We start from the raw sequence: 56,035 nt of genomic DNA on the forward strand, positions 1-56,035 counted from the left end.
ACGATCGTACTGAGCTTTGCCGTCATGACAAGCGGCGTTAAAGGTGTGTTCGGCGTCAATATATTGGTTGTGCCGCTTTTAATTTCCTTCTCTTTTATCGTGACAGCAGATTCATTTGTATTTACAAGCACGAGAAACGCGGACGAATGGGTATGGCCTGACAAGTGGAATTGGCTTTTGTCCGCCGTCTCTTACGGCGCGTTAAATTTATCGCTCGCCCAAGCCGTCCTTGTGCCGCTTGCGAATGAAATGTCTTCAGAGAAGGTGATCAGAAGGGGGGCTTATTTTGGCGGCGTTCTGTTGACACTGGTGCTTGCCGCGAGCTTTTTATCATTATCGGTGCTGCCGGATGTGCTGGAGTTTGACATTCCGATGGCTCAAGTCGTCTATTCGTATTCGCGTTCGCTTCATATCATTTATTTGTTTATTATTTTCGGGGAAGTGTTTACGTCGGTCATCGGCAATTTATACGGATTGGAAAAACAATTAAACAGTTTTCTTCATATAAAAAGTACATATATTTACGGCGGCATTTTGGCGTTTGCTTTCATTATCAGCCAAATCGGCTACGGACAGCTGATTTCCACCGTTTATCCGGTGTTTGGGTATGTGAGCCTCGCTTTCATCGGCGCATTGATTTGCAAAAAAATCCCGAAAGAAAAATAAGGATATAAGGAAAATGTCTGTATTTTTTGGGAATTCCCCTTCTTTTTTCCTGACATTTCTGTATAATGAATTGGGAAATGATGGGGAGGAGTAAGAGATGAAAGCTCGACGTGTATTATTGGGATTTATTTTTATTTGTATCGGCATTGCGTTTTTTTTACAGAGGGCGGGAGTTATTCATATATCCGCAGGTTCGGCGTGGCCGTTTCTTTTCATTATAATGTCCGCAGGGTTTCACGCCGGATTTATTTTTGCGAAAAAAACGCCTGAACAGGCGGAACTGCTCGTTCCGGGCGGTATGTTTTTTGTGCTGGGCTGCCTGTTTTGTTTTGAAACGGCAACGGGATGGACGTATTCAGGCGTGACGTGGCCTGTTTATATATGGGCGCCTGCTCTCGGTCTGTTTGAGCTGTGGTATTTCGGCGGGAGGAAGTTAGGTGTATTGATTCCTGCTTTCATCCTGACAGCCGTGGGAGCACTATGCTTTGCCGGTATGCTGATGACGGGGCTGTGGCCGCTTTTGATCATCGCAGCCGCGCTTTTGTTTCACGCCGTTGCCTTTATGCAGCCGAAAAAAAGATCGGGCCTTCTTATTCCGGGCGGCATTTTGCTTGTGACGGGTTGCTTGTTATGGTTTGAAACGCTGACGGATTGGACATACGCAAATGTGACATCGCCTGTCTACCTCTTTGCCGTTGCGTTCGGCCTGTTTGAAGCCTGGCTGTTCGGCAGAAGGCAAAGAGGGCTTTTGACTGCTGCGGCGGTTCTGTGCGCCGCGGGCATTTTCGGCATATTCACCAATGCAAATGAAGTCATCAGCGAACGCGGCTGGCCCGCTCTCATTCTTTTGCTGGGCGCCGCTTTTCACATTCCGATTTTCGGCCCGAAACCTGTCAAAAACGCGGGACTTCTCGTACCGGGCGGCATCTTATTGATTACGGGGATCTTGTTTGTCTTTGAAACGGCAACCAATTGGTCCTACTCCGGTGTGACATGGCCTGTTTACCTGTTGGCAACGGCATTCGGTTTATTTGAGCTGTGGCTGTTCGGCGGGAAACAGAAGGCGCTGCTCATCCCGGTTGCGGTGCTGACCTTGACAGCACTTTGCTTTATGATGACGAATCAGCCGATCATTCCGGTTTCTGTTTTCTGGCCTGCTTTATTTGTTCTGATCGGGATTGCGCTGATGGTATTTCCGGGGAAAAAACGCGGGGCTTAAACCCGATTTTGCAGCCTGACACAGGGTTCAGGCTGTTTTTTTATTGTCACGGGAAACAACATTATGGTATGATAGCAAAAGTGAAAAAAGAAGAAAATCCGTATTGATGCGGGAGAGGTTCTAGCTACACCCTCTATAAAAAACTAAGGACGAGCTGTATCCTTGGATACGGTTTTTTTATGTTTTTTAGGGCGCCTTCTCCGAAAAAGGCGCTTTTTTTATGGAATGATAGATAAGGGAGAGAAAGACATGAAAAAAGAAAAAGCAGTTGTGGTGTTCAGCGGAGGCCAAGACAGCACGACTTGTTTATTATGGGCTTTGCAAAATTTCGAAGAAGTGGAAACCGTTACATTCCATTATAATCAGCGTCACCAAGAAGAAATCGATGTGGCAAAATCGATTGCCGAAAAGCTCGGTGTCAAAAATCACTTGCTTGATATGTCTCTTTTAAATCAGCTCGCGCCGAATGCGCTGACAAGAGATGATATCGAAATTGAAGCGAAGGACGGGGAACTGCCGACAACCTTTGTGCCGGGACGCAACCTTGTATTTTTATCCTTTGCATCGATTCTTGCATATCAAATTGGCGCGCGCCACATTATCACCGGTGTTTGCGAGACTGATTTCAGCGGCTACCCGGACTGCCGTGACGAGTTCGTCAAATCCTGCAATGTCACCGTCAACCTGGCGATGGAAAAGCCGTTCGTCATTCATACGCCGCTTATGTGGCTGAACAAAGCAGAAACGTGGAAACTTGCGGATGAGCTCGGCGCGCTTGATTTTGTAAAGAATAACACACTGACTTGCTATAACGGCATCATTGCGGACGGATGCGGCGAATGCCCGGCATGCCTGCTCCGCAATAAAGGATATGATGAATATATGAAAATGAAAGGAGAGCGAAACTAATTGCTTTCTCAAATTTACCCGCAGGTTCAGCATCCTTATTCGTTTGAGTTGAATAAGGACATGCACATCTCAGCCGCGCACTTTATTCCCCGCGAAAGCGCCGGAGCGTGCAGCAGAGTCCACGGGCACACGTATACAGTAAATATTACAGTTGCGGGGGATGAACTGGACGATTCAGGCTTTCTCGTGAATTTCAGCGTGCTGAAGAAATTGGTGCACGGCGCTTATGACCATACATTGCTGAATGACCATGACGAGTTTTCTGCTGATGATGACAGATATTCACTGCCGACGACCGAGGTCGTGGCCAAAACGATTTACGATAAGGTGCAGTCCTACCTCGAAACACTGGAGAATCAGCCGGTCTGCGTGCAGATTTTTGTCAGGGAAACCCCGACAAGCTATTGCGTATACCGCCCGAAAAAAGGTGATAGGAATGGCTAAAGGAATTCCGGTATTAGAAATTTTCGGACCGACGATACAAGGGGAGGGCATGGTTATCGGCCAGAAAACCATGTTCGTCCGCACGGCGGGCTGCGACTACTCCTGCAGCTGGTGCGACTCCGCTTTTACATGGGACGGCTCAGCCAAAAAAGATATCCGCTGGATGACGGCGGAAGACATTTACCGCGAGCTGAGAGAAATCGGCGGAGACGCTTTTTCCCATGTCACCATCTCAGGAGGAAACCCGGCACTGTTAAAGCAGCTTGACGCGCTGATTCTGCTGCTGAAAGAGCACGGGGTGCGCGCCGCTTTAGAAACGCAGGGAACGGTCTATCAGGATTGGTTCACAATGATTAACGACCTGACGATTTCACCGAAGCCGCCAAGTTCGGGGATGACAACCGATTTTGCAAAGCTCGATCACATTGTGTCTTCGCTTGATGCGGCAGAAAGGCTTAACGCGGTCAGCTTAAAGGTCGTCATTTTTAATGATGAAGATCTGCAATTCGCGAAAACCGTGCACAAGCGGTATCCGAATATTCCGTTTTATCTTCAGGTCGGAAACGATAACGTCCATACGACGGACGACCGGGCATTGATCGCACATCTGCTCGGAAAATACGAAACACTCGTTGATAAGGTTTCAGCCGATTCGGATCTGAATCTCGTCAGAGTCCTGCCTCAGCTGCATACATTGCTTTGGGGCAATAAACGGGGAGTTTAATAGAAAGGGAGATTTATATGACAAGAAAAGAATCAGAATTAGAAGGAGTTACGCTCCTGGGGAATCAAGGGACAAACTATTTATTTGAATATGCGCCGGAGGTTTTGGAATCATTTCCGAATAAACACGTGAACCGTGATTATTTCGTTAAATTCAACTGCCCGGAATTTACGTCGCTTTGCCCGAAAACGGGACAGCCGGATTTTGCAACCATCTACATCAGCTATATTCCGGACGAAAAAATGGTGGAAAGCAAATCGCTGAAGCTGTATCTTTTCAGCTTCCGCAACCACGGAGATTTCCACGAGGACTGCATGAACATCATCATGAATGATCTGATCGAATTAATGGACCCCCGCTACATTGAAGTATGGGGCAAATTCACGCCAAGAGGCGGAATCTCGATTGACCCGTATACAAACTACGGCAGACCGGGAACAAAATATGAAAAAATGGCCGAACATCGGATGATGAATCATGATATGTACCCGGAGACGATTGATAATCGGTAATTATTCCGTTGTGTGATACGGAGTGTGAAACGAAGTGGAGTCACAGTAAAATCCGAACACTCAGTGCTAATTTTCAGCGGAATTGTGACCGAGTCACAGCGAAGTGTGATCCGCACTAAGCTCAATAAAAGTGTGACCTGGTGCAACCTGAACTGTGACTTTTATGCAGTGAAAAATTGATAGTACAGAAGCAGATTAAGGCGTACAATTTGTACGTCTTTTCTTTTTTATCCCAAAAGAAAAAATGCCTATCTAGAGATCATAGGCATTAAATATTATTATCAATATCTTCATTTATTTTTTGTCTAAGTTTCGAACCTTCTCTTTAACATTTGAAACAGCTCTTTTTTGAATTTCATCAAAGTTCTCCGCCCATGCCACTTCTGATTAGAACTTCACTTTCAAAATTGAATATCTCATTTATTTCTGACTGTTCTTCATCTGTGAGGTGATGGTATTGAAGTTGTTTAGCATTTACTTCAGCAGCTACATCAATTCTAACTTTAGTTGTTCTGGTTGTACAATTTCATATTCACCTTCTGCATACTCTTGCTCCGCATATTGGCTCCCCCATTGACAGAGTTCCTGCAAGATAGGTTTAAGTGATTCTCCAAGTTCAGTGGATGAATATTCAACCTTCGGCGGTACTTGATTATACATCTTTCTGGTCACAAGTCCACTGGCCTCAAGCTCTCTAAGTGTTTGAATCAGCATTTTCTGAGTTATATTTGGGATAATGCGCTTTAATTCACTCGTTCTCTTTGGTCCATTCATTAAAAAGTATAATACAAGGCCTTTCCATTTTCCGCCAATCACTTCCTTTGTCACTTCAAACCCGCAGCTGAATTTTTTCATGTCTAAAGCTCTCCATTCCACATTTATTACTTTTTAGTTACTATATCACAAAAAAGTGGGTACTTCCGATAATGTGCTTACTGAAGGATACTATATCTTGTAGGTTGTTCTTCAAGTACTTAAAGGTACTAGACATAAAATAAAATCAATTCTAAAGGAGTGTTAAGTATGGGTAAATTTGAAGGTAAAATAGCGCTTGTAACGGGTGGAACAAGTGGGATTGGTCTTGCTACAGCACAAAAATTTGTAAACGAAGGTGCATATGTTTATATCACGGGACGTAGACAAAACGAACTTGATAAAGCTGTTAACCAAATTGGCAAGAACGTAACCGGTGTTCAAGGTGATATTTCTAAGCTTGAAGACTTAGATAAACTATATGACATGATAAAGCAGGAAAAAGGTAAGTTGGACATTCTTTTTGCTAATGCAGGCACCGGCAACTTCCTTCCATTAGGTGAAATTACTGAAGAGCAGGTTGATAGAACGTTCGACATTAACGTTAAAGGAACCATCTTTACTGTTCAAAAAGCGTTATCACTATTCCCGGACAAAGTAGGTTCTATTATTGTAACGGGCTCTACTGCTGGATCAATTGGCAACCCAGCGTTTAGTGTATATGGAGCATCTAAAGCAGCATTAAGAGCACTAGTTCGCAACTGGATTCTTGACCTAAAAGGTACTGAAATCCGTGTAAATGTGGTGAGTCCAGGAGTTATTCTTACACCTGCATACGATGAGCTTTTTGGTGATGCACTTGAAGGAGCAATGGAAAATGCCAGAAATACTGTTCCAGCTGGAAAAGTTGGGACCCCTGAAGAAGTAGCAAACGCTGTATCTTTCCTTGCTTCAGACGAAAGCAGTTACTTGACGGGTGTTGAATTGTTCGTAGATGGCGGGCTAGCACAGGTATAATTTCACTGCGCAGAGATTACAAATAGTCCCCAAAAAAGGTTAAAATCAATCGTTTGGTAAGGTGTGAAATTGGTGTGACTTCATGATTAATGCTAGAGCAAGTACTTATGGGACAAGACTTTGACCTGCCTTTTCTTCCACGAGGACTGCATGAACATCATCATGAATGACTTGATCGAATTAATGGACCTCCGCTACATTGAAGTATGGGGTAAATTCACGCCTAGAGGCGGAATCTCGATTGACCCGTATACAAACTACGGCAGACCGGGAACAAAATATGAAAAAATGGCCGAACATCGGATGATGAATCATGATATGTATCCGGAGACGATTGACAACCGTTAATTTTCAGACGGGGTACGGTCTTGGGATATAACCAAATACCCCCGCCTTTTAAGCGGGGGTATTTTTCGTCTGGGCCGCGCAGCCAAAAAGGTGCATGATATCCGCACAGACCTTGTATGATGAAAAGAGAAATCATCTGGAGAAAAGAAAAAGACGAGTAAACCCGGGGGGAGCGTACTCGCCGCTTCAATACGTGACGGGTGCTGGATGGCAGCTCGTCTGTTTCATTATAAAATAGGGAACGTATGTTTGTAAAGGCCTGCGCTGTTTTTTCTCATTCGGAGCGGATCAATTGTAAAGGAATGGTCAGCATGATAGCATGTCCTGTAAAAAGAAGGAGTGTTCGTTATGGAGCCGTTAGAGTTAAACGGTGTAAGGCTGAAAATGTATGATTGTAAAGAAAGTGCGGGCAAAAACGGCCGCATGATTTCATTTGTATTGAAGGTGACCTCTGAAACGTATCATGATATTGCCGTCCTTTTGTATGAAAAAACATTTGACATCAAGGCGCCCGAGCGTGGGCTTGAATTCCGCGGTAAAATAACCAACTACTATACATCCGTCACAAATCTTTACAATAAAGATGAGACAGGTGATTTTTTTGTAGAAATGACCGAGATCTGAATTCATTTGAAAAAGCTGCCGGGCGGCAGCTTTTGTGCGGGATATGTAAATGGTTCGGATGTTCGGGGGGTTTAATAGGAGTCTCTGATGATTTTATAATTCTTATGGTTGACGACAGTGAGGGAATCTAATTCAAGGTCACGATAATTATCCATGATGGTTACATCAACGATGACGGAGTTTTCATTTACTTTTTCAACAATACCGGTTAATCCGTTTTTAAATTCAATGACGTTTCCAACCTTAGCAATTTTCACGAGCTTCCTCTCCTTTATCATAAATCCTGTTTGAAAATATTTTGCAGTATTTTCTTTAAGAAGTAAAGCGATATGGGTATCAGCCCGCTCAATCATTGTCCCGGCGGGGGAAAGATGGTATATTGATTTTCGGGAAAAAGCCGAGAAAAGGAGGCTGTGTTCGTTGCTGCCTGAAGAAATTTCAGAATGTATCAACCAAATGCGCACCGGTGAAATCAAAGAATTCAGGGTGCAGAAAGAACATTTTCTTGCATTTCGAGCAGTTTTATCGAAGCAGGAAGATTTTAAGCATTTCCGCGGTATTGCCCAGCAGGGCGGAGATGTTGTTTTCCAGTATTTAGAACAGCCAAGAAGCTGACGGCTCCTCGCACATGAGGAGTCTTTTTTTTGTTTTTTGGTTTCTCATTTCATCTTGCTGTAACAGATGTAAACAAAATGTAAAATCCCTCCGATGGATACTTTTACTGCTATTTGGTTAATGTTGTGAAAATGACGGCTGTTTTCCTGCCAATAACAAGGCTGTTAACGAACTTCTTCCATCATAAAAGCTGATTGGGAGCACTGGAAAATCTTTAACCGTGAATTTGCACACAGCTCTTGTTAAGGTAGTGAAGTATTTAAGGAGGAAATCGTATGACGACAAAATTTGCTGCCTTGGCTGTCTTTTTTCTATGTTTTATGCCTGCATCAAAAATTGAACATACAGAAGCTCTGTTTACTTTTGCGAAGAAGCCAAAGCAAGAACCCAGCACACTGGTTGCTGATTTAAATAAAAAAAGCTCGGTTCCGAAGCTTTCAAAAACGGATCATAAGCATTCTATCCAACCGATAAAGCTGTCATCTCACCAAGAGAAGAAGGCAAAACCGGAAGAGACGGCTTATCAGCCGCCGAAAAAAACGTATTCCCGCGCTGACAGACAACTTCTGTCACGTCTCGTTCACGCAGAAGCGAAAGGTGAATCTTATAAAGGGAAGGTTGCCGTAGCCAGCGTAGTGCTGAACCGCACTGAAAAAAACGGCTTCCCGGATACCATTCGGGGTGTGATCTATCAAAGGAATGCATTTGAACCGGTAGCAAACGGAAGCATTAATCAAAAGCCGGATAAGGATTCCATCGCCGCCGCAAATGAGGCGCTAGACCATCCGGGCAGAGAAACGAACGCGTTGTTTTTCTACAATCCGAAAACGGCATCTGACCACTGGATCCGTTCCCGAAAAATTATCGAACGGATCGGCAGACACGTATTTGCGATGTAAGAAGCATAGCGGGATCAAAAATATCCCCGCTATGCTTTTTTCAATTTTGAGAAATCGAAAATATTTTCAGAACTTGTCTCATATGATGATGGAAGAACGTGAGACAAGGAGAGACACCATGAATCGATTTGTGAAAGGGATCATTCTTTTATCCATCGCCGCCTTTTTCGCGGAATGTCTGGAATTTGTCGTGAATATGATACTGGCGCGGGAGCTTGGCGAGCATGGGATGGGGCTTTACATGAGCATTCTGCCCACCATTTTTTTAATTATCGTCATCGCCAGTCTGGAGCTTCCGATCTCCATTTCAAAATTCATCGCGGAATCCAATCAGAAGCTGCATGAAAGCATGCTCCGGCATGCCTTCAGAATGACCGCCGTTTTTACCGCGTTTTCAACCGCGGCCGCAAGCATCGCGCTGCCGTTCATTCCTGTATTCGATACGTATCACCCGTTTATTAAAGGGATTGTCATCGGGCTGATTCCAGTCGTCGCTTTTACATCCATCGCCAGAGGTTATTTTATGGGTGTGCAGCAAATGGGAAAAATCGCGGTTGCGAATGTCATGAAAAAAATCATTCAAGTGCTTTGTCTGTTTATCTTTTTTCAATGGTACTCTTTTGAAATTGATATGGCCGTGCTCATTTCATTATTTGTGCTGGTCGCAAGCGATGTCGTGGTGTTCGTTTACTTGTATACGCAGTTTATTTTGGCGCGGAGGGCCCTTTCCGGCCATCAGCACATTCATCTTCGCGGGAAAGACGTGCGGAAACGCCTCCTGGCCGTATCCATCCCGACAACGGGACTTCGTATATTTCATGCAGTGACAAACGCCATTGAACCCTTTTTAGTGAAAGGAGCGCTGCTGGCGTCCGGGGCAGCCGGGACAGCCGCGATTGATCAATACGGCATGCTTGCCGGTGTAGCGATGACAATCGGTTCGTTTCCCGCATTTATCGCCCATTCGCTGATGGTCGTCATGATTCCCAGCATTTCAGAAGCGTATGCGCTGTCCCAATATGATATTGTGCTGAAACGGCTGAGACAAGCGATTTTTATTACATTCGGCTACGGCATTCCGGCAGTCTGGGTCATGTTTCAGTTCGCGGGCCCGCTGACCCATTTGTTTTTTCAGTCTCCGGAAGCGCAGTATTATTTGCAGCTTTTGTGGCCGTTTTTTCTTTTTCATCTGTTTGTGATGCCGCTTCAGGCCTGTCTGATCGGTATCGGCCACGTGAAAACGGCGTTTTATCATAACGTATGGAGCAGCATTGTAGGGCTTTCGATGATGTATGTGCTCGGTTCTATGCCGGAATTGCAAATGCTCGGCATTATACTCGGCATGAATACCGGCATGATTCTTCTGACAAGTTTACATTACGCGACGATCTGCAAAGACCTCGGTGTCTCCGTGTTTTTGACGGGCGGCGGAAGAACAGCGCCCCGGATCGAAAGCTGAAAAGGCTGATACATTTCAATAAGGAAGGGCAAGCTATCCGAAACGCGTGAAAGGAAGATCATATGCATAAAAACCGCCTAATTGTATGTGCAGTCCTTTTGATAGCTGCCGCCGTCTGGATGCCTGAAGCAAAAGCCTCATCAGAAAAACAGGCAGTTCCCGCCGTGTTTCTGATGAAGACGATTGAAGGAGACGAGATATCGATTCCGAATAAAGGGCAGAAAACGATTTTGCATTTTTGGACATCGTGGTGTCCGCCGTGCAAAAAAGAACTGCCGCAGTTCCAAACCTATTATGAACAGCATCAGTCCGATGATGTAAGACTTGTAACGGTAAATTTGATGAATGCCGAGCGAAACAAAAATACCGTTCAAAACTTTGTCAGTCAGCACCATCTCACTTTCCCGATTGTTCTTGACACGAAAGGCGAGCTTATGAAGGAATACGATGTCATGACGATTCCCACGTCATTTCTGCTGAATGAAAAAGGAGAAATCGAAAAAAAGATCGTCGGTCCGATGACCGCCTCACAATTAAAAGAATGGTCAGAGAAATAAAAAGGTGCTGGAGGAATTCCTCCCGCACCTTTTTTGCATATAATGAACAGCTGAAGAAACACTAATGATAATTATTATCAAAAAGAAATTAAAACAATTATAATTGAAATCTTCCGCCGGCATGCTATAATAAAGAAAACACTGCGATAACACTGTGAAAATGCTGCCTGTCAGGCGGCTGTTTTGCTTTTATCGGGGAATTGAAGATGATTTGCGTTCTCAATTAGAGAGGAGAATTCATAATGAATGAACAAGTGATGACACAAACCCATTCACAACAGCACATACAAGAAGAGCGGGCCGGAAAAAAGTGGCTCCAGCATGCAGAACTCATTGCGGCGCTCGTATCCGGCGTCCTTATTCTTGCGGCCTGGTTTTTTACCGAAACAAAAGGCCTGTCCGTCACTTTGTATATCCTTGCCTTCCTGATCGGGGGATTTGCAAAAGCGAAAGAGGGAATTGAGGATACCATTGAGACGAAGGCGTTAAATGTGGAACTGCTGATGATTTTTGCGGCTGTCGGCTCCGCCCTGATCGGTTATTGGGCTGAAGGCGCTGTTCTTATCTTTATTTTTTCGTTAAGCGGCGCGCTCGAAACATATACGATGAATAAAAGCAGCCGTGATTTAACATCTTTGATGAAACTGGAACCGGAGGAAGCGACCCTGCTTGCGGACGGACGGGAAAAGCGGGTGCCGGCTGCTGAACTTAAGATCGGTGACATGATCGTCATTAAGCCGGGCGAACGCGTAGCAGCAGACGGGATCATTGAGTCTGGCGTGACGAGCCTCGATGAATCGGCGCTTACGGGTGAAGCGATGCCGGCGGAAAAAACAGCCGGTGATTCTGTGTTTACAGGAACGGTAAATGGAAACGGCTCCTTAACGGTTCGTGTGACGAAAACAAATGAACAGTCTTTATTCAGAAAAATCATCCGGCTGGTGGAATCAGCTCAAAACAGCGTGTCACCGGCTCAGGCATTTATTGAACGGTTCGAAAGTGTCTATGTAAAAGGCGTGCTGTTAGCCGTGGCTTTGCTTTTATTCATTCCTCATTTCGCTTTAGGCTGGAGCTGGAGTGAAACCTTTTACAGGGCGATGGTGTTTATGGTGGTCGCCTCCCCGTGCGCGCTTGTCGCTTCTATAATGCCCGCTGCGCTTTCCCTTATCTCAAATGGTGCCCGCAACGGATTATTGGTTAAAGGAAGTGTGTTTTTAGAGCAGCTGGGAAGCGTACGGATGATCGCATTTGACAAAACCGGCACGGTCACAAAGGGACAGCCGGCAGTCGCGGCATTTCAAGCTGCGGAACATGTGAGTGAAGATGAGATCATGCAGGCGGTGTATGCGATGGAAAAGCAATCAAGCCACCCGCTTGCAAAAGCGATAGCTGAATTTGCCGAAAGCCGGGGTGCCGCGCCCGCAGGACATCTATCGATTGACGAGACGTCCGGATTCGGTGTTCAGGCTGAAATAGAAGGCGTCAAATGGATGGTCGGAAAAGCGGGGTTTGCAGGTGAAGATGCGGCAGATGCTTTTTTGCAAACATCGGGAAAAGAATTAAGGGATAAAGGTTTTACACTGGTCTTTGTTAAAAAAGATGACCGGATTGCGGGCTGCTTTGCCTTAAAGGATCAAATCCGACCTGAAGCCAAAGCCGTGATGGCTGAGCTTGAATCACTGGGCATTAAAACAGCCATGCTCACCGGCGATCAGTCTGAAACTGCGGCTGCCATTGCAAAAGAGGCGGGCATGACGACGGTTGTTGCCGATTGTCTGCCGGACCAAAAGGCAAAAGAAGTGAAGAAGCTGAAAGAAACGTACGGCACAATCGCCATGGTGGGGGACGGCATTAATGACGCGCCCGCTCTGAAAACCGCTGACGTCGGTATTGCGATGGGCGGGGGAACGGACGTGGCCCTTGAAACGGCTGACTTAGTCCTTATGAAAAATGATCTTCACAAGCTTGTGAAAATGTGCAGACTCTCAAGGAAAATGAACCGGATTATTAAGCAGAATATTGTTTTCTCGCTCTCGGTCATCTGCCTTTTGATCTGCGCTAACTTTCTGCAGGTGATGGAACTGCCGTTTGGCGTGATCGGGCATGAGGGGAGCACGATTCTGGTCATTCTGAACGGACTGAGATTATTAAAATAAACATGACAGCCGCACATCGGACGGCTGTTTTTTTAATGTTCGTTCACAGCATAAACGCCGGAAAACTGATAGAATGAATAAAGAGTCACTTTGGTAAGGAGGAAAAGCAAAAAATGAACAGATTAGAACGTGTTTCATCTTGGCTGAAAAAAGAAGGACATGATGCGGCGTTTATACATACAAAGGAAAACGTATTTTATTTAACTGATTTTTACACGGATCCGCATGAGCGGTTAATGGGATTGTTCCTGTTTCAGGAACAGGAGCCGTTTTTCGTTTGTCCGGGAATGGAAGCCGGACAAGCCCGCAGCGCCGGGTGGGAGCATGGTATTATCGGCTACGGCGATCACGAAGATCCGTGGGAGCTGATCAAAGCCGAGCTCACAAAACGAAATGTGCGGCTTGATTCCATCGCGGTTGAAAAGGATTCGATCTCTCTTTCCCGCTCAGAACAGCTCAAACAAGCTTCAGGGGGCGCGGCATTTGTTTCGGCAGAAGAAACGCTCAACCAATTCCGTCTCGTGAAAGATGAGAAGGAAATCAGCATTCTCAGGGAAGCGGCAAAACTCGCGGATTACGGAGTTGAAGTCGGTGTCGCGGCGCTCAAAGAGGGTGTGAGTGAAACCGAAGTACTCGCGCAGATTGAGTTTGAGCTGAAGAAAAAAGGCGTGCAGGGCATGTCATTTTCAACGATGGTGCTGTTCGGGGAAAAATCAGGCCAGCCCCATGGAAATCCGGGTGCAGACCGGTTGAAAAAAGGCGATTTCGTTCTGTTTGATCTGGGCGTTATTCTTGATGGCTACTGTTCAGACATTACGAGAACATTCGCATACCAATCAATCAGCCCGAAACAGGAAGAGATTTACGAAACGGTGCTTAAAGCTGAACAGGCGGCGCTTCAATTAAGCAAACCAGGCGTCAGAATCGGCGATCTCGATTTAAAAGCCCGCGGCATTATTGAAAAAGCCGGATACGGAGACTATTTCCCGCACCGCCTCGGCCACGGACTCGGGATTTCGGTTCACGAATATCCATCAATGAGCAGCTCGAACGACACACTCCTCAAAGAAGGCATGGTATACACGATAGAACCGGGGATTTACGTGCCGGATGTCGGCGGCGTGCGCATTGAAGACGATGTGTTCGTCACAAAAGACGGCGCCGAAGCATTAACGCAGTATCCGAAAGAATTAACGATTCTGAAATAAAAAGCTTTGTGATAAAAAAGGACGGTTCTGGAACGCAGCGTCCTTTTTTATCACCTTTTAAATGAAAAAATCATCAAAATGCTGAAATGGTTTGATGTCATGCTTTTCATTCAGGGGCCGCAGGGCAAGGTAACTGCCGCCGACTATGGCCAGACACAAACCGATTAAGCAAAGAATCCCCATCGCTGTTCTTCTCCTTTCAAACGAATAGGATGTATCTGTTTCTAGCTTACTGTATGAAACGCATTCCAGATCAAGGGAAAAAAGAAAGGGGGGACGCCATGGCTACGATCAGAGACATTGCCGGCGCTGCCGGGGTTTCTGTTACAACGGTATCAAGAGTTTTAAACGATCATCCTTATGTAAGTAAGGACAAAAGAGAAAGAGTGAAAAAAGCGATGCAATCGCTCGGATATACGCGCAACATTCATGCTGTACATTTATCCAAAGGTTTTTCCGATATGATCGGCGTTGTGCTTCCGTCGGTGAATCTGCCGTATTTTGCAGACCTTGTTGCAGGTATTGCCGAGGCTGCCGAAGCGTCAGGCGTGCATCTTTCTTTATACCAGACAGATTATCAGCAGCAAAAAGAACGTTTTGCCTTATCACAATTACAGGAGCGCCAAGTGGACGGCCTGATTATCTGCTCCAAAGCAATTCCTGATGAACATCTGCTTACCGTGAAAGAACCGCTCATCCTCTGCCAGTACACTGATGCGGCGGGGCTTTCCTCCATCAGTAATCCGCATCGGGAAGCATTTCGGCACGGTCTGGATTATCTGATAGAAAAGGGACACCGGAAAATAGCGATCAGCCTGGCCAGAAAAAAGGGAAAAAACAGTCAAGTACGCATTGCCGCATACAAAGAGGCGCTCAAGAAGATCGGGCAGCCTTACAGGGAAGAGCTGGTTGTAGAAAAGGCGCTGACGCTGCTTGACGGGAAAGCCCTTTTTCATAGATGGAAGAGCTGGAATGACAGACCGACTGCGCTGTTTGCGGCGAATGATCAAGTATCCGCAGGTCTTTACCTTGAAGCCAAGGCAAACGGGACGCGCATCCCGGAAGAGCTTGCGATTTTGAGCATCGACAATCATGATATCAGCAAGATGTTAGGTATTTCCACAATAGATATACAAACAAAAGAAATGGGAAAGCAGGCTTTTCACATGCTTGAGAACAGGATCAGCGGCGGGCCTCCGGCAAGGAAAGTTCTTGATTACCGCCTTATTGAACGATCAACCGTCTAAAAAAAGAATTGACGCGCTTTCCGTTCGTTTTGTACGATATGAGGTATTGAATGACAAAGGAGCTGAGGATCATGAAGGGGTCCTTTACAGTTGAAAAGGTATTAAATAACAATGTGCTCATCGCAACACATGATAGATACAGTGAGGTCGTCTTAATCGGAAAAGGGATCGGCTTTGGAAAAAAACAAGCGGATGTCATTGAAGATAAAGGGTATGACAAGATGTTCATCTTAAAGGATGAAAAAGAACAAAAACAATTTAAAAAGCTCCTCGGTTATGTGGACGAGACACTTGTCGACATCTCCAATGACGTCATTTATCATATCAAGAAGCGGACAAGCCAACCGTTAAATGAGCATATCCATATTGCGCTGACTGACCATATCGCCTTTGCGGTAAAGCGGCTGCAGCAGGGTTTTGACATTAAAAACCCGTTTCTCATGGAAACCGAAACGCTTTATCCGGAAGAATTCCAAATTGCCCGTGAAGTCGTCGGCATGATTAATGAAAAGACGGGAATCTGCCTTCCGGAAGGGGAGATCGGCTTTATCGCTCTGCATATCCACTCCGCCCTGACGAATCGGCCCCTTTCAGAGGTCAATCAGCATTCACAGCTGATGTCCCGGCTCGTTCAGGTGATTGAGGAATCTTTCCAGATGAAAGTGAATAAAGAAAGCGTACACTATTTGCGGCTGATCCGGCATATCAGATTTACCATAGACAGGATTAATCGGGAAGAGCAGACAAAAGAACCAGAAAAGTTAATGTTATTATTGAAAAATGAATACCCGCTATGCTACAATACTGCTTGGAAACTGATAAAAATCTTGCAGCAAATACTGAAAAAACCAGTTCATGAGGCGGAAGCGGTTTATCTCACGCTTCATTTGTACCGATTAACCAATAAAATTTCATAATTTCAGTTGAAACCTTAAAAACGTGTCACTGATTCGATCAGGCATGAGTGATTGAGGGTAAAAAACGGGAAGAACGGTCCCGTTATTTTGCACACCCTTTTTACTCATGCCTTTTTTGTTGTGTAAAAGGGCAAATGTAAACGGTTAAACTGAAGACTTGCGCCAGTGAATTCGTTGTCATGAATTTTCGCTGTAAGGTCACACTAGCTAACAGAGGAGGTACATCTTTTATGTTTAAAGCATTATTCGGCGTTCTCCAGAAAATCGGCCGTGCTCTTATGCTTCCGGTTGCGATTTTACCGGCTGCGGGGATCTTGCTTGCGTTAGGGAATGCCATGCAGAACAAAGATATGATTCAAGTCATGCACTTCTTAAGCAATGATAACGTTCAGCTTGTGGCGAATGTCATGGAAAGCGCCGGCCAAATCGTATTTGACAACCTGCCGCTTCTTTTTGCAGTAGGGGTTGCGATCGGTCTTGCCAACGGAGACGGTGTTGCCGGAATCGCGGCTATTATCGGATACTTGGTCATGAACGTATCCATGAGCGCCGTGCTTATGGCAAACGGCAGTATTCCGTCTGACAAAATTGAACGGGCAAAGTTTTTTGCGGAAAACCATCCGGCCTATATTAACATGCTGGGGATACCCACTTTGGCGACGGGCGTGTTCGGCGGTATTATCGTCGGGGTTCTGGCCGCGTTATTGTTTAACAAGTTTTATAAAATTGAACTTCCGCAGTACCTGGGATTCTTTGCGGGTAAGCGGTTCGTCCCGATTATCACATCGATTTCCGCATTAATTCTCGGTCTTATTATGTTAGTGATCTGGCCTCCGATCCAGCACGGTCTGAATTCCTTCTCCACGGGTCTTGTGGAAGCGAATCCAACCTTGGCGGCCTTTATTTTCGGGATGATTGAGCGGTCATTGATTCCGTTCGGTCTTCATCACATTTTCTACTCGCCGTTCTGGTATGAATTTTTCAGCTATAAAGATGCGGCCGGAGACATCATCCGCGGAGATCAGCGGATTTTCATGGCTCAGATCAAAGACGGCGTACAGCTGACGGCGGGAACATTTATGACGGGGAAATATCCGTTTATGATGTTCGGTCTTCCGGCGGCAGCGCTTGCAATCTATCATGAAGCGAAGCCTGAAAAGAAAAAACTTGTAGCCGGAATCATGGGTTCTGCCGCTCTGACAAGTTTCTTAACGGGAATTACCGAGCCGCTTGAATTCTCATTCTTGTTTGTGGCTCCTATCCTGTTTGCGATTCACTGCGTATTCGCGGGACTTTCCTTTATGGTTATGCAGCTGCTGCATGTAAAAATCGGTATGACCTTCTCAGGCGGTCTGATTGACTACTTCCTGTTCGGAATTCTGCCTAACCGGACGGCTTGGTGGCTTGTCATTCCGGTCGGCTTAGGATTAGCCGTCATTTACTACTTCGGTTTCCGGTTTGCTATCAGAAAGTTCAATCTGAAAACGCCGGGCCGTGAAGAAGAGGCTGCGGATGAAGGTGCGGGTGCCTCAGGCGAAGCCGGCGACCTTCCTTATGAAATCCTGCAGGCAATGGGTGACCAGGAAAACATAAAGCACCTTGACGCTTGTATCACGAGACTCCGCGTTACGGTCAACGACCAGAAGAAAGTGGATAAGACTCGTTTGAAACAGCTTGGCGCCTCAGGCGTTCTTGAAGTCGGAAACAACATTCAGGCCATTTTCGGCCCGCGTTCTGACGGTTTAAAAACACAGATGCAGGATATTATCGCCGGACGCACGCCGCGCCCTGAACCGAAAGTATCCGCGCAAGAAGAAGTCAGCCAGCAGGTTGAAGAGGTTATCGCAGATCCGCTCCGAAACGAGCAGGGTGAAGAAGTGTTCGCTTCTCCGATCACCGGCGAAATCCATCCGATTACCGATGTGCCTGACCAGGTGTTCTCAGGAAAAATGATGGGTGACGGTTTTGCGATTCTTCCTGAAGAAGGAATCGTCGTATCGCCTGTCCGCGGAAAAGTGCTGAATGTTTTCCCGACAAAACATGCGATCGGCCTTCAGTCTGACGGCGGAAGAGAGATCCTGATTCATTTCGGAATCGACACAGTCAGTCTGAAAGGCGAAGGATTCACTTCTTTTGTTTCTGAGGGTGACCGGGTTGAACCGGGGCAAAAGCTGCTTGAAGTTGATCTTGAAGCGGTTAAACCTCATGTTCCTTCATTAATGACACCGATTGTCTTTACAAATCTTGCCGAGGGTGAAGCGATTTCCCTTTCGGCCGAAGGTACCGTAAAACGGGAACAAAAAGATATTGTGAAAATCGGAAAATAAGCATATAAATACGCCGTGCTTGTCAGATGACAAGTACGGCTGTATGATATAATATTGTGTAGTAAAATAGCTTTAATTTAAAGGAGAATGATAATCATGGCACAAAAAACATTTAAAGTAACAGCAGATTCCGGAATCCACGCTCGTCCTGCGACAGTTCTTGTACAGACTGCAAGCAAATACGATGCTGACGTAAACTTAGAATATAACGGCAAAACAGTAAACCTTAAGTCAATCATGGGCGTTATGTCTCTAGGTATTGCTAAAGGCGCTGAAATCACAATTTCCGCTTCAGGCGCTGACGAAAACGATGCTCTTAACGCTTTAGAAGAAACAATGAAAAGCGAAGGACTCGGCGAGTAATGCAAGAATTAAAAGGAATAGGCGCTTCAGCCGGAATTGCGATTGCGAAAGCATACCGGCTTGAAGAGCCGGACTTAACGGTTGAAAAGAAAAACATTGCTGATGCTGCGGCTGAAGTAAGCCGTTTTGATGAAGCGATTGTACGTTCTAAAGAAGAGCTTGAAAAAATTAAAGAGCATGCTTTAAAAGAACTGGGACAAGACAAAGCTGACATTTTCTCCGCGCACCTTTTAGTTCTGAGTGATCCTGAGCTGTTGAACCCGGTAAAGGAGAAAATCAGCACAGATTCAGTCAATGCTGAATTCGCTTTGAAAGAAACAGCTTCCATGTTCGTTACTATGTTTGAATCAATGGATAACGAATACATGAAAGAGCGTGCGGCGGATATCCGTGACGTAACAAAACGTGTGACGGGGCACCTGCTGGGCGTGGAAATTCCGAACCCGAGCATGATCTCAGAAGAGGTTGTTATCGTGGCTGAAGATTTGACACCGTCTGATACGGCGCAATTAAACCGCCAGTTTGTAAAAGGTTTTACAACTGATATCGGCGGACGCACTTCACACTCTGCGATCATGGCCCGTTCGCTTGAAATTCCGGCTGTTGTCGGCACAAAAGCGGCTACAGGGACAATTGAAAATGGTGTTACGGTAATCGTAGACGGCATCGATGGTGATGTGATCATCAATCCTTCCAGTGAAACGTTAAAGAAATATGAAGAAAAGCACAGTGCTTACCTGGCGCAAAAAGCTGAGTGGGCGAAGCTCGTCAATGAACCGACTGTTTCAAAAGACGGCCATCATGTAGAGCTTGCCGCAAACATCGGCACCCCGGATGATGTAAAAGGCGTTCTTGAAAACGGAGGAGAAGCTGTAGGGCTTTACCGTACGGAATTCCTTTACATGGGACGCGACCAGCTTCCGACGGAAGACGAGCAGTTTGACGCTTATAAAACGGTTCTTGAGCGTATGGAAGGAAAATCAGTTGTCGTTCGGACATTGGATATCGGCGGCGACAAAGAGCTTCCTTACCTGCAGCTCCCTAAAGAAATGAACCCGTTCTTAGGCTACAGAGCCATCCGCCTTTGCCTTGAAGAGCAAGAAATCTTCAGAACTCAGCTTCGTGCGCTGCTTCGTGCAAGTACATACGGAAACTTAAAAATCATGTTCCCGATGATTGCGACAGTAAACGAGTTTAAACAGGCGAAAGCGATTCTTCTCGAAGAAAAAGAAAAACTCGTCGAAGCCGGCGTAGCGGTTTCTGACGATATTGAAGTCGGTATGATGGTAGAGATTCCGTCTACAGCCGTTATCGCAGATCAGTTTGCCGCAGAAGTTGACTTCTTCAGTATCGGAACAAATGACTTGATCCAATACACGATGGCTGCTGACCGCATGAACGAGCGCGTAGCTTATCTGTATCAGCCATACAATCCGGCGATTCTCCGTCTGATCACCCTTGTTATTGAAGCCGCTCACAAAGAGGGCAAATGGGTCGGCATGTGCGGAGAAATGGCGGGAGACGAAATTGCGATTCCGATTCTTCTCGGCTTAGGCTTAGATGAGTTCTCGATGAGCGCTACATCCATCCTTCCGGCAAGAACGCAGATCAGCAAGCTTTCTAAAAAAGAAGCTGAATCATTCAAAGAAACAATCTTGTCTATGAGCACGACAGAAGAGGTTGTCGCATTCGTTAAAGAAACATTCAATAAGTAATACAACAGCCAGACGGTGTAAGCCGTCTGGTTTTTTTCATATTCGGAAAAAAGGGGGGAACAATAACTTTCAACAGGAGGGATTATCATGACAAAATCATTTGCAGCGGGGGATACGGTCTATGTGATTTACCGCAATCCGCATGCCGCCAATGTCGCCCATATTAAAGAGGCGGAGATCGTCCATCACCCGTATCATGAGGGAGAACTGTCTCTGTTTTTATACGAAACCTATCATCCGCTGGCCGAAGATGACGCGGTCTTTTCGACATATGAGGAAGCGGAAGCGCTTTACAGCGAGCTTTTTGAAGAAGACCGGTATCATTGATCAAAGGAAATGTTTACAACGCATATTCACTCTCTTTTAAACGGAAAGTAACAACATGAGAATATGTAAAGGGAGTGTCTGTCTATGCTGAAGCCGTTTGTGCCCCAGCTTGTTTATATTGAACCGAGAGCGCTCGAATACCCGTTAGGACAAGAGCTGAAGAATAAGTTTGAAAACATGGGGCTTGAGATCAGAGAAACGACATCGCATAATCAAGTCCGGAATATTCCGGGAAAAAATCACTTGCAGCAATACCGGAACGCGAAATCAACATTGGTAATCGGCGTCCGGAAAACACTGAAATTCGATTCTTCAAAGCCGTCCGCCGAATATGCCATTCCATTTGCGACGGGCTGTATGGGGCATTGCCACTATTGCTACCTGCAGACGACGATGGGGTCAAAGCCCTACATCCGGACATATGTCAATGTGGAAGAGATTCTGGATCAGGCTGATGAGTATATGAAAGAACGGGCGCCGGAATTTACAAGATTTGAAGCCTCTTGTACGTCTGATATCGTAGGAATCGATCATCTGACACATACATTAAAAAGAGCCATTGAACATTTCGGACAAAGCGAATTGGGACAGCTCAGATTCGTGACTAAATTTCACCACGTCGATCACTTGCTTGATGCAAAACATAACGGAAAGACTAGGTTCAGATTCAGCATCAATGCGGATTATGTCATTAAAAACTTTGAACCGGGAACTTCTCCGCTCGACAAACGGATAGAAGCCGCCGTCAAAGTCGCTAAAGCGGGCTATCCGCTCGGTTTCATCGTGGCGCCGATTTATATTCACGATGGCTGGGAGGAAGGCTATAAGGAACTGTTTGAGAAACTTAATGCGGCGCTTGATGAAGACGTTCGGCATGACATCACATTTGAACTGATCCAGCACCGTTTTACAAAACCGGCCAAACGGGTGATTGAGAAGAACTATCCGAAAACAAAGCTTGAGCTTGATGAAGAAAAGCGCAGATACAAATGGGGACGCTACGGAATCGGCAAGTATATATACCAAAAAGACGAAGAGCATGACTTAAGGGAAACACTCGAATCTTATATCGAAACCTATTTTCCGAAAGCGAAAATCGAATATTTTACGTAAGGCGGAGCTGTCGGTACGACGGCTCTTTTTTTGCTGCGCCAAATGGCGGGAATTTTTGATATTTATTTCAAGATTTATTCATTTTCTTGGCCGAAAGACCGATATAACTCTCAGGAGGGGATGGTTATGTTTAAAAAAATGCACATCAAAATTGCTGTGTTTGTATCGGCAATGCTTATCGTAACGGTTGTTTTTTTAACGGTTTCTTCATATTTGACATTAAAGCCGATGATGACGGAGGAAGCAAAACGTACGACAGAGAATGTCACCAATTCACTCGGTCAGAACATTGAGCTTCAGCTGAAAAATGATGAGACCGTATTAATGAGATTAGCAGGCGGTGAATTGTCCCGGTCTTTTCTATCAGATGGGAAGAAAGAAACCGCGCGGCTTTTTAACGATGAGTTAAAACAGATCGGACAGAATGACAAATATGTCGCGCTTGCGTACGTCGGAACCGCAAACAAACAAATGTTTACATATCCAAAGGCCGACTTTGCCAAAGACTATGATCCGACAAATAGAACGTGGTATAAGATGGCGGCTGAAAAACCCGATAAGGTTGTCTGGACTGACCCTTATAAAGATGCAGTGACGGGAGACATGATCGTGACGGCGTCAAAAGCCATTCAAAACAGCGGAACCGTCGTCGGAGTGGCGAGCTTAGATCTGAAGCTGTCCTCCATTCAGAGCATGGTCAACGAGCAAAAGGTACCGTATAAAGGATTTGCGTTTTTGGCGGATGAAAACGGCTCTCTTCTGGCGCATCCGGAAAAACAGGGAAAAAATATTTCGGAAGATCAGACGTTAAAAGACATCACCACGGATAAAGAAGGTGTCAAAGAGCTGCAGGGGAACATGGTCGTCTACCAAACGGTAAAAGAAACAGGGTGGAAAGTCGGAACGCAGTTTGAAAAAGATCAGCTGATGGGAGTAGCCGATAAAATGAACACGGTGAGCATTTTTATGTCACTGATCGCCCTTGTGATTACGATCGGACTCAGCTATTTCCTAGCAAAAACGATAACCGGGCCGATTCAGCAGCTGATCGCCAAAACAAACTCGGTCTCAGCGGGAGATTTAACCGTCCGCGCCCAGACGAAATCAAAAGATGAAGTAGGCGAGTTAACAAAAGACTTTAACCAAATGGTTGAAAATATGAAAGAGATGGTCGAACAGGTTAAGGCCTCCTCAGAAAATGTGTCTGATACATCTGACCAGCTAACCGTCATTTCACAAGAAACAAATGAAACGAGCGGACAAATCGCAAAAGCGATAGAGGAAGTCGCCGCCGGAGCGACAGAGCAAGCGTCAGAGGTTGAGACGATCAATGAAAAATCAGAAAATCTCTCAGTCAAAATAAAAGGAATCGCAGATCGCGCGGGCAGCATAAAACAACTCTCAAAATCTTCAGAGGATGCCAGCTACAAAGGACTGGACGCGCTCGGACAGCTGCTGATGAAGTCAAACGAAGCCAATTCAGAAACGAAAAAAGTAGAGGCAATGCTGAATGACCTGGAAGAACAAACGAAAAACATAGAAGAAGTCGTGACGGCAATATCCGCCATTTCAGACCAGACGAACCTCTTGGCGCTGAATGCGAGCATTGAAGCCGCAAGAGCGGGAGAAAGCGGCCGGGGCTTTGCCGTCGTCGCGGAAGAAGTCCGCAAGCTTGCTGAACAATCAGCTCTTTCTTCCGGCCATATCAGTGAGACGGTCCGGCTGATTCAATCAGAGACAAAAGAAGCGTCACACGCGATGATCGAGGCAAGCAGAATGAATGATGAACAAAACAGCGCCATTCATGAAACGGGTGAGGTTCTCAATCTGATTACGACGGAAATGCAGTCTCTCGTTCAAGGTATAGATCATATTTACAATGACATTCAAAAAATGAGTGAAGAACAAGCCGCGATTCAAGAAGCGATTCAAAGCATCTCCGCCATTTCTCAAGAATCTGCGGCAGCGGCGGAAGAAGTGAATGCTTCTACTGATGAACAGCTCGTTACGCTTGAAAAAGTGAAGCAATCGACTGATATGTTAAAGAGCGCAAGCGAAGATCTGATCAGCGCCATTTCTAAATTCACTTTGTAATGCGGTCTCTATCAGCCTATAATATGGTAATATAGACATGAAAGAATAAATACTATGAATCGCATCAGGGGAGGAAAGCGCAGTGAACAAAACGGTCGGATTTATCGGTTTGGGCGTCATGGGAAACAGTATGGCATCGCACATTTTAGAAGCGGGCTATCCTGTTTTAGTCTACACGCGGACGAAACAAAAAGCGGAAGAGATTCTGAATAAGGGAGCGGTCTGGCAGGAGACGGTCAAAGACCTTTCAGAGAAAGCTGACATTATTATTACCATGGTCGGCTACCCGAGTGATGTCGAGGAAATCTATCTCGGCGAAAACGGCATTCTCCGTCATGCAAAAGAAGGGGCGTTTGTCATTGACATGACGACATCAAAACCGTCTTTGGCGAAGAAAATAGCGGAGAAAGCCAAAGAAAAGTCCATTCACGCCTTGGATGCACCCGTTTCCGGCGGAGACATCGGCGCGAGGAACGGAACGCTTGCCATTATGGCCGGAGGAGAAAAAGAAGCGTTTGAAGCATGCCTGCCGCTTTTCTCCGTTATGGGGGAAAACATTCAGTATCAAGGGCCGGCCGGCAGCGGCCAGCATACGAAAATGTGCAATCAGATCGCGATTGCAGCGGGAATGGTCGGAGTGGCTGAAGCGATGGCTTACGCTGAAAAATCCGGTCTGAACCCGGAACAAGTACTGAAAAGCATTACAACCGGAGCTGCCGGAAGCTGGTCATTGACCAACCTCGCTCCCCGTATGCTGAAAGGCGATTTTGCGCCGGGATTCTACGTGAAACACTTTATTAAAGACATGGGCATCGCCCTAGAAGAAGCGGAGCTCATGGGAGAAGAGATGCCCGGATTGGCGCTTGCCAAATCATTATACGACAAGCTTTCCGCGCAAGGTGAAGACAACAGCGGAACTCAAAGTATTTATAAGCTTTGGGTGAAATAAAAAAGATTGCCCGAACGGACTATTTTATGGATGCCGAGGAAGAGAAGGCTTACGGTATTGTTGATGGTGTTTTGTAAATAATGATCTGCAAACCTTGTATTCTTAGAGCCTTTAATGAAGACAGGAACTTAGCAGGATAATGTATTAACGTGTATCCGTTTATAATGCTCTACTGTGAATAATTTGGAAAATCCCCCTCGTTTGTTTGACGCAGACTGTCTATTATAAATCAAAAGGGGGATTTCCGAATAATGATAAGGATTAATACAACTTTCCAACAGTAGGATGTATCATGTTTGATTCAACTATGAATTCGAGTAACCCAAATGTACATAGCAATAAATCGAGTTCGTATTCCCACAATTTTTTCAAACCAAATAATTTGGCATCCGAAATTGAAACTCTACAGATTAGCCTTCTAGCAAAACTGAAAAATAAAAGAGGATGTATCGTAAAAAATTCAAGAGATTTACGAAAACATCCTCGATTCAGAGACTTCATCATTACATGTTGTTTTTTGAGAATTCCAGATGAAATCAACGTTAAACCCATTTGTTAATAATATGAATTTTAATGTTGTACAGTAATATAGTGTTTCAGTTCTCCTCTATGGGTTTGATTTCCCCAAGTCAATGCTACCACCACATCATACTTGCCTGCTGGAATATTTTTTGTCAAAAAGCTCACTTTAAAACTGCGAATATTACGGCCATTAACATATATGTCTTTGACTACATCTCTTTTTTTATTGACAAGAAGAACATTAACACCCTCGTTCACCTCATATTTTGTAGGCACAGTACCTGTTACGACAATAGAAGTAGCGTGTTTTGAGTAAGTATTAGCATCTGTTTGGAATTTAATTGCTCCTTTTGAAGTCATGGCTAACGCTTCTGAACTGTTTGAGAAAATCCCGAATGTCAAAAGAGCAACTGTGAATAGTGTCATTACAATTTTTTTCAATTGAAACTTCCTTTCTTCATTTATTTAGAAACCCATTCAATATATTACTAAATTTTGAAAAAATATTCAACGGAAAATAGGTAAATTCTACTTTTTATTAAATAAAGTATTACTAAAGAAGCAAAGGCTAACAAAACCAATTTAATCATCACGTTTAAGATTTTACAAAAAAGCTCCCAGCACTTATGTGCCGGGAGCTTCAAAATTTATAAAGTGTCAGGCCCTTCTTCGCCCGTACGGATGTTGATTGTATTGGGAACTTCGAAAATTAAGATTTTGCCGTCACCGGGTTCACGGGTTTTGAGCACTTTTTGCGCCGTCTCAGCCACTTTTTCGATAGACAAAAGATTGCCCCGCGGGGCAATCTTTTTTGTTTATTTTCCGATGAATTGCTGTGTCCAGATGTTTCCTGATTCTACGTAACCGACACCGATTTGAGTGAACTCAGGATTCATGATGTTCTTTCTGTGGCCTTCACTGTTCATCCAAGCTTTAACGACAGCTTCAGGAGTCGGCTGTCCTTTGGCGATATTTTCACCGGCAGTTTTATAAGTGATTCCGAAAGACTTCATCATATCGAAAGGTGAGCCGTAAGTAGGGCTTTGGTGATCGAAATAGTTTTTGTCTTTCATATCTTGTGATTTTGCGTGAGCTGATTTGCTTAATTTTTCATCAATCTGCAGAGGTTTTAAGCCTTGCTTTTGTCTCTCTGCATTTGTCAATTCAACGACTTTCTTTTCGTACGCACTGACTGATGAAGGAGTTTTCTCGCTGCTGTTGTTTGTGTTATCTGTCTGCTTTGCATTGTCAGCCGTCTGGTTTTGATCGGCTTTAGGTTTTTCAGCAGCAGCCGGAGCCGTTTTTGCCGGTGTTTCTTTTTGTACATCTTTAACTGTCATGTCAGAATGCTTTGCGTGTTTTTGCAGCAGCTGAGTCAGTTCTTTCTCATTTTTAACGTTCAGCTTTTTCACGCTCGTTTTCATATGTAGTTTTTCAACAGCCTCTTGAAGAGTCAGATGCTGTACGGTGTTTCCTTTTTTCACGGTAACGACGTGCTGGCATGACAGCTCTTTTGCAGATGCCTGCTGAATGCCTCCGAATGTAATCAAACTGACTGCCGCGGCGGCAGATAAGAGAAATGCTTTTTTCATAGTTAATAGCCTCCCAGAGAAGTTTTTTTCTACATGAAAAATCTTATCACAGCTTTTTTGTCATAATGCAGGCAGCCATTTCCTTTGACAACAAACTCTTGTCATAATTGTAATTGAGCGCAGAAAAATGGCTCTATACCGGGAAAAACGATCTGTATTTATTTTTTAAAATCCGTTACATCTCTTCAAATTATTTGAAGTGTTAGATATATTTTAAGATAATTTGATCTTGACAGTTTTTTTTACCCGTTTTCGCTGTAACAACTTTTACAAAAATGTTACAATTAAAATCTGTTTATGTAAATATATTCAATGATTTGAGAGGTGTAACAGAAAGTGGCTGAAGTCGCGCGCGAACCAAAGAAAAAAACGAAACGTTACAGAGCGCTGAGAATGAATCTCTATTTTTTGATTGTTTTTCTTCTCTTTACGGCACTGATTTTTAAACTCGGCATCGTCCAGATTGTCGAAGGGGATAAACACCGCCAGGATGCGGAGAAGGCAAATGCAAAAACCGCCTATTATCCGACACCGCGGGGAAAGATGTATGACAAGCGGAACAGGGTGGCGGTTGATAACCAGGCTGTGCCTGAAATTGTATACGTTTCTACCTCAAAAACCTCGGCAAAGGACAAATTGAAAACGGCAAAAAATCTCGCCGCACTGATTCATATTGATACTGAATTTATGAAGGATCGAAATATCATTGATTACTGGCTTGCCGCACATCCGAAGAAGGCGGAAAAGCTTATGAAGGATTCAGAAAACAGCCTGAAATCCCAAGAAGTGTACAAACGCCAGATTGAACGCGTTCCGAAGCAGGAGATTGATGCGATCAAAAAAGATAAAAAAGAGCTGCAAATTGCGGCGATTTATACGCGTTTTTCAAGCGGCAACGCCTATCAGCCGCAAGTCGTCAAATCAATGGACCCGAATAAGCTGAACGGAAACGGAAACAGCGGTTCATTGCTTGACGAGCATGAAAACAACAAGCAAAAACCAAAAAGCGATCTGACATATGAAGAAGTTTCCGTCGTATCCGAGCACCTGAAAGAGCTCCCCGGCATTGACGTGATCAATGACTGGACGCGAAAATATCCATACGACAAAACGCTGTACTCTCTGTTCGGCGGTGTGACGACACCGGAACAGGGATTGTTGGGCGAACGGAAAGATTACTATGTCACAAGAGGCTACTCACTGAATGACCGGGTGGGAAAAAGCTACATCGAATATCAGTATGAGGACTATTTAAACGCGCATAAAGAAAAAGTAGAGTATGTGGAAAACAGCAAAGGTGAAGTCGTCAGCCAAAAGCCCGTCGATGAAGGCAGCAGAGGCTACGATCTGCAGCTCTCGCTCGATATGGAATTACAGTCGAAAGTCGAAAAAGTCATTGAAAAAGAGCTGAGAAGAAGCCGCGCCGCAGGCAACTATATGGTTGACAGAGGATTTGCCGTCATGATGGACCCGAACAACGGGGATATTCTCTCAATGGCGGGGAAACGCATCGATCTCGAAACAAATAAAATCCAGGATTTTGCGATCGGATCATTTACGACCCAATATGAGATGGGCTCTTCTGTTAAAGGAGCGACTGTTCTCGCGGGTTACCAAAGCGGCCTCCCGCATTATAAAACGTTTGTCGATGCACCGCTTGTATTTAAAGGCAAAACGAAAAAACAATCGTGGACACAAATGGGAGCCATTACTGAGCTGACCGCGCTGCAAAGAAGTTCTAACGTATATATGTTTCATGTGGCCATGCATATAGCCGGCATTACCTACAGGCCGTACGGCACGCTGCCTGCCGGATTAGACGATATTAAAAAAATGCGCAATTACTACGCCCAATTCGGTTTGGGTGTGAAGACCGGGATTGATCTTCCGCAGGAATCAGCGGGCATGCAGTCAAATCCGCAAATGGTCGGGGGATTGCTGCTTGACTTTGCGATCGGACAGTTTGATACATATACGCCGCTTCAAATGGCTCAATATATTTCAGCCATCGCAAACGGCGGGTATCGCGTCCAGCCGCGGATCGTCACAAGCATTCATGAACCGGACAGCAAAAATAAGATTGGAAAAGCGATTGAACAGCGAGATATTAAAATTTTGAACAAAGTAAATAACAGTCCGAGCGATTTTGATCAGGTTCATAAAGGAATGAAATTGGTCACAAGCTCACCTCAAGGAACGGCTTATTCAACATTCCAAGGTTCCGGCGCTGATGTTTCCGGAAAAACGGGAACCGCGCAGACGCGCTATTACGGCACGAACAAAAACTGGTGGGGGAAAGACACGTATAACCTGACCTTTGTCGGCTATTATCCGTCAGAACATCCACGAGTGGCATTCAGCGTTGTCGTACCGACTGTTCAGGATGATCACGATCCCGTCAGCAAAAACATTGCCAAAGGAGCAATTGACGCTTACAAAGAACTTGAAAAGAAATACAATAAAAAATAACAAATGAAAGGGCGGCCGAACATCTCGTGCGCCCTTTCTTTCATTCAGGAAAATTGACGTTCACAATAAGAATAGAAGGAGAATGCTTATTTTTTAGCGAATCAATCTAGTGGAATTTCTTTTTATATCAGTCCGTGTCCAGCCTGCAGTGCGAGTATAATGCAAAGGAGGGATTCTGTGGAACAGGATACTCAGCATGTCAAACAGTTTCAATCGAAAACCGATCTTCATGCCGTTTTGACGTCTAACGGGCGTATTATGTATATTTCTGCAAACTGCAAATCGTACTTCAGTTATTCTCAGGAAGAGATGATCGGGTCATTTCTCAAAACGTTCCTGCATGAAGAAGATCAATTTTTGGTTGAAAGTTACTTCTATAATGAGCATCATTTGATGCCTTGCACCTTTCGTCTTATTAAAAAAGATCATACCATCGTATGGCTTGAAGCGGGTGTGGAAATTGTCACACCGCAAATGGAGGGGACGGATCGGGAAATCATCCTCAAAATCAAGGTGCTTGAGGAGAAGACCCCCCGCCGGCCTTATATGTATGAACAAAAGAAGCAAAAGGCAGAACAACAGTCGGAAGATGCGGCTGGAAACGGCGAATTCGAGCGTCTTGTCGAAATGCTGCCGAATCCTTTATATGTCAGCATCAACGGCACAATCGCCTACGCCAACAACGCGATGCTTGCCATGCTGGGAGCCGAAAGCAAAGACGAGGTAATCGGCAGGCGCTCTTATGAGTTTATTGAAGAAGAGTATCACGACATTGTGAAAAACCGAATTGTGCGGATGCAAAAAGGAATGGAAGTCGGAATGATCGAACAGACGTGGAGAAGGCTCGACGGCACGCCCGTTCATTTAGAAGTGAAGGCGGCACCGACGACATATAAAAATCAGCGGGCGGAATTGCTGCTTCTGATTGATATTTCTTCACGGAAAAAATTCCAAACGATTCTGCAAAAAAGCAGAGAGCGTTATCAGCTCCTCATTCAGAATTCAATTGATACGATCGCCGTGATTCACAATGATAAATGGGTATTCATGAATGAGTCGGGCATTTCGCTGTTTGAGGCTGAAACATATGAAGATTTAATCGGGAAAAACGTCTATGATCAGCTTCATCCCTGTGATCATGACGGCGTGAAAGAGCGGATCCAAAATATTATCAACCGAAAGACTGAGTCAGAAATTATTAAGCAATCGTGGTTTACCTTTAAAAACCGGCTGATCTATACGGAAATGGTCTGCATTCCGACGACGTTTTTCGGAGAAACGGCCGTGCAGGTCATTCTGCGTGATATTTCTGAGCGGAAGCAGACGGAGGAATTAATGCTGAAGTCGGAGAAGCTGTCTATCGCAGGGCAGCTGGCGGCGGGAATCGCTCACGAAATCCGCAATCCGCTGACGGCGATCAAAGGATTTTTACAGCTCATGAAGCCGACGATGGGGGAAAACGAACATTACTTTGAAATTGTGTTTTCTGAACTGAGCAGAATCGAATTGATTTTAAGTGAGCTTTTAATGCTTGCCAAACCTCAGCAAAACGCCGTGAAAGAGCGTGTGAACTTAAAGAAAATTATAAGTGAAGTGACCGCTCTTTTAGAGACGCAGGCAAATCTTAAAGGGATTTTTATCAAAACGGATTACGAACATGACAGCATGTATATTAACGGTGATCAAAATCAGCTGAAACAGGTGTTTATCAATCTGATTAAAAATGCCGTTGAGTCGATGCCGGATGGGGGAACGGTTCACATTCTTATGACAGAAGATGAGTATTCCGTTAATGTGACGGTGAAAGACGAGGGTGACGGGATACCGGAAAACGTGCTGAAACGAATAGGCGAACCGTTTTTGACAACGAAAGAAAAAGGAACCGGCCTGGGGCTGATGGTCACATTCAACCTTATTAAAAACCATCAGGGAGCCATCCAAGTAGACAGCAAACCGGATAGAGGCACGGCCTTTCATATTACATTCCCGAAACAATAAAAAACAACGGCGTTATGCCGTTGTTTAAATAGTCTGCATGGATTCTCTCGTTTTTAAAATAAATGCTTCCAGCCGGTCCAAGCCTTCTCTCAATGTATCCAGTGAATATGCGAATGACAGCCTCACATACCCTTCACCCAACTTTGAAAACGAGCTGCCGGGCACAAGAGCCACACCTGCATCCTCTAAAAGAGCCATACTAAAATCAAACGATGACATTCCGAATGACTTAATGGAAGGGAAGATATAAAATGCGCCTGACGGCTTTACGACGTCAAGCCCCATTGAAACAAGACGATCATATACATAGTCAAGCCGCTTTTTATACTGTTCTCTCATAATAAGCGCATCATCAACACCGTTTGTCACCGCTTCAAGAGCCGCTTTCTGAGAGATTGAAGACGCGCATGTCACACTGTATTGGTGAACTTTTAAGATGTGCTTGGCAATTTCTTTCGGTGCGAAAATGAAACCGATTCTCCAGCCCGTCATGCTGTGTGATTTTGACAGGCCGTTGATGACGATCGTCTGGTCTCTCAAATAAGACGCGATCGAATAATGCGGTCTGTCATAGGTTAATTCGCTGTAAATCTCATCAGACAGGACAAAAACATTTCTGCCCTTCAGGACGGCTGCGATGTTTTGCAGCTCTTCCTCAGACAATGTCACTCCGGTCGGATTTGACGGATAAGGAAGAATGACGCATTTTGTTTTTGGTGTCAGCGATTCTTCAATGAGCCGCGCCGTCAGCTTAAATCCGTGTGTCGTCGTATCCACATGGACCGGAACGGCGCCCGACATGCGGATGATCGGTTCGTAGCCCGGATATATCGGTCCGGGGAGAATAACTTCATCGCCCGGAGATAAAATCGTCCGCAAAGACGCGTCAATCGCTTGGCTTGCCCCGGTTGTGACGATGATTTCAGTTTCAGCTTCATAATTCAAATCAGCTTTTTTCTTCATATAAAGCTGTACGGCCTGTCTCAGCTCAAGGCCGCCTGCATTCGGAGTATATGCCGTTGCGTTCTCGTCGATTGCCTTTTTGGCAGCCGCTTTGACATGGTGCGGCGTGAAGAAATCCGGCTGACCGATCGTAAGCGAAATGACATTGTCGTGCTGAGCTACAAGATTTGAGAATTTGCGAATTCCTGAAATTTCAATTTCTTTTACATTCGGATTAAGCAAATGTTCCATAATTCATCACCTTATACTATATATTGAGTTTCTCCTATTTTACCACTAGCTGAGCATTTGTCATCTTTTTATTGAACTATCCCGAGTATATGTCCGATATGTGAAAACATACCTTCTTTCAGAAAAAAATAAGACAACCAGCTGAAATGATTGTCTTCATTGTATCATGATCTATCTATTGTGATATGTGGCGAATGTCATTAATACCCGTATTCAAAGCTGACGTCTTCCCGCCATAAGATGTATGGAGCGGGCTTGTCGGGACGCTCTTTCGCCTCTTTTTTCATTTGCAGGTAAGCCGTTTTGCTGATATCTTCTAACACCGTCATTTGATCTTGGTCGAATATGACTACTGTACCCATTTATTACACCCTTCTTCCTGAAAAATCCTTGACTATTTTACCACTCGATGTCAAAAAGTCAATGGGATATCAGAAAAAAGCATTTTTTTATAAAGAGTTCATGGCCAGTTGGCCCGAATACATTCACTTTTTCCGTTTCCAGCCGATATATACAGTACAATACTGAATGCGGATAGCGAGGGATTGAATTGTCTTTACAACAATACGATATTTTATTGGATTCAGGCACAAACGAATTAGAAATCGTCAAATTTGAAGTAGGCGTCAATACATTTGGCATAAATGTGATGAAAGTCCGGGAAATCATTCAGCCGGTAGATGTCACATCTGTGCCTCAGTCTCATAAAGACGTAGAAGGGATGATTAAGCTGAGAGGCGAAATTCTTCCCGTCATCAGTCTGTATACCTTTTTCGGCGTTGATGCCGAAGGAGCAAAAGACGATAAATATATCGTAACGGAATTCAACAAGCGGAAAATCGTCTTTCACGTCGGTTCCGTTTCACAAATCCACAGGGTGTCCTGGGAGGCGATTGAAAAGCCGACTTCCCTGAACCAGGGCATGGAGCGGCACTTAACGGGAATCATCAAACTGGAAGACACGATGATCTTTCTGCCTGATTATGAAAAGATCATTTATGATATTGAATCGGCATCCGGAGTTGAGACTTATCATGTCCATCAGGAAGGATTTGATGAAAGACGGGCGGGTAAAAAACTGATCATCGTTGAAGATTCGCCGCTTCTGATGCGTCTTTTGACGGATGAGCTGACTGAGGCGGGGTACAGTGAAATCGTTACGTTTGAAAACGGAAAAGAAGCGTATGATTACGTCGTGGAACTGACGGATAACGGAGCAAACCTGTCAGACCATATTGACATGATTATCAGTGACATTGAGATGCCGAAAATGGACGGTCACCGTTTGACGAAGCTCCTTAAGGATAACCCGCAAAGCTCTGATGTGCCGATTATGATTTTCTCGTCCCTGATTACGGACGACCTGCGCCACCGGGGCGAAGTAGTCGGAGCGGATGAACAGATCAGCAAGCCTGAAATCAGCGAGCTCATTAAAAAAGTGGATACGTATGTGATTGAATAGAAAAAAGCCGATGCATGACGCATCGGCTTTTTTTGCGGCGGAATTAAAAATAACTCTCACCAAGTTTTTTAAATACGGGTTTATGATAAGCGGGCTGCTGCCTGTTGGCGGCAAGCGGTTTTTCCTTTAAGCCCACATATTTTTGCAATACGTTTTTCGCTTTTGTCAAAGACATTTGTGCTTTAGGATTGCGGTACGACTGATTTAACGTACCTAAATGCGGAAGATGCTGGAAGTCTTCTTTTGTTGGAGGCATGTGAAAATAGTAGTCTCCGATAGAGATAAGTACGTCTGACTGCTGTTGGCTAAACCTGGGATTATTTGAAAAGTGAAGCCCTATTTTTTTCCCTTTGCCTTCTTTCACAAGCTTTTGTAATGCCCGTTTTTTCAGCAGATAAAGGTATTTAGGGTTGGGGGCGGTTTTTGCATGGCGGTTCACAGTATAAACAGCTTTTGAAAGATTCTCGATGGTTGGCTGCAGCTCTTTCGAATAAGCGTGGTCGTCCATTATTTCTCTCCTTTGCATTGATCAAGTTCATATATAGATTATACTTTTTTAGCGTTGAAATGCAAATATTGATTATAAAAATACGCCTTTTTCTGATGAAAAGGGCGCATCTTTTTCCTTTATTAGACAGGTTTCGCATGTTTTTCAGAATCAGCCTTTAATGATTGCTGCACATCGATCTCTGCTGCCTCGGCGCTGTATTTCGGAAGAGCGATAAAATAGAACACAAATACCGCTAAAATTACGATTCCCATGCCGTAATAAAGGTAATCAATATTGGTAACGAATTTCGGAAATAACAGGGCGACCAGTCCGAGTGTAATCGATTGGGCAAACATCATAAAAGGATCCTGCCAGCCGCTGACCCGGCCCATTATTTTCGGATGAACGATTTTCGGCATCCAGCCGCCGATGGCGATATTGACAGGGCCGATGCACATGCCGAGGACGAAAGCCGCCGCATAATAAATCCACAGCTTATCCGTATAGCCGAGGACAAAAATGAGCAGTCCGGCTGCCAAAATAGGAATCGACATCAAATGATGCGGTTTGACTTTTTTTGCGATCATCGTTCCGATCACACTTCCTGCAAGCAGGCCGAAGCCGAGTGCGACGGTGAAGATGGAAGTATGTGATTCGTAATGATCAGGCGCAAGTCCGTATTTCATCGTAAACATCGGCAGTACGGCAAAGCCGCCGTTGACAAAACCAAAGATAAAAAAGCCGAAAATAAGGGAAGCAAGCAATTTGTTTTTAACAATATATACGATCCCTTCCTTAAAATCAGCGACCGAGTCTTTCAGAAACGAATCTCCCCATTTAAAAGGGCCATTCGGCTGACGGGCTTCTTTCGGAATGCGGCACGCGCGGATCAGAAAGCCTGATACAATAAAGCTGACAAAATCAAGGATAATGGCTCCGTGAATACCGATCGTTTTATACATAAACGCGCCTATACCGACGCCGAATACCATGAAGATGCTGAACAGGATCTGGTTAAGTCCCGCCGCTTTCGCGTAATGCTCCTTAGGCAGAATAGCTTGTACAAGGCTGGCTTCCGCCGGGAAAAAGAACTTGGTCACGGCGCTTCTGATGAACAAAATACAGAACACGAGAGGGATGCTCCCGGTGTATAATGCGGCAAACAATACGATCGTCAGTCCGGCTCTGATCCAGTCACAATTCTCTGCGACCTTTTTCCTGTCAAGCCGGTCAGCTGCGACACCGACAATCAGAAATACGAAAACTGTCGGCAGTGAATACATCAGCTCAGCCAAAGTCGTGTATGCCGGCTGGTTTGAAAAATGGTCCAGCAAGTAAAAAGCGAAAGCCATATTACCTACAGTCGTTCCCATTTGAGAAGCGAGTGCTGCGAAAAAGAGACGGACAAAATTGCGATTTTTAAATATATCCATAAACACGCTCCTTACCCTAGAGGTCCCACTGTAATATATTATCATCAGCTCGTTCCATTAACAAATAAGATCTTTCTATCTTATAATAGTCACCCTTGTTCCATTAGGAACGGTAGCGGCAAGTTCAGTGACGTCCTGATTATACATCCGGATGCATCCTTTTGATACCGCTTTGCCGATGGAGGAAGGATTATTTGTTCCGTGAATGCCGTAATGAATTTTAGAGAGGCTGAGCCAATAAGCGCCGAACGGGCCGCCGGGCTTAGGCTGGCGGTTCACGATGTAAAATTCTCCGGTCGGCGTGGTCGTCAATATTTTTCCGACTGCGATGGGATACGTACGGATGAGCCTGCCAAGGCGGTATAACTCCAGTTTCTTCGCTCCGATATACACGATGATGGAGTAGGGAATGGTGGATGGGTCGGGAAGATTCGGTATGATAATATGCTGTCCCGCGTATATGACCGATTGGATTGAGGGATTTGCCTGAAGGAGAGCAGCAGTGCTTATTCTGAAGTCTTGCGCAATGCTTGAGATGGTTTCTCCTTGTTTCACTTGATATGTCAGCAGTTTCATCACCCTCCTTTTTGCTCTTTTCCATATACATATTACGGAGGGGGTGTCTGTGCATCAGGATAAAAGTCTTATTTTTGCTCGGTTTTCAATGTGAACAGCGTGATTTCCGGTCTGGCTAAAAATCGATACGGCAGTCTTGTCGTACCGAGCCCTCGATTGACGTAAACGGCTGTGTCATGCAGCGTATACATGCCGTCGGTATACGTTTTTCCGTAAGGAGGCGTAATGAGAGGGCCGAAAAACGGGAGCTGGACCTGGCCGCCGTGAGTGTGTCCCGACAGCTGGAGGTTTACGGGATATCCGCCTATCTTAAGAGCGGCATCAGGCTCGTGGACGATTAAAATGGAAAACGCATCTTCGGAAAGGCGTGACAGGGTGCCTTTATAATCTGGTTTTCCGAGCATTACATCATCCAAAAACGCGAATTCAATCCGGCTTCCGTCTGTCAGCTGAACCTGACGGTAGCCGTTTCGAAGCACTTGAAAATCAGCCGCTTCCATCAGAGCCTTGTACGTGTTCGTACCGTAGCCTCCGTGGTCATGGTTTCCGTAAACACAAAGTTTGCCGAAGGGAGCTTCAAGATTTTGCAGCACGGCGAGTGCATGCTGGTGATCATTAAATAAATGCGGCTTATCAATTAAATCTCCCGTAAAGATGAGCAGATCGGGTTTCAGCTGATTGATCTTTTCCGCTGCTTTATTCAAGTCACCGGATGTAAACACATCACTGAGATGTGTATCGCTGAATTGAACGATTTTAAAATTGTCAAAGCCGCGGGGGATCAGGCGGCTGGTGATTGTATGCCGGGTGATCTCAATCATGCGCGGTTCAATATACCGGGCATAGCCGTAACCTCCGCAAGCCATTGCGAGAGATGCACCCAAAATGCCGAATCCTCTTTTTAAAAATGTTCTTCTGGTCATTTTCTCCATATGTAAAACCAACCTTTGTCAGAGTTGTTCTATTATATCATCAGCTTGGCTGAAAAATCCCTTCTCAGCATGTAATGACGCGGATAGACATCTGTGATAAAATTATGAATGATTATTCATTCAATAAAAAGGGGTGGGTTTGTTATGGATAAGAAAGCGGTAATCATTACAGGCGGATCAAGCGGCATGGGAAAAGCAATGGCGAAAAAACAGGCTGAATTAGGATGGCACGTCATGGTGACAGGGAGGAACCATGAAGCACTTGAGGAAACAAAAAAAGAAATTGAGACCTTTGAGGGGCAGGTCGCCTGTTTTCAAATGGATGTCCGTTCTGATTCCGCCGCTTCAGACATGATTTCAGAAGCGAAAAAAGTCTTTGGCCGGCTTGATGCGCTGATTAACAATGCGGCCGGCAACTTTATTTGCCCGGCAGAGAAGCTGACGCCCAATGGATGGAAAGCTGTTATTGAGATTGTTTTAAACGGCACATTTTTCTGCAGCCAAGCAGCGGCAAGGCATTGGATCGAGCAGGAGCAGAAGGGCGTCATCTTAAATATGGCCGCTACATACGCATGGGGAGCGGGAGCGGGTGTCGTTCATTCCGCTGCAGCCAAAGCGGGGGTATTGTCACTGACAAGAACGCTGGCCGTTGAATGGGGGAGCAAATACGGCATCCGCACAAACGCGATAGCCCCAGGCCCGATTGAACGGACAGGCGGTGCGGAGAAGCTGTTTGAATCGGAAAAAGCGGTGTCCCGCACTATGAACAGTGTGCCGCTCGGCCGGCTGGGCACACCGGAGGAAATCGCCGCGTTGGCAGCGTTTTTGCTATCTGATGAAGCGTCCTACATAAACGGGGACTGTATCACAATGGACGGGGGGCAATGGCTGAATCCTTATCCGTTTTAATTTTTCATATATTGATTATTTTGCAAAACAAGCGAACGTTAAAGCCGCCGTTCGCTTGTTTTATTTTCTATTCAAAATTATGATATAATTTTGAAAGATTAAGGGGCGATTAATTGAAGAAATTATGAAAATGGTTCGTTGTACTATTTGTAAGCAGTTTCGTTATCATCTTTAATATTTGGTACTTTATTATTTGTGCTTTTACTCCGGAGTATTATCAAAATACCAATCTTACATCTGATGAAATAATCAGATTTGAAAAGCTATTTCACATCGATTTTCCTGATGAAACGAAATTTATTAAAACCAGGGAGTATTTGAGTGGGCTCGGAGGCGATACATCGGCTGTATTATATGTGTCTCTGCCAACCAAGCTGGCGGAACGATTTTATCTGATTATACGTATATGCCAATAAATCATATTGATCATGCCGGTTCAATGTATGGAGTTGACGTTTCCGAGAGTGTTGGCGGGTTAACAACTCTTACATGTGGCACTTTAGATAAAAAAGGAACTTTCTTTCAGTTGAAACATGATGATGATTGGATATTTAACAGCACTGATTGGAGCCATTATTTTTGGACAGATGCCGGTTATAATGCTCTTATATTTATCCTTTTATTTGTGCTTGTGAAACAAATGAATAACGTCCTTAATTAACCGGTCTGAAGAGTGATCTTAAAAATGTCCCCCCTTTTATTTTAAGCTGCTGCCATACTGCCTCCTTTTCCCCTAATCTAAACATTTGTGGTGCTGATATAATTGTGTATAATCAGACAAAGATAGAGAAGCAGGTGATAACATGTTGGACCCACTTGATATACTGACGAATATTGATGATGTCATTCCGTATTACCAAGCGATTTTTAACGCTGAGGAACAAAGAGTCGTAGGCTACGAAGTGCTTGGGCGGATTTTGGCAGATGCGGAGATTGAGAGCCTTGGGCCGTTTTTCTTAGATTCCGGCATTCCGGAAGAATATAAGCTTGAGGTCGATGACAGAGTCATCAGGCAGGCGCTGGAGAGGTTTAAAGAAGCTGATCGTGATCTGTTGATTTTTATCAATCAGGATGCGAATGTATTGATGCTTGACCACGGCGAAAGCTTTCTTGAGCTTTTAAAAGAATACGAAGAGCAGGGCATTGAATTGAACCGTATTGTGCTTGAGATCACCGAGCACAATTTCGAAGGCGACATTGAACAGCTGTACCATATGCTTGCCTACTATCGTACATATGGCATTAAAATCGCGGTGGACAATATAGGTAAGGAGAGCAGCAACCTGGACAGAATCGCGCTCCTTTCACCGGACCTTCTGAAAATAGATTTGCAGGCGCTGAAGGTATCTCAGCCGTCACCATCATATGAGCATGTGCTGTACAGCATTTCATTGCTGGCGAGAAAAATCGGCGCCGCGCTGCTGTATGAAGATATAGAAGCTGATTTCCAGCTCCAGTACGCATGGAGAAACGGAGGCCGATTTTTTCAAGGCTATTATCTGCAGGCGCCGAGCGGCGATTTTATAGACCGGAGCCTGTTAAAAGCACGCTTGAAAACGGAGTTTCAGCAATTTATCACGAGAGAAAAAAAGAAGCTGGAAACGGTCTATGAACACTCTGAGAATTTTTATAAGCGGGTCAATCAGGCAGTTTCCGAGCTGAAGAAAACCCATCAGGCGGACGATGAGTTTATTAAAAAACTGGCGGAAAACCTGACCGACTGCTGCTTCAGAATTTATATGTGTGATGAAGAAGGCTATCAGCTGACGGGAAATGTGTTCAAGCAGTCCGGCGAATGGCTTTATCAGCCTGAATACATGGAGAAAAACTGGAGCTGGCGTCCGTACTTTTTAGAAAATATCATGAAGATGCGTAATTCAAGAAAAGGCTTTTTCAGTGACCTGTACAGTGATATTGAGACAGGTGAGATGATCAGAACCTTTTCATACCCGATGGATGACAATATGTATTTATTTATCGATCTGCCTTACTCTTATTTATATGAACAGGACGGGTTACTTTAAAGCGGCTGCTGTATGCCGCTTTTTTTGTTCATTTGAAAAAAGTTTTAAAAAACGATTGACAATGATACTGATAATCATTATCATTTAGTTATAGAGAGAAGTTACTCTCTGTTCCCCAACCCCTCTATCAGATCAAGATCCGAAAAAACTTGGCGCTACCCCCGCCAAGTTTTTTTATGCTGTCTCCTCATAAAAGGGCTTCTCCTTACATACATCTGATAATGGCGGCTCAAAAAGCGAAAAATTATTTTTGAAAGGTGTATGACATTCCGAAAAAAGCTTCAAACTATTCGAAAACACGGTTTTCCCGTTTATTTCTTTTTGAAAATCCAGCGGGAAAATGCCATCCCGGTCTACTTTATGGTATGATGCTCTGTAGAACTTGTATTATAATAAATACTTGTTGATTTGAAGTTGTTTTTTGAAAGGAGTCTTTTTTTAGAATGTCACAATTAATGGGTATCATCACGCGGCTGCAAAGTCTGCAAGAAACAGCGGAAGCGGCTAACGAGCCGATGCAGCGTTATTTTGAAGTTAACGGCGAAAAAATTTGCAGTGTTAAATATTTCGAAAAAAATCAAACGTTTGAACTGACGGTTTTCCAAAAAGGTGAAAAACCTAACACATATCCGTTTGATAACATTGACATGATTTCTATTGAAATTTTTGAGCTCCTTCAGTAATTTGATTTGATTTTTCAGGCTGACCAAGCTTCCGGTCTTCCGCAAGCGGAGCTTTATTAAATTATGCAAAGGAACGTGCTTGTTCGTTTGGTTGTAGACTCTGGAAAGAGGAGTGTCCGTACATGGCTGATTCTTTTCTGTTTTATAATCTTTCTGAGGCACAGATGACCTTTCAAGACGTGACGGAGCGGCTGAAACGCTTTGTCAATAAAGACCCCCGTTCAGCATACGTGCTGTCTGTAGGGACTGATTCACAAGTTTACCGCGACTTCACAAAGTTTATTACGGCTATACACTTGCACCGTACAGGCAAGGGAGCTTGGGGCTGTTTGAAAAATCACGATCTAGCAAGACCGATACATAGCCTTCGCGAAAAAATTTCGCTGGAAACCGCATTCAGCCAGGAGATGGCTGCGCATATCCTCGACGGCCGTCTTATGGAACTGACAGATTTGCTCTTGCCTTTTACGGATGAAGGGGCGGATCTTTCATTTGAAGTGCATCTGGATATCGGTCAAAAAGGGCTGACAAAAGAATTGATACAAGAAATGACCGGCCGCATTACCTCGATGGGCATTGAAGCGAAAATCAAGCCCGATTCCTGCACAGCATTCAGTTATGCCAATCGTTACACAAAATAATATTTCATACAGAATCCGCAAAATGTCGAATTATGCGGTTGACGATTTTTTTCTGTTTACTTATTCTAGCGGTAGAGCTGAAAGCAAATTTCACGTTGCTTTCGGAGGTATTCAGTTAAAAATAGGGGGCCTGATTACGTATGAGTCTTATCGGTGAACGATTTACGGAAGAAGAACAGAAACTTCTGCTGAATATCCTGATCAATCAAGAATATGCCATTGAGCTTTTGACCAGCGAAATCAACGATATAGAAGCAGGGTCAAAAAGCGTCGATGGAACCACTTATAAAAAACTCGTAACGCTCTATGACCGTTTTCGGAATGAAAATTAATCAGCGGCCTATAAATTGATACTCGATTGCAAAGAGTATCTTTTTTATTGACGGAAACTTTTCGACAAAAAATGATAATGTTTATATTATTGCAATATAGGGAATACATGCTTTGATGAAAAATGTAAAGGGGTCGAAGTGACATGATTAGCTTACAATCAGATCAGCTTCTTGATGCAACAGTCGGACAATTTATGATCGAGGCGGATAAAGTGGCGCACGTTCAAGTCGGAAACAACCTTGAACATGCTCTATTAGTGCTGACGAAAACCGGCTATACCGCCATTCCCGTCCTCGACGCTTCGTACCGTCTGCACGGTTTGATCGGGACAAATATGATTATGAACAGCATTTTCGGACTTGAACGGATCGAGTTTGAGAAGCTGGATCAAATTACGGTTGAGGAAGTCATGCTGAAAGACATTCCCCGTCTCCACATCAATGATCCGATTATCAAAGGATTCAGCATGGTCATTAACAACGGCTTTGTCTGCGTTGAAAATGATGAAGGCGTCTTTGAAGGCATTTTCACGAGAAGAGTCGTATTAAAGCAGTTGAGCAGCCATATCAGATCATTGAATAAGTAGGCTCGCACGATCAGCCTATTTGTTCTTTTGCATGCCGGAAAAAGAAAACGCATACATATGAGTGGCGCTTGCCTCGGCAGCCTTTATTTTATTAGAATGGTAGATAAGAAATACGAAAAGGCATTGAAAAGGAGGACGACATGCAGCTTCAAGAGCTTCATATGCTCGTAGTTTTAGCTGAGGAATTAAACATGAGGAAGGCTGCCGAACGGTTATTCGTGTCACAGCCGGCTCTGTCCCAGCGATTGCAGACCATTGAAAAAGCCTGGGGAACAAAGATCTTTCTTAGGTCTCAAAAAGGACTTACGGTAACGCCGGCAGGAGAAAAAATCATACAATTTGCAAATGACGTCACGGATCGGCAAGAAAGAATCAGAGAAAACATTGATGAACTTGAGGGTGAGATTCACGGCACATTAAAGCTTGCCGTCGCCTCGATTATCGGGCAGCACTGGCTTCCGAAAGTGTTAAAAACATATGTGGAACGATATCCGAATGCAAAGGTCTCTCTCATTACAGGGTGGAGCAGCGAAATGCTGAAAAGTCTGTATGAAGATCAGGTACATATCGGCATTATCCGGGGAAATCCGGAATGGAAAGGCCGGAAAGATTATTTAATGACCGATCATTTATATTTGGTCGATACGGAAATTTCCTGTATTGATGATATTGCCCATACCGACCGGCCGTTCATCCAATTCAAAAGTGACAGTACATATTTTCAGGAAATTCAGCATTGGTGGCATCAAAAATTCAAAACCTCGCCGAAACAGACCATCCTTGTCGATCAGATTGAAACGTGCAAGCAGATGGCGCTGCACGGGATCGGATATGCCATTCTGCCGTCAGTCACCTTAGAAGAGGAAGACAAAGTAAATAAAATGCCTCTGCTTGATACAAAGGACCATCCGATCGGCCGTGACACATGGCTGCTCGGTTATGAGCCGGCATTTGAATTAAAACAGGTGCAGGCTTTTGTTTCTGTCATTAAAGATATGCTGAAGCAGGAACGCCCATTTTAGAAAGACAGCAATCATGCTGTCTTTTTTTTATTTTTTATTGACAATGAAAATCATTATCATTTAAAGTGTTATATATGTTAATGAAAATCATTATCAATTACGAGGTGGTCATATGCAGAAAGCATTAATGATATACGCAAGCATGTCGGGGAATACAGAGGATATTGCCGGCATTATAAAAGAAACACTGAGCGGGCATCAGATAGCAGTTGACTGTCTTGACATGGACGAAGCAGATGCGGATTCTCTCGAAGCATATGATTATGTTTTTGTCGGCACGTACACATGGGGGGACGGTGATCTTCCTTACGAAGCGGAAGATTTTTACGAAGATATTCTGCACAGCCAGCTCAACGGACTGAAAACGGCCTGTTTCGGTTCAGGCGATCACGCCTACCCGAAGTTTTGCGAAGCGGTCACGCTGTTTTGCGATGCGTTTGAACAGGCCGGAGCCAATTTATATCCGGAAACGCTGAAAATTGAGCTGGCGCCCGAGACGGCTGAGGATCAGGAATGCTGCAAAGAATTTGTCCGCGGTTTTCTTGCATGGGCCGCTCACCACGGAGACAAGTGCCATGTTTCATAAAGGCGCGACGGCTGTCATGGCATCAGTATCTTCGGGATTTTTTGTGGCTGTGAAAGGCGAAGGTATTTTTCATTTTTCGGCGGAAGAAGGCTGGAAAAGACTGTTCCGAGTGAAAAGCAGAATTCATGTGCTGACTTACATAGGGCTCTACATATTCGCGGCTGGAGAAAAAGGCGCCGTCCTCAGATCAGCCGATCAGGGAAAGACCTGGACGGCCTCCCGGTTTCCGACCAGCGCCTCCGTATGGGCCGTTGCCGGGCGGAATGACGGGTTTGTCTGTGCGCACGGCACATACTGCCTCTACTTATCTGATGATTTCGGCGTCACTTGGCATGTGGCTAAGCCCTTTTCACAATTAAAGGAGCCGCCTGTCATCCGTTCGCTTTGTTTACACGGTCAGACGATTTATATCGGCACCCGGATTCACATGAATCATGGCGGCATTTGGGCGTATGATCTGACGGAAGACCGCATCCGGCGTATAAGCCGCGAAAGGCAGCGCATGACGGCTTCAATGAGGATGTATCAGAATGACTGGCTCATTGCAGCAAAGGGCGCGGCAAAGGGAGAACGGGGGGAGGTTGCCGTCCGAAACGTGCGGACGCAAGAGGAGTTTGCCATTACAGCCGGACCCGCCGTACGGGAAAAATCATTTCTCGACGTTTCTGAGGATAACGGGATTATTTATGTCACATCGACACAGGACGAAAACGGATTTTCGCGTATTTATCAAGCTGATCTCGCCGCCGGTGAATTAAAGTGGTTTGATACGATCCGCGGTCACGGATGGCGGGTGGCCAACCGGGAAGAAAACTTTTTTTGCGCGGGCCTTTACGAAAGTAAGTTTGTCAGACCGTATGAGGCGGTTCGGCTCGCACATTAGTTTTTATGCATAAAGGAGAGACGAAGATGGGGAATGTATTGCTTGTTTACGCCACAATGTCAGGAAACACCGAGGCGATGGCGGATTTAATTGAAAAAGGGCTGATCGAAGCACAAGCATCCGTAGACAGATATGAAGCGATGGATATTCATGCCGAACTTTTTAATGATTACGAGTATATTTTATTAGGCACATATACGTGGGGAGACGGGGATCTTCCTGATGAAATGCTCGATATTGCTGAAGATATGGAAAACCTGGAGTTTACGGGAAAAACATTTGCTTTGTTCGGTTCCGGAGATACGTCCTATGAGTTTTTTTGCGGGGCGGTTGACGAATTGGAAAAAGTAATCACGGCCCGCGGCGGGCGGGTGGTGCTGCCGTCGGTCAAAATTGAAAACAACCCTGAGGGCAGTGAGGAAGAAGAGCTCCGGGAATTCGGAAGACAGTTTGCCGCGCTGTGCAGCCAGCCGGCAGAATAAAGGCTTGTTCCTTTTTTTCTTGTCTTTGTATCCTTCCTTTGTTACAGTAATGAGGTAGAAAATCAGAGGAGGACAATACATATGAAAATGATGGATGCAAATGAAATTATTTCATTTATTCAAAATAGTACAAAATCAACGCCTGTAAAAGTGTATGTAAAAGGCGATCTTGAAGGAATCAGCTTTGGCGATTCCGCTAAAACATTCCTGAACGGCCAATCCGGCGTCGTTTTTGGCGAGTGGGCTGAAATTAAAAGCGCAATCGAAGAAAACAAAGACAAAATTGAGGATTACGTCATTGAAAATGACCGCCGCAACTCTGCGATCCCGATGCTTGATTTAAAAGATGTTAAAGCGAGAATCGAGCCCGGCGCTATTATCCGCGACCAAGTTGAAATCGGCGACAATGCCGTTATCATGATGGGTGCATCTATTAATATCGGTTCAGTCATCGGCGAAGGTACGATGATTGATATGAACGTTGTTCTCGGCGGACGCGCGACTGTCGGCAAAAACTGCCACATCGGAGCGGGTTCTGTATTAGCGGGCGTTATTGAGCCGCCTAGCGCTAAGCCTGTTGTCGTGGAAGACGACGTTGTGATCGGCGCAAATGCGGTTGTACTTGAAGGCGTAACAATCGGTAAAGGCGCGGTTGTCGCTGCCGGAGCCATCGTTGTAAATGACGTCGAGCCATATACCGTTGTAGCGGGAACACCTGCGAAAAAAATCAAAGATATCGATGAAAAAACAAAAGGCAAAACAGAAATCAAACAGGAATTACGCCAGCTGTAAGGAATGGTTTGATAGAATGGGCGTGGATGATAAAATCCACGCCTTATTCTTATCTCAAGGAGGAATACATATGGAAAAAGAGCGGCTCATTGCCATCCGAAGAGATCTGCACCGCATTCCGGAGATCGGCTTTCAGGAATATAAAACCCAACAGTACCTGCTGAATCTATTGATCCAATATCCGGAGGAAAGAATTGAAATCGAAACTTGGAGAACCGGCATCTTTGTCAAAGTCAACGGCACGGCTCCGGAAAAAATGCTCGCCTACAGAGCGGATATAGACGCTCTGTCGATTGAAGAGCAGACGGGGCTTCCGTTTGCATCTGAACACCCCGGTTTTATGCACGCATGCGGCCACGATATGCACATGACCATTGCGCTCGGCATTATTGATCATTTTGTCCATCATCCCGTCAAACATGATCTGCTCTTTTTATTCCAGCCGGCTGAAGAAGGACCGGGCGGAGCGGAACCGATGCTTGAAAGCGATGTGCTGAAAAAATGGACGCCGGATTTGATTACCGCTCTCCATATAGCACCTGAGCTTCCTGTAGGCACAATCTCCACCAAAAGCGGCTTGCTGTTTGCCAATACGAGCGAACTCGTCATCGATCTCGAGGGGAAAGGCGGGCATGCGGCATATCCGCATACAGCAGACGACATGGTCGTCGCCGCGAGCACGCTTGTCACGCAGCTGCAGACGGTCATATCCAGAAATACGGATCCGCTTGACAGCGCTGTGATCACTGTCGGAACGATTACCGGGGGCACGGCGCAAAATATCATCGCAGAGCATGCTCATCTGGAGGGAACCATCCGGACGCTTTCCGAGGAATCAATGCGTATGGTGAAAAAGCGGATTGAAGAGCTTGTCAAAGGAATTGAAATCGGCTTCCGATGCAAAGGAAAAGTCACGTATCCGTCCGTTTATCATCAAGTTTATAATACAAGCGGCCTGACCGAAGAATTTATGCAATTTGTCAGCGATCATCAGCTGGCTGACGTGAGAACGGCGAAAGAAGCGATGACCGGAGAAGATTTCGGATATATGCTGAAAAAATATCCCGGCTTTATGTTCTGGCTGGGGGCCGATTCATCCCACGGGCTTCATCACGCCAAGCTGAACCCGGATGAAGATGCGATGGAAACCGCGGTAAATGTCATGGTCGGATATTTTTCGAAGTATGCCAATTAAATCCGAAAAGAAGAATAATCTAACAAAAATTGAGCATTCTACATAACGGAGGTGTTCAATATGACGAAAAAAATTGGAATTGAACAATCTTTATCGGATGTAGAACAGGCGTTAAAACAAAAAGGATATGACGTAGTGATGATGAAGACTCCTGAGGATGCGAAGAATTGTGACTGCTGTGTTGTAACCGGACTTGACAGCAATGTCCAAGGAATTGCCGATACGTCAACTCAGGCTCCCGTCATTACGGCTTCCGGAATGACCGCCGACGAAATCTGCAGCGAAGTGGAAAAAAAATTTCATTAAAAAGAAAAAACCGAAGCTTACGCTTCGGTTTTTCTATTCGGCGGAAGCGGCGTTTTTAAAACGGTCGAGCGCGATTTTTATTTCTCTCCGCAGTACGCGTTCAACCCGCCATTGCTCCATATTTTCTGTTTTGGCAATGATTCTGATTACCATTTCTGACGTGCTTAAATCCTGAACCCCGATGACGTCCGGCCCTTCCTTAATCTGCGGGAGCTCAGCGGCTGCTTTGTCACACGCGGTTTGCAGGATTTGAATGGTTTCATCAAGATTTTTTTCAAGCGGCACTTTAATATCGACAAGCGCCTGCATCGTTCCGCGGGAATGGTTGCTCACATTCGTAATGCCCCGGTTGGGAAGATAGTGAAGCGTGCCGTCAAAGCTCCGGATTTGCGTCGTACGGAGACCGACCTGCTCGACAATGCCGCTGTAGCCGGCAACCGTAATATAATCGCCGACGTCGATCTGTTTTTCCAAAAGGATAAAAAATCCGGTGACGATGTCACTGACAAGCCCCTGAGCCCCGAAGCCGACTGCGAGACCGACCACGCCGGCTCCGGCAATGAGAGCGCTCGGATTGTAGTGAAATAAATCCAAAATCATCACGATAAAAACGAAAATCAGGATGTATCCATATACATTAAGCGCGAGGCTTCGCAAAGTATAAGCGCGGCCTGTGGAGAGGTTGTTTTGTTGCTCGAATTTCTGAAACAGATGCTTGATCAGCTTTTTTCCTGCCGCCCGGAAAATAAAGTACGCTAAAATAATGAGAGCCAGCTTTATGATGAAAATCCCGGCAGATGTGAGAAGCCCGGCCCAGTCAAAGTGTTTTAAATCAATCATAGTGATGTCTTCCTTTCAAGTCTTTTGCGGAAAAAGCTAAAAGTCATATACCCGTTTTTAAAATAAGATAAGCCTTTTAATAGAAACCAGTTATTTCATTTATGATTTGTTCATATTGCCCGGTTTCAATATCATCATTTTTGTGAAGATATGAACTAAGGAATAGCCACACTCATTTTAACATGGTGATTCAGCCAAATCATATCCTTTGGAGGGAAAACAGGAGAACGTTGCCCGGCGAAACTGAAAGCCCCGGCAAAAAACCTTTTTCATAAGGAGGGAAATAAGATGAAATTACGTCAGCAAATGCCTGAATTGACAGGCGCTAAAGCATGGATTAACAGAGAAGTCACGAAGGAACAGCTGGTCGGCGGAAAGCCGGCACTGATTCACTTCTGGTCCGCCAGCTGCCGCATGTGTAAAGAAGCGATGCCTGAGATGAACGAATTTCGTGATAAATATAAAAATCAGCTGAATGTGATGGCCGTTCACATGCCCCGTTCCGAAGACGATCTTGACCTTGAGAAAATCAAGGAAACAGCGGCTGAACACGATATCTCTCAGCCGATTTACGTCGACAGCGATCATACGCTGACTGAAGCATTTGAAAATGAATATGTGCCGGCTTATTACCTTTTCGATAAAACCGGACAGCTCCGCCATTTTCAAGCGGGAGGAAGCGGGATGAAAATGCTTGAAAAACGCGTCAGCCGAGTACTTTCAGAAACGGAGCGGGCTTCTGAGTAATCGGGACAATCTCCGTCGGACTATTGTCTCGGTTCTGCAAACCCTTTGCCGTTTAGGTAACAGGGTTTTTTTGTGCCTATTGGATAAAAAATTCCAATATGACATGTGCGGCTTTAAAAATAAGAGAAACAGCCGTAAACACGCTGTACCGCTTGTTTTATCGATATCATTATCTTTTACATATTATAGTCGAAAATTGTAGATATCACGCTAATTTTCATTAAACAAGTAATTTCAAGTTATATTTTGAAATGGTTGAATAAATTGGAACTTTGTCCAGAATCCCCTATATGACAAGGGATTTTTGTATATAAAGTACCATTTTCAGAAAATAAGCAATTTTTCATAGAGTAAATAAAATAGTAAAATGATAAAATAATAGTTGATAAAATTACTTTTGTAATCTAATATCTTAATAAAAGCGTTTAAATTTTTGACAGGGGGTTTTACACATGTTTAATGAAAGAGAAGCGCTGCGCTTACGTTTAGAACAATTGAACGAAGCAGAGGTAAAAGTCATTCGTGAATATCAAATAGAACGTGATAAAATATATGCAAAACTGAGAGAATTAGACAATACAGGCAGCCTGTCCGATACAAAAAAAGAGTTTCGTCCGGAGAAAAAAAGTGACTCTCTCCCGGTGCTTGCAGAGCTTGCAGCACAGGAAATGAGAAGCTATCAAAAGCCGCAGGCACAGCCTCAATCCTCCCAGCCGCAGATGCAGTCTATTACGTCTCTTCCCGCCGGCATTCCAGACGGTTCTACAAGAAGAAGAAGAGGGACGGCGAGACCGGGATCAAAAGCGGCAAAACTGCGCGAAGCAGCGATTAAAACATTGAAACGCCACAATGCAGCGATCAAAAGTTCCGAACTTCAAAAGGAAATTGAAAAGGAAAGCGGCCTTGAAATTCCTAATATGACAACATTTATGCAAAGCTTAATTAAAATGTATCCGGAAGTGAAAAAACCATACCGCGGCCAATATATTCTTGAGGGAGAAATTTCTCAGGAAACAGCAGAAACGGCAAATGATACGGCTGCTGAATAATAAAACAGTAAAAACTGCTTGCGTTACTCAAGCAGTTTTTTTGCGTTTTCCCGCTTATTCTGCGGAAGTGACGCCTCTTTTCCAGGCTTTTTTTCAAGCTTGACGACATATTTTTGGAAAGGCTTTTCGCCGTCAGCACGTTCTTTCAACGCATCCAGTTTTTCATCAAACGACTGATCGCGGGACTCTGATTGTACAAATTGTTTTTGCAGGGAGATGACTTGTTCGGTAACGGCTTTAAGCAAGTCTTCTGCCTGAACAGTCTCTTTGGAAACAGAAGGGATTTCCAGAGCTTGTTCCGCCGGTTCCGCCGTGCGGCTGTCAATATCAGCAAAATGGCCGGCAATCCAAGCATCACTTTCGTCCAGCTGCCGTTTATACGAAAGAATGGTTTCTTGAAATAACTTTTCTTTCGTTTTTTCTATTTCTACAAGCCGTTCTTTTGTTTCTAGTATTCGATCTCTCATATGATTAATTTCTATTTTAATATGTTTGAGCTGGTATTCTTTTTCTATCATTTGTGTTTGAAGCCGGGTATTTTCGTCTGCAGCGGCATGATAACGCTGTTTCATATCTTCGTGAGAAGTCCGTTCAGTTTGAATGGCGGTCTCAAGTGAGCGGATGCGGGTATGTAAGTTTTTATTTTCTTCTTCAAATTTTACATTTGTAAGATGCAGACGGTGCTTTTCTTCCATCTCATTTTTCCGCCGAAACGTTTCCTGCTGAAGCAGTTCTTGCAAAATGACGATTTTATCGAGCAGCCCGGCTCTGATTTCATGCAAAGAACGTTCCGTGTCACTTGTCTGTTTGTGTTTTTGAGCCATGGCTTCCAATTCGTCAGAAAGCTTGTGAAGCCGCTCTTTAATATTGGCGTTTTCCTCCTGAAGCTTATTATTTTTTTGATGGAAGTAGCTTGCTTCAAATTCTGAAATTAATTTTCTGCATCTGGAAAGTTCGGATTTCAAGTAAAGGTTCTCTTGAGAAGTGTCGTGGAAAAACGGACCGGATATTTTCATAAGAACCATCTCCCTCATGATGTTAACACTACAATATGGGAAAGGATCAACGGCTATTCCTCTTAATTAAACAGACAAGCACCGTAATATTGTATTTCGGCTGAGGCGTTTGCTATGCTTTTATATAGAATGGGAGAGAGATGACATGAAACGGGTGAATGTAATATTAGCGGGGGGAGCTTCCCGAAGATTCGGAGAACCGAAAGCTTTTGCAAAGTGGAAGGGCGGCATGTTTTATGAACAGGCGAAAAAAGCCTTCGGCGGCGGAGAAACGGTAATTATCAGCCGCCCTGAGCATATAAAAAAGTTCTTATCAAACAGGGAGCGGCATGTTTTGGCCGATGAGCCGCGGTTTCGGGGAATGGGCCCGCTTGCCGGCATCTATACGGCAATGAAACAAACGGAAGGCGAAATATATACGGTCATATCCTGTGACACGCCGCTCGTGACAAGAAAAACGATGGCGGCGCTTGAAATGAAGCTGACCGGAAACCTGGACGCTGTCATACCGGTTTGTAAAAACAGAGAGCAGCCCCTCTTGGCGGTTTACCATAAACGGGTGCAGGATGTGCTTTTTGATCAGCTGACACAAAACAAACTGAAAATGACAGACACGCTGAAGCGGCTGTCTGTCTGTTATGTGCAGGCTGAAGACATCGGCGCCGGGCCGGAGGAGTTCGCTAATATCAACACACAGGACGATTACACCAGACTTTTGGCGCATGTCGAGTCTTCAAATCAAGACTGATCGGGAAGAAACATGGTATGATGGAAATAAAAATGCAAGGGGACAACACAGATGGAAGAGCGCTATTCGCGGCAGACAAGATTTAAGCCGATAGGGGAAAAAGGGCAGCAGGCGCTGGCTGACAGCAGCGTCCTGATTGTCGGAGCCGGAGCCCTCGGAACAGCCGCGGCAGAGGGCCTGGCAAGAGCCGGAGCGGGCCGTATGGCGATTATTGACCGGGATTATGTGGAATGGAGCAATTTACAAAGACAGCAGCTGTATACAGAAGAAGACGCGAGACAGCGCCTGCCGAAAGCAATGGCGGCTAAGGCGCGTCTTTTGGCGGTAAACAGTGATATACATATCGATGCTTACGCGGCGGAAGGTACGGCGGAAACGCTCGAACCGCTGATCGAACAAGCGGATTGCATCGTGGATGCGACAGATAATTTTGAAACGAGAATGGTCATCAATGATCTGGCGCTGAAAACGAAAACGCCTTGGATTTACGGTGCCTGTGTCAGCAGTCAGGGAATGTGCATGACGATTATTCCGGGGGTTACGCCGTGTTTATCCTGCCTGTTTGAGCAAATGCCCGTGGGCGGAGCGACATGTGATACAGCGGGTATCATACCTCCGGCGGTTCATATCGTCTCCGCTTATCAGCAGGCTGAGGCGCTGAAATTGCTGACAGGAAATCATGCGGCGGTAAATCGGCGCTTTTTCACGTTTGACGTGTGGAATAACACCAATATGAGCATAAATGTGGATCAGATCAAACGGGATCATTGCCCTTCCTGCGGCGCGGAGCCCGTATATCCGTATCTGCAGCCTGAAAACAGGCCGAAAGCAAGCGTGCTGTGCGGTAGAGACACCGTTCAAATCAGATCGGAAGCCTTAAAGAGGCTGGATAAAGAAGAGCTTGTCAAACGTCTGAAGCAGATCGGTAAAGTGGAAGCAAATGAATTTCTGCTGCACATGGCGTATGAGCGCTTCAGAATCGTTATTTTTCAGGACGGACGGGCTTTGATTCACGGTACAAACGATATAAAAGAAGCAAATTCAGTTCTGGCCAGGGTGATCGGACTGTAGGAAGGGGAGATATTGCTATGCTTGAAAAAAGAACGCCGATTCAGGTGGACGAAGCAGTCCGCCGGGTGAGCCGGTATAAAAAACAGGGGGATACCGAATGGGTGGCGCTTGAGGACAGTCTCCACCGCTATTTGGCGGAGGATGTTAAGGCGGATCATGATGTGCCGGCCTTTAACCGTTCCCCGTATGACGGATTTGCCATCAGGGCGAGCGATTCAAAAACGGCTTCCCGTGACAATGCCGTCACCTTTGAAGTCATTGACCATATCGGAGCCGGCGCCGTGTCGGAAAAAGAACTCGGGCCTTATGAAGCGGTCCGCATTATGACGGGGGCGCAGATTCCAAAAGGCGCGGATGCCGTAGTGATGCTTGAGCTGACAAAAACGTTTTCTGAAAACGGGACGAATTACATGTCAGTGAAACGCCCTTTCCATGCGGGCGATAATATTTCATATCAAGGAGAAGACGCGAAAAAAGGCAGCCCGCTATTAAAAAAAGGGACGAAAATCACGCCGGGCGTAACCGCTCTTTTAGCAACCTTCGGCTATGCTTCCGTTCCCGTGGTCAGAAAGCCGGTTGTCGGCATTATCGCAACGGGGACCGAGCTTCTTCATGTCAGCGATCCGCTTGAGCCGGGGAAAATCCGCAACAGCAACGCTGCGATGGTGTATGCCCAGGTCATTGAAGCGGGCGCGGTACCGCTGAACTTAGGGAAAATTTCCGATGATTTTGATGACAGCTATGATGCGGTGAAGGAAGCTATGAAAAAAGTTGATTTTCTGATCACGACCGGCGGCGTGTCAGTCGGCGATTTTGATTTTCTTCCAGACATTTATAATAAGCTCGGAGCGGAAGTTCTTTTTAACAAAGTGGCAATGCGCCCGGGGAGCGTGACAACTGTCGCCCGGGCCGATGACATGCTGCTGTTCGGCCTTTCAGGCAATCCGTCCGCATGTTATGTCGGATTCACCCTGTTTGTCAAACCGATGATTCAGACGTGGCTTCTGAATGAAAAACCTCATTCCGGATGGGCGGAAGCCGTGTTAATAAACGACTTTCCGAAACCGAATCCGTTTACGAGATTTGTGAGGGCGTTTGTTTATCATAAGGACGGAAAGATGATGGCGTCACCGGTCGGCCTCGACAAATCAAGCTCAGTCACATCTCTAGCCGAAGCAAACGCGTTTATCCTTCTGCCGGGAGGAACGAGGGGATATGAAGCGGGCCGGACGGTTCACGCGCTCCTCATCCGTGATGAGAATGGAAGTGAATGGCCGTGGTCAATTCTTTCCCGATCGTCCAGATCGTAGGTTTTCAAAACAGCGGTAAAACAACGTTTATTGAACGTGTGCTGAAAGCGGCGCCGAAAGAGTGCGATATTGGATGTTTAAAACATCACGGACATGGCGGAGAGCCGGAACCTTTTTCTGACGGAAAAGACTCGGAGCGTTTTTCAAAAGCCGGAGCCGCGGTTACGGCAGTAGAAGGGGACGGCGTCCTGCAGCTTACGGCGCGAAAAAAATGGGATCTGGCGGGTTTGATCAGTCTGTATGAATGTCTGGGAATTGACGGTCTTCTCATAGAGGGATTTAAACATGCGCCGCATCCGAAAATCATTATGATCAAAGACAGCGAAGATTGGCAAAAGCTGAAGCATTTGGAGCGCGTGATCGCGGTTGTCAGCAGAAATACGGAGCATATGCCGGCAGATGCCGGCATGCCCGTATTCCATGCGGACGATCCGGCTGCCATGATGTTTGTGCTTTCGCAGCTGAAAGGGGAATCTGCATAAATGGAACGTTTTCAAATTACAAGGGAACCTATCATTGCCGAAAATATCGTAAAAAAAGTTGAAAAGCGTGAAGCCGGCGCCATCACAACGTTTATCGGCACGGTCAGAGAGTGGACTGCCGGACGGCGGACGGTGCGTCTCGAATATGAAGCGTATGAACCGATGGCTGTTCAAATGCTTTCTCAAATCGGCGATGAAATCAGCGCGAAATGGGAAGGAGCCGAAGCTGCAATCACTCACCGTGTCGGCGTCCTTGATATCGGAGAAGCAGCGGTCGTAATCGCCGTGTCTTCTCCGCACAGAAAGGCGGCATATGAGGCGAATGAATATGCAATTGAACGGATAAAACAGATTGTGCCGATATGGAAAAAAGAAATCTGGGAAGACGGAGAAGAATGGATAGGCGATCAACTGGAAACAACGCCCTATCCGAACGGAAAACCGGATTTGCATAAAGGGGAATCGCGATGATTAAAGTATTATTGTTTGCCGGGCTTGCG

General features: G+C 45.1%; 59 protein-coding genes, 4 pseudogenes and 1 riboswitch (2 of these 64 only partly in view). Of the genes and pseudogenes, 49 read left to right on the top strand and 14 right to left on the bottom strand.

The features are described 5' to 3' along the window. The 6 genes from JNUCC21_RS07225 to queF form a co-directional block, all read left to right on the top strand. On the top strand, positions 1 to 666 hold the 3' portion of the coding sequence (locus JNUCC21_RS07225; RefSeq protein WP_012117417.1) for a membrane protein. Its footprint begins 372 nt before the window's first position; only the last 666 of its 1,038 coding nucleotides appear in the window; its start codon lies off the left edge, out of view; its stop codon occupies positions 664 to 666. Positions 667 to 763: 97 nt separating this feature from the next. Continuing rightward, on the top strand, positions 764 to 1,885 hold the full coding sequence (locus JNUCC21_RS07230; protein ID WP_076424027.1) for a hypothetical protein: 1,122 nt from the start codon (positions 764 to 766) through the stop codon (positions 1,883 to 1,885). Positions 1,886 to 1,993: 108 nt separating this feature from the next. After that, positions 1,994 to 2,038, top strand: a riboswitch (PreQ1 riboswitch). A gap of 96 nt (positions 2,039 to 2,134) precedes the next feature. Further along, entirely contained in the window at positions 2,135 to 2,794 is a 660-nt protein-coding gene (gene queC, locus JNUCC21_RS07235; RefSeq protein WP_003154679.1) for a 7-cyano-7-deazaguanine synthase QueC, read from the top strand. Beyond that, complete coding sequence (gene queD / locus JNUCC21_RS07240; protein WP_007408455.1) at positions 2,795 to 3,238, top strand: 6-carboxytetrahydropterin synthase QueD; 444 nt, start codon at positions 2,795 to 2,797, stop codon at positions 3,236 to 3,238. Then, on the top strand, positions 3,231 to 3,962 hold the full coding sequence (gene queE, locus JNUCC21_RS07245; RefSeq protein WP_003154676.1) for a 7-carboxy-7-deazaguanine synthase QueE: 732 nt from the start codon (positions 3,231 to 3,233) through the stop codon (positions 3,960 to 3,962). Before queD ends, queE begins: the two co-directional genes overlap by 8 nt. A 17-nt stretch (positions 3,963 to 3,979) precedes the next feature. Further along, entirely contained in the window at positions 3,980 to 4,474 is a 495-nt protein-coding gene (gene queF, locus JNUCC21_RS07250; protein WP_003154673.1) for a preQ(1) synthase, read from the top strand. Positions 4,475 to 4,960: 486 nt separating this feature from the next. Here queF and JNUCC21_RS07255 read toward each other — a convergent pair whose 3' ends face one another. Further along, on the bottom strand, positions 4,961 to 5,329 hold the full coding sequence (locus JNUCC21_RS07255) for a winged helix-turn-helix transcriptional regulator (protein ID WP_150941176.1): 369 nt from the start codon (positions 5,327 to 5,329) through the stop codon (positions 4,961 to 4,963). Positions 5,330 to 5,497: 168 nt separating this feature from the next. On the opposite strand from JNUCC21_RS07255, the gene JNUCC21_RS07260 reads away from it, so the two are divergent. From JNUCC21_RS07260 to JNUCC21_RS07270, 3 genes and pseudogenes are all read left to right on the top strand, one after another. Then, positions 5,498 to 6,244 (top strand): SDR family NAD(P)-dependent oxidoreductase, encoded by a 747-nt coding sequence (locus JNUCC21_RS07260; RefSeq protein WP_150941177.1) that lies wholly within the window; start codon positions 5,498 to 5,500, stop codon positions 6,242 to 6,244. A 135-nt stretch (positions 6,245 to 6,379) separates the two neighbouring features. Further along, a pseudogene (locus tag JNUCC21_RS07265) lies at positions 6,380 to 6,592 on the top strand (7-cyano-7-deazaguanine reductase); the annotation flags it as partial. A gap of 348 nt (positions 6,593 to 6,940) precedes the next feature. Beyond that, on the top strand, positions 6,941 to 7,216 hold the full coding sequence (locus JNUCC21_RS07270) for a DUF3219 family protein (protein ID WP_014304904.1): 276 nt from the start codon (positions 6,941 to 6,943) through the stop codon (positions 7,214 to 7,216). Positions 7,217 to 7,287: 71 nt separating this feature from the next. Here JNUCC21_RS07270 and JNUCC21_RS07275 read toward each other — a convergent pair whose 3' ends face one another. Beyond that, positions 7,288 to 7,473, bottom strand: coding sequence for a YkvS family protein (locus tag JNUCC21_RS07275; protein ID WP_003154669.1), 186 nt, complete (start codon positions 7,471 to 7,473; stop codon positions 7,288 to 7,290). A gap of 163 nt (positions 7,474 to 7,636) precedes the next feature. Here JNUCC21_RS07275 and JNUCC21_RS07280 point away from each other — a divergent pair, with 163 nt between their 5' ends. The 6 genes from JNUCC21_RS07280 to JNUCC21_RS07305 all read left to right on the top strand — a co-directional run bounded on the left by JNUCC21_RS07280 (position 7,637) and on the right by JNUCC21_RS07305 (position 14,110). Then, entirely contained in the window at positions 7,637 to 7,831 is a 195-nt protein-coding gene (locus JNUCC21_RS07280; RefSeq protein WP_007409591.1) for a hypothetical protein, read from the top strand. 275 nt (positions 7,832 to 8,106) lie between these two features. After that, complete coding sequence (locus JNUCC21_RS07285; protein ID WP_007409592.1) at positions 8,107 to 8,730, top strand: cell wall hydrolase; 624 nt, start codon at positions 8,107 to 8,109, stop codon at positions 8,728 to 8,730. Positions 8,731 to 8,848: 118 nt separating this feature from the next. After that, the gene (locus JNUCC21_RS07290; protein WP_007409593.1) at positions 8,849 to 10,189 is read left to right on the top strand and encodes a polysaccharide biosynthesis protein; all 1,341 of its coding nucleotides are present in this window, start codon (positions 8,849 to 8,851) and stop codon (positions 10,187 to 10,189) included. Positions 10,190 to 10,251: 62 nt separating this feature from the next. Further along, positions 10,252 to 10,746 (top strand): endospore biogenesis thiol-disulfide oxidoreductase StoA, encoded by a 495-nt coding sequence (gene stoA / locus JNUCC21_RS07295; protein ID WP_369878704.1) that lies wholly within the window; start codon positions 10,252 to 10,254, stop codon positions 10,744 to 10,746. 242 nt (positions 10,747 to 10,988) lie between these two features. Beyond that, positions 10,989 to 12,902 (top strand): heavy metal translocating P-type ATPase, encoded by a 1,914-nt coding sequence (locus JNUCC21_RS07300; RefSeq protein WP_072589032.1) that lies wholly within the window; start codon positions 10,989 to 10,991, stop codon positions 12,900 to 12,902. 113 nt (positions 12,903 to 13,015) lie between these two features. Next, complete coding sequence (locus tag JNUCC21_RS07305; protein ID WP_150941179.1) at positions 13,016 to 14,110, top strand: Xaa-Pro peptidase family protein; 1,095 nt, start codon at positions 13,016 to 13,018, stop codon at positions 14,108 to 14,110. Positions 14,111 to 14,167: 57 nt separating this feature from the next. On the opposite strand, the gene JNUCC21_RS07310 is transcribed toward JNUCC21_RS07305, so the two are convergent. Further along, positions 14,168 to 14,293, bottom strand: a complete 126-nt coding sequence (locus tag JNUCC21_RS07310; RefSeq protein ID WP_023356867.1) for a hypothetical protein — start codon at positions 14,291 to 14,293, stop codon at positions 14,168 to 14,170. A 98-nt stretch (positions 14,294 to 14,391) separates the two neighbouring features. On the opposite strand from JNUCC21_RS07310, the gene JNUCC21_RS07315 reads away from it, so the two are divergent. From JNUCC21_RS07315 to JNUCC21_RS07355, 9 genes are all read left to right on the top strand, one after another. Further along, complete coding sequence (locus JNUCC21_RS07315; RefSeq protein ID WP_369878705.1) at positions 14,392 to 15,357, top strand: LacI family DNA-binding transcriptional regulator; 966 nt, start codon at positions 14,392 to 14,394, stop codon at positions 15,355 to 15,357. Between the two features lie 50 nt (positions 15,358 to 15,407). Continuing rightward, on the top strand, positions 15,408 to 16,274 hold the full coding sequence (gene glcT / locus JNUCC21_RS07320) for a glucose PTS transporter transcription antiterminator GlcT (RefSeq protein ID WP_012117426.1): 867 nt from the start codon (positions 15,408 to 15,410) through the stop codon (positions 16,272 to 16,274). Positions 16,275 to 16,504: 230 nt separating this feature from the next. After that, a complete protein-coding gene (gene ptsG / locus JNUCC21_RS07325; RefSeq protein ID WP_003154656.1) occupies positions 16,505 to 18,601 on the top strand; it encodes a glucose-specific PTS transporter subunit IIBC in 2,097 nt (698 codons plus the stop codon). 96 nt (positions 18,602 to 18,697) lie between these two features. Then, positions 18,698 to 18,964: a phosphocarrier protein HPr gene (locus tag JNUCC21_RS07330; RefSeq protein WP_003154654.1), complete on the top strand. Its 267-nt coding sequence runs from the start codon at positions 18,698 to 18,700 to the stop codon at positions 18,962 to 18,964. Further along, entirely contained in the window at positions 18,964 to 20,679 is a 1,716-nt protein-coding gene (gene ptsP / locus JNUCC21_RS07335) for a phosphoenolpyruvate--protein phosphotransferase (RefSeq protein ID WP_342794446.1), read from the top strand. The genes JNUCC21_RS07330 and ptsP overlap by 1 nt, the downstream gene beginning before the upstream one ends. Before the next feature lie 87 nt (positions 20,680 to 20,766). Beyond that, positions 20,767 to 21,006, top strand: coding sequence for a transcriptional regulator SplA domain-containing protein (locus JNUCC21_RS07340; RefSeq protein ID WP_003154646.1), 240 nt, complete (start codon positions 20,767 to 20,769; stop codon positions 21,004 to 21,006). A gap of 84 nt (positions 21,007 to 21,090) precedes the next feature. Then, positions 21,091 to 22,119: a spore photoproduct lyase gene (gene splB, locus JNUCC21_RS07345; protein ID WP_015239750.1), complete on the top strand. Its 1,029-nt coding sequence runs from the start codon at positions 21,091 to 21,093 to the stop codon at positions 22,117 to 22,119. Between the two features lie 126 nt (positions 22,120 to 22,245). After that, complete coding sequence (locus JNUCC21_RS07350; RefSeq protein WP_015239751.1) at positions 22,246 to 24,213, top strand: methyl-accepting chemotaxis protein; 1,968 nt, start codon at positions 22,246 to 22,248, stop codon at positions 24,211 to 24,213. Positions 24,214 to 24,295: 82 nt separating this feature from the next. Beyond that, on the top strand, positions 24,296 to 25,162 hold the full coding sequence (locus JNUCC21_RS07355) for an NAD(P)-dependent oxidoreductase (RefSeq protein ID WP_369878706.1): 867 nt from the start codon (positions 24,296 to 24,298) through the stop codon (positions 25,160 to 25,162). Between the two features lie 570 nt (positions 25,163 to 25,732). Here the strand turns inward: JNUCC21_RS07355 and JNUCC21_RS07360 are convergent. From JNUCC21_RS07360 to JNUCC21_RS07370, 3 genes and pseudogenes are all read right to left on the bottom strand, one after another. After that, positions 25,733 to 26,125 (bottom strand): hypothetical protein, encoded by a 393-nt coding sequence (locus JNUCC21_RS07360; protein ID WP_021493763.1) that lies wholly within the window; start codon positions 26,123 to 26,125, stop codon positions 25,733 to 25,735. A 206-nt stretch (positions 26,126 to 26,331) separates the two neighbouring features. Next, positions 26,332 to 26,463 (bottom strand): annotated as a pseudogene (locus JNUCC21_RS07365) (P-II family nitrogen regulator); the annotation flags it as partial. 36 nt (positions 26,464 to 26,499) lie between these two features. Next, the gene (locus JNUCC21_RS07370; RefSeq protein WP_014417601.1) at positions 26,500 to 27,276 is read right to left on the bottom strand and encodes a CAP domain-containing protein; all 777 of its coding nucleotides are present in this window, start codon (positions 27,274 to 27,276) and stop codon (positions 26,500 to 26,502) included. Positions 27,277 to 27,612: 336 nt separating this feature from the next. On the opposite strand from JNUCC21_RS07370, the gene JNUCC21_RS07375 reads away from it, so the two are divergent. Both JNUCC21_RS07375 and JNUCC21_RS07380 read left to right on the top strand, forming a co-directional pair. Next, a complete protein-coding gene (locus JNUCC21_RS07375; protein WP_369878707.1) occupies positions 27,613 to 29,745 on the top strand; it encodes a peptidoglycan D,D-transpeptidase FtsI family protein in 2,133 nt (710 codons plus the stop codon). Positions 29,746 to 29,922: 177 nt separating this feature from the next. Next, positions 29,923 to 31,743 carry a PAS domain-containing protein gene (locus JNUCC21_RS07380; protein ID WP_369878708.1) on the top strand — a complete coding sequence of 607 codons (1,821 nt, stop codon included), beginning with the start codon at positions 29,923 to 29,925 and terminating at the stop codon, positions 31,741 to 31,743. On the opposite strand, the pseudogene JNUCC21_RS07385 reads toward JNUCC21_RS07380, so the two are convergent. Together JNUCC21_RS07385 and JNUCC21_RS07390 are read right to left on the bottom strand one after the other, a co-directional pair. Next, a pseudogene (locus JNUCC21_RS07385) lies at positions 31,724 to 32,937 on the bottom strand (aminotransferase A). The gene JNUCC21_RS07380 and the pseudogene JNUCC21_RS07385 overlap by 20 nt on opposite strands. 200 nt (positions 32,938 to 33,137) lie before the next feature. Further along, positions 33,138 to 33,299, bottom strand: coding sequence for a hypothetical protein (locus tag JNUCC21_RS07390; RefSeq protein WP_007409608.1), 162 nt, complete (start codon positions 33,297 to 33,299; stop codon positions 33,138 to 33,140). 188 nt (positions 33,300 to 33,487) lie between these two features. On the opposite strand from JNUCC21_RS07390, the gene cheV reads away from it, so the two are divergent. Next, positions 33,488 to 34,399: a chemotaxis protein CheV gene (cheV, locus tag JNUCC21_RS07395; RefSeq protein ID WP_007409609.1), complete on the top strand. Its 912-nt coding sequence runs from the start codon at positions 33,488 to 33,490 to the stop codon at positions 34,397 to 34,399. A 43-nt stretch (positions 34,400 to 34,442) separates the two neighbouring features. On the opposite strand, the gene JNUCC21_RS07400 is transcribed toward cheV, so the two are convergent. From JNUCC21_RS07400 to JNUCC21_RS07415, 4 genes are all read right to left on the bottom strand, one after another. Continuing rightward, a complete protein-coding gene (locus JNUCC21_RS07400; protein ID WP_003154622.1) occupies positions 34,443 to 34,907 on the bottom strand; it encodes a YkyB family protein in 465 nt (154 codons plus the stop codon). Between the two features lie 122 nt (positions 34,908 to 35,029). Further along, positions 35,030 to 36,322 (bottom strand): MFS transporter, encoded by a 1,293-nt coding sequence (locus JNUCC21_RS07405; RefSeq protein WP_015239757.1) that lies wholly within the window; start codon positions 36,320 to 36,322, stop codon positions 35,030 to 35,032. Between the two features lie 75 nt (positions 36,323 to 36,397). Continuing rightward, the gene (locus JNUCC21_RS07410; RefSeq protein WP_088462390.1) at positions 36,398 to 36,892 is read right to left on the bottom strand and encodes a L,D-transpeptidase family protein; all 495 of its coding nucleotides are present in this window, start codon (positions 36,890 to 36,892) and stop codon (positions 36,398 to 36,400) included. A 74-nt stretch (positions 36,893 to 36,966) separates the two neighbouring features. Further along, positions 36,967 to 37,830 (bottom strand): metallophosphoesterase, encoded by an 864-nt coding sequence (locus JNUCC21_RS07415; protein ID WP_072589039.1) that lies wholly within the window; start codon positions 37,828 to 37,830, stop codon positions 36,967 to 36,969. Between the two features lie 144 nt (positions 37,831 to 37,974). Here JNUCC21_RS07415 and fadH point away from each other — a divergent pair, with 144 nt between their 5' ends. The 14 genes and pseudogenes from fadH to JNUCC21_RS07485 all read left to right on the top strand — a co-directional run bounded on the left by fadH (position 37,975) and on the right by JNUCC21_RS07485 (position 48,272). Next, complete coding sequence (gene fadH / locus JNUCC21_RS07420; RefSeq protein ID WP_015417368.1) at positions 37,975 to 38,739, top strand: 2,4-dienoyl-CoA reductase; 765 nt, start codon at positions 37,975 to 37,977, stop codon at positions 38,737 to 38,739. Between the two features lie 164 nt (positions 38,740 to 38,903). Beyond that, a pseudogene (locus tag JNUCC21_RS07425) lies at positions 38,904 to 39,400 on the top strand (hypothetical protein). Between the two features lie 142 nt (positions 39,401 to 39,542). After that, entirely contained in the window at positions 39,543 to 40,763 is a 1,221-nt protein-coding gene (locus JNUCC21_RS07430) for an EAL-associated domain-containing protein (RefSeq protein ID WP_007409615.1), read from the top strand. Positions 40,764 to 41,206: 443 nt separating this feature from the next. Then, positions 41,207 to 41,446: a YkuJ family protein gene (locus JNUCC21_RS07435; RefSeq protein WP_003154613.1), complete on the top strand. Its 240-nt coding sequence runs from the start codon at positions 41,207 to 41,209 to the stop codon at positions 41,444 to 41,446. Between the two features lie 122 nt (positions 41,447 to 41,568). Continuing rightward, on the top strand, positions 41,569 to 42,087 hold the full coding sequence (locus JNUCC21_RS07440; protein ID WP_007409617.1) for a ribonuclease H-like YkuK family protein: 519 nt from the start codon (positions 41,569 to 41,571) through the stop codon (positions 42,085 to 42,087). Between the two features lie 140 nt (positions 42,088 to 42,227). After that, positions 42,228 to 42,419, top strand: coding sequence for an antirepressor AbbA (abbA, locus tag JNUCC21_RS07445; protein WP_007409618.1), 192 nt, complete (start codon positions 42,228 to 42,230; stop codon positions 42,417 to 42,419). A 143-nt stretch (positions 42,420 to 42,562) separates the two neighbouring features. Continuing rightward, on the top strand, positions 42,563 to 43,006 hold the full coding sequence (cbpB, locus tag JNUCC21_RS07450) for a cyclic-di-AMP-binding protein CbpB (RefSeq protein WP_003154608.1): 444 nt from the start codon (positions 42,563 to 42,565) through the stop codon (positions 43,004 to 43,006). 140 nt (positions 43,007 to 43,146) lie between these two features. Further along, on the top strand, positions 43,147 to 44,028 hold the full coding sequence (gene ccpC, locus JNUCC21_RS07455; protein ID WP_007611101.1) for a transcriptional regulator CcpC: 882 nt from the start codon (positions 43,147 to 43,149) through the stop codon (positions 44,026 to 44,028). Between the two features lie 112 nt (positions 44,029 to 44,140). After that, positions 44,141 to 44,614 carry a flavodoxin gene (locus JNUCC21_RS07460; RefSeq protein ID WP_025284659.1) on the top strand — a complete coding sequence of 158 codons (474 nt, stop codon included), beginning with the start codon at positions 44,141 to 44,143 and terminating at the stop codon, positions 44,612 to 44,614. Continuing rightward, positions 44,604 to 45,497, top strand: a complete 894-nt coding sequence (locus JNUCC21_RS07465; protein WP_369878709.1) for a WD40/YVTN/BNR-like repeat-containing protein — start codon at positions 44,604 to 44,606, stop codon at positions 45,495 to 45,497. Before JNUCC21_RS07460 ends, JNUCC21_RS07465 begins: the two co-directional genes overlap by 11 nt. Positions 45,498 to 45,523: 26 nt before the next feature. Further along, on the top strand, positions 45,524 to 45,979 hold the full coding sequence (locus tag JNUCC21_RS07470; RefSeq protein ID WP_007409622.1) for a flavodoxin: 456 nt from the start codon (positions 45,524 to 45,526) through the stop codon (positions 45,977 to 45,979). An 81-nt stretch (positions 45,980 to 46,060) separates the two neighbouring features. Then, complete coding sequence (gene dapD / locus JNUCC21_RS07475; RefSeq protein WP_007409623.1) at positions 46,061 to 46,771, top strand: 2,3,4,5-tetrahydropyridine-2,6-dicarboxylate N-acetyltransferase; 711 nt, start codon at positions 46,061 to 46,063, stop codon at positions 46,769 to 46,771. 70 nt (positions 46,772 to 46,841) lie between these two features. Then, positions 46,842 to 47,966 (top strand): N-acetyldiaminopimelate deacetylase, encoded by a 1,125-nt coding sequence (locus JNUCC21_RS07480; RefSeq protein WP_046702332.1) that lies wholly within the window; start codon positions 46,842 to 46,844, stop codon positions 47,964 to 47,966. Positions 47,967 to 48,026: 60 nt separating this feature from the next. After that, a complete protein-coding gene (locus JNUCC21_RS07485) occupies positions 48,027 to 48,272 on the top strand; it encodes a YkuS family protein (protein WP_003154596.1) in 246 nt (81 codons plus the stop codon). Positions 48,273 to 48,305: 33 nt separating this feature from the next. Here the strand turns inward: JNUCC21_RS07485 and JNUCC21_RS07490 are convergent, their stop codons facing one another. Continuing rightward, the gene (locus JNUCC21_RS07490; protein ID WP_038463800.1) at positions 48,306 to 49,112 is read right to left on the bottom strand and encodes a mechanosensitive ion channel family protein; all 807 of its coding nucleotides are present in this window, start codon (positions 49,110 to 49,112) and stop codon (positions 48,306 to 48,308) included. Between the two features lie 288 nt (positions 49,113 to 49,400). Here JNUCC21_RS07490 and JNUCC21_RS07495 point away from each other — a divergent pair, with 288 nt between their 5' ends. Both JNUCC21_RS07495 and rok read left to right on the top strand, forming a co-directional pair. After that, the gene (locus JNUCC21_RS07495; RefSeq protein ID WP_072589040.1) at positions 49,401 to 49,859 is read left to right on the top strand and encodes a TlpA disulfide reductase family protein; all 459 of its coding nucleotides are present in this window, start codon (positions 49,401 to 49,403) and stop codon (positions 49,857 to 49,859) included. 452 nt (positions 49,860 to 50,311) lie between these two features. Further along, a complete protein-coding gene (gene rok / locus JNUCC21_RS07500; RefSeq protein WP_012117447.1) occupies positions 50,312 to 50,908 on the top strand; it encodes a transcriptional regulator Rok in 597 nt (198 codons plus the stop codon). Between the two features lie 23 nt (positions 50,909 to 50,931). Here rok and JNUCC21_RS07505 read toward each other — a convergent pair whose 3' ends face one another. Next, positions 50,932 to 51,924 carry a hypothetical protein gene (locus JNUCC21_RS07505; RefSeq protein WP_043021218.1) on the bottom strand — a complete coding sequence of 331 codons (993 nt, stop codon included), beginning with the start codon at positions 51,922 to 51,924 and terminating at the stop codon, positions 50,932 to 50,934. Between the two features lie 145 nt (positions 51,925 to 52,069). Here JNUCC21_RS07505 and JNUCC21_RS07510 point away from each other — a divergent pair, with 145 nt between their 5' ends. The 6 genes in view from JNUCC21_RS07510 to moaD are tightly spaced (at most 51 nt apart) and all read left to right on the top strand, a layout consistent with a single transcriptional unit that may run on beyond the window. Further along, a complete protein-coding gene (locus JNUCC21_RS07510) occupies positions 52,070 to 52,672 on the top strand; it encodes a molybdenum cofactor guanylyltransferase (RefSeq protein ID WP_052827374.1) in 603 nt (200 codons plus the stop codon). Between the two features lie 51 nt (positions 52,673 to 52,723). Then, positions 52,724 to 53,743 carry a molybdopterin-synthase adenylyltransferase MoeB gene (locus tag JNUCC21_RS07515; RefSeq protein ID WP_007611113.1) on the top strand — a complete coding sequence of 340 codons (1,020 nt, stop codon included), beginning with the start codon at positions 52,724 to 52,726 and terminating at the stop codon, positions 53,741 to 53,743. A gap of 17 nt (positions 53,744 to 53,760) precedes the next feature. After that, complete coding sequence (glp, locus tag JNUCC21_RS07520; protein WP_124693067.1) at positions 53,761 to 55,053, top strand: gephyrin-like molybdotransferase Glp; 1,293 nt, start codon at positions 53,761 to 53,763, stop codon at positions 55,051 to 55,053. Continuing rightward, positions 55,014 to 55,535 carry a molybdopterin-guanine dinucleotide biosynthesis protein B gene (gene mobB, locus JNUCC21_RS07525; RefSeq protein WP_007409631.1) on the top strand — a complete coding sequence of 174 codons (522 nt, stop codon included), beginning with the start codon at positions 55,014 to 55,016 and terminating at the stop codon, positions 55,533 to 55,535. The genes glp and mobB overlap by 40 nt, the downstream gene beginning before the upstream one ends. After that, positions 55,536 to 56,006 (top strand): molybdenum cofactor biosynthesis protein MoaE, encoded by a 471-nt coding sequence (locus JNUCC21_RS07530; RefSeq protein ID WP_007409632.1) that lies wholly within the window; start codon positions 55,536 to 55,538, stop codon positions 56,004 to 56,006. Next, a protein-coding gene (moaD, locus tag JNUCC21_RS07535) for a molybdopterin converting factor subunit 1 (RefSeq protein ID WP_007409633.1) crosses the window boundary here: on the top strand, positions 56,003 to 56,035 show its 5' portion. It continues 201 nt past the right edge of the window; 33 of the gene's 234 nt are visible here — the first part of the coding sequence; its start codon is at positions 56,003 to 56,005; its stop codon lies beyond the right edge, outside the window. Before JNUCC21_RS07530 ends, moaD begins: the two co-directional genes overlap by 4 nt.

This window comes from Bacillus sp. JNUCC-21, from assembly GCF_041222765.1.
Lineage (GTDB): Bacteria > Bacillota > Bacilli > Bacillales > Bacillaceae > Bacillus > Bacillus velezensis.

What these genes read in the sequence shown, in the direction of transcription:
- JNUCC21_RS07230 (WP_076424027.1), top strand. Translation starts at nt 764, where the DNA reads ATGAAAGCTCGACGTGTATTATTGGGATTTATTTTTATTTGTATCGGC.
- queC (WP_003154679.1), top strand. Translation starts at nt 2,135, where the DNA reads ATGAAAAAAGAAAAAGCAGTTGTGGTGTTCAGCGGAGGCCAAGACAGC.
- queE (WP_003154676.1), top strand. Translation starts at nt 3,231, where the DNA reads ATGGCTAAAGGAATTCCGGTATTAGAAATTTTCGGACCGACGATACAA.
- queF (WP_003154673.1), top strand. Translation starts at nt 3,980, where the DNA reads ATGACAAGAAAAGAATCAGAATTAGAAGGAGTTACGCTCCTGGGGAAT.
- JNUCC21_RS07255 (WP_150941176.1), bottom strand. Translation starts at nt 5,329, where the DNA reads ATGAAAAAATTCAGCTGCGGGTTTGAAGTGACAAAGGAAGTGATTGGC.
- JNUCC21_RS07260 (WP_150941177.1), top strand. Translation starts at nt 5,498, where the DNA reads ATGGGTAAATTTGAAGGTAAAATAGCGCTTGTAACGGGTGGAACAAGT.
- JNUCC21_RS07270 (WP_014304904.1), top strand. Translation starts at nt 6,941, where the DNA reads ATGGAGCCGTTAGAGTTAAACGGTGTAAGGCTGAAAATGTATGATTGT.
- JNUCC21_RS07285 (WP_007409592.1), top strand. Translation starts at nt 8,107, where the DNA reads ATGACGACAAAATTTGCTGCCTTGGCTGTCTTTTTTCTATGTTTTATG.
- JNUCC21_RS07290 (WP_007409593.1), top strand. Translation starts at nt 8,849, where the DNA reads ATGAATCGATTTGTGAAAGGGATCATTCTTTTATCCATCGCCGCCTTT.
- stoA (WP_369878704.1), top strand. Translation starts at nt 10,252, where the DNA reads ATGCATAAAAACCGCCTAATTGTATGTGCAGTCCTTTTGATAGCTGCC.
- JNUCC21_RS07300 (WP_072589032.1), top strand. Translation starts at nt 10,989, where the DNA reads ATGAATGAACAAGTGATGACACAAACCCATTCACAACAGCACATACAA.
- JNUCC21_RS07305 (WP_150941179.1), top strand. Translation starts at nt 13,016, where the DNA reads ATGAACAGATTAGAACGTGTTTCATCTTGGCTGAAAAAAGAAGGACAT.
- JNUCC21_RS07310 (WP_023356867.1), bottom strand. Translation starts at nt 14,293, where the DNA reads ATGGGGATTCTTTGCTTAATCGGTTTGTGTCTGGCCATAGTCGGCGGC.
- JNUCC21_RS07315 (WP_369878705.1), top strand. Translation starts at nt 14,392, where the DNA reads ATGGCTACGATCAGAGACATTGCCGGCGCTGCCGGGGTTTCTGTTACA.
- glcT (WP_012117426.1), top strand. Translation starts at nt 15,408, where the DNA reads ATGACAAAGGAGCTGAGGATCATGAAGGGGTCCTTTACAGTTGAAAAG.
- ptsG (WP_003154656.1), top strand. Translation starts at nt 16,505, where the DNA reads ATGTTTAAAGCATTATTCGGCGTTCTCCAGAAAATCGGCCGTGCTCTT.
- JNUCC21_RS07330 (WP_003154654.1), top strand. Translation starts at nt 18,698, where the DNA reads ATGGCACAAAAAACATTTAAAGTAACAGCAGATTCCGGAATCCACGCT.
- ptsP (WP_342794446.1), top strand. Translation starts at nt 18,964, where the DNA reads ATGCAAGAATTAAAAGGAATAGGCGCTTCAGCCGGAATTGCGATTGCG.
- JNUCC21_RS07340 (WP_003154646.1), top strand. Translation starts at nt 20,767, where the DNA reads ATGACAAAATCATTTGCAGCGGGGGATACGGTCTATGTGATTTACCGC.
- splB (WP_015239750.1), top strand. Translation starts at nt 21,091, where the DNA reads ATGCTGAAGCCGTTTGTGCCCCAGCTTGTTTATATTGAACCGAGAGCG.
- JNUCC21_RS07350 (WP_015239751.1), top strand. Translation starts at nt 22,246, where the DNA reads ATGTTTAAAAAAATGCACATCAAAATTGCTGTGTTTGTATCGGCAATG.
- JNUCC21_RS07370 (WP_014417601.1), bottom strand. Translation starts at nt 27,276, where the DNA reads ATGAAAAAAGCATTTCTCTTATCTGCCGCCGCGGCAGTCAGTTTGATT.
- JNUCC21_RS07390 (WP_007409608.1), bottom strand. Translation starts at nt 33,299, where the DNA reads ATGGGTACAGTAGTCATATTCGACCAAGATCAAATGACGGTGTTAGAA.
- JNUCC21_RS07400 (WP_003154622.1), bottom strand. Translation starts at nt 34,907, where the DNA reads ATGGACGACCACGCTTATTCGAAAGAGCTGCAGCCAACCATCGAGAAT.
- JNUCC21_RS07405 (WP_015239757.1), bottom strand. Translation starts at nt 36,322, where the DNA reads ATGGATATATTTAAAAATCGCAATTTTGTCCGTCTCTTTTTCGCAGCA.
- JNUCC21_RS07415 (WP_072589039.1), bottom strand. Translation starts at nt 37,830, where the DNA reads ATGGAGAAAATGACCAGAAGAACATTTTTAAAAAGAGGATTCGGCATT.
- fadH (WP_015417368.1), top strand. Translation starts at nt 37,975, where the DNA reads ATGGATAAGAAAGCGGTAATCATTACAGGCGGATCAAGCGGCATGGGA.
- JNUCC21_RS07430 (WP_007409615.1), top strand. Translation starts at nt 39,543, where the DNA reads ATGTTGGACCCACTTGATATACTGACGAATATTGATGATGTCATTCCG.
- JNUCC21_RS07435 (WP_003154613.1), top strand. Translation starts at nt 41,207, where the DNA reads ATGTCACAATTAATGGGTATCATCACGCGGCTGCAAAGTCTGCAAGAA.
- JNUCC21_RS07440 (WP_007409617.1), top strand. Translation starts at nt 41,569, where the DNA reads ATGGCTGATTCTTTTCTGTTTTATAATCTTTCTGAGGCACAGATGACC.
- abbA (WP_007409618.1), top strand. Translation starts at nt 42,228, where the DNA reads ATGAGTCTTATCGGTGAACGATTTACGGAAGAAGAACAGAAACTTCTG.
- cbpB (WP_003154608.1), top strand. Translation starts at nt 42,563, where the DNA reads ATGATTAGCTTACAATCAGATCAGCTTCTTGATGCAACAGTCGGACAA.
- ccpC (WP_007611101.1), top strand. Translation starts at nt 43,147, where the DNA reads ATGCAGCTTCAAGAGCTTCATATGCTCGTAGTTTTAGCTGAGGAATTA.
- JNUCC21_RS07460 (WP_025284659.1), top strand. Translation starts at nt 44,141, where the DNA reads ATGCAGAAAGCATTAATGATATACGCAAGCATGTCGGGGAATACAGAG.
- JNUCC21_RS07465 (WP_369878709.1), top strand. Translation starts at nt 44,604, where the DNA reads ATGTTTCATAAAGGCGCGACGGCTGTCATGGCATCAGTATCTTCGGGA.
- JNUCC21_RS07470 (WP_007409622.1), top strand. Translation starts at nt 45,524, where the DNA reads ATGGGGAATGTATTGCTTGTTTACGCCACAATGTCAGGAAACACCGAG.
- dapD (WP_007409623.1), top strand. Translation starts at nt 46,061, where the DNA reads ATGAAAATGATGGATGCAAATGAAATTATTTCATTTATTCAAAATAGT.
- JNUCC21_RS07480 (WP_046702332.1), top strand. Translation starts at nt 46,842, where the DNA reads ATGGAAAAAGAGCGGCTCATTGCCATCCGAAGAGATCTGCACCGCATT.
- JNUCC21_RS07485 (WP_003154596.1), top strand. Translation starts at nt 48,027, where the DNA reads ATGACGAAAAAAATTGGAATTGAACAATCTTTATCGGATGTAGAACAG.
- JNUCC21_RS07490 (WP_038463800.1), bottom strand. Translation starts at nt 49,112, where the DNA reads ATGATTGATTTAAAACACTTTGACTGGGCCGGGCTTCTCACATCTGCC.
- JNUCC21_RS07495 (WP_072589040.1), top strand. Translation starts at nt 49,401, where the DNA reads ATGAAATTACGTCAGCAAATGCCTGAATTGACAGGCGCTAAAGCATGG.
- rok (WP_012117447.1), top strand. Translation starts at nt 50,312, where the DNA reads ATGTTTAATGAAAGAGAAGCGCTGCGCTTACGTTTAGAACAATTGAAC.
- JNUCC21_RS07505 (WP_043021218.1), bottom strand. Translation starts at nt 51,924, where the DNA reads ATGAAAATATCCGGTCCGTTTTTCCACGACACTTCTCAAGAGAACCTT.
- JNUCC21_RS07510 (WP_052827374.1), top strand. Translation starts at nt 52,070, where the DNA reads ATGAAACGGGTGAATGTAATATTAGCGGGGGGAGCTTCCCGAAGATTC.
- JNUCC21_RS07515 (WP_007611113.1), top strand. Translation starts at nt 52,724, where the DNA reads ATGGAAGAGCGCTATTCGCGGCAGACAAGATTTAAGCCGATAGGGGAA.
- glp (WP_124693067.1), top strand. Translation starts at nt 53,761, where the DNA reads ATGCTTGAAAAAAGAACGCCGATTCAGGTGGACGAAGCAGTCCGCCGG.
- mobB (WP_007409631.1), top strand. Translation starts at nt 55,014, where the DNA reads ATGGCCGTGGTCAATTCTTTCCCGATCGTCCAGATCGTAGGTTTTCAA.
- JNUCC21_RS07530 (WP_007409632.1), top strand. Translation starts at nt 55,536, where the DNA reads ATGGAACGTTTTCAAATTACAAGGGAACCTATCATTGCCGAAAATATC.